Source organism: Vibrio sp. YMD68, from assembly GCF_029958905.1.
Classification (GTDB): domain Bacteria; phylum Pseudomonadota; class Gammaproteobacteria; order Enterobacterales; family Vibrionaceae; genus Vibrio.
Genome location: NZ_CP124613.1, coordinates 1,095,760 through 1,153,430 on the forward strand (window position 1 = coordinate 1,095,760; position 57,671 = coordinate 1,153,430).

Genomic DNA, 57,671 nt, shown 5'->3' on the forward strand with positions numbered 1-57,671 from the left:
GTACCTTATCGTTAGAGCAACGAGCAAAGTCGATGAAAGTTGCTAGACCGCAGATTATTCCGGTACTAGAAGGTGAACAATTCATTGGAGTCATTAGTCGCCATGAAATCTTAAGAGCACTTCGTCCAGTGTATGGGGAGAGTTTTATTTTGATTAAAAACGATGAGCGCGGGAATGCGTAGAATTTGTGTTATTCAGTGCGTATGACATCGTGTTCTGCTTAATCGTGTTCTTTTTAACTGTGTAAAAAAAACCCGTGAGGTTAAACTCAACGGGTTTTTAATAGCTGTCTCTGTTCAATCACTCGGTATTTCTATAGATTTAGGCTTCTAGCCTTACTTCTTAATACCTTCAACATGCAATTCCATGTCAACATAGCTAGAATCGCCCATCACTTTAATGGCAAAGTCCGCTAACTCTAATCTTGTTGTACCAACAAAACCAACACGTTCTCCACCCCAAGGGTCTGTACCTTCACCGATCAATTCTGCGTTGATGATGATTGGTTTCGTTTGCCCGTGAAGCGATAGATCGCCCATAATATCAAACTGCCCATCACCGTTATCGACAACTTTGTTACTCACAAACGTTGCTGTCGAATATTTCGATGCATTAATGAAATCATCACTGCGAAGGTGTTTATCACGCTCTGCATGATTAGAGTCCAGACTGCGCGTGTCAACATTCACCGTCACACTTGAATTCGATAGATCTTTTCCATCGTAAGAGAACACACCATCAAACTGGTTGAAGCGCCCTTTGATGAAGCTGTAGCCAAGGTGACTGACTTTAAAGTTAACCGAAGCATGGGCGCCTTTGGTATCAATCACGTAATCTGCTGCATGAGCACCGACTGATGAAAGCAATGCCATAGCGAGGCCTGTAGCCATTAGTGTTTTTTTCATTTTCTTATCCCTATCATCTTGTTGAGCGTATTATCTTTATCGATAAAGTGATGTTTCAATGCAGCTAGAGCATGGAGGCCACTCATGACAATGAGCGTCCATGCCGCATAACTGTGTATTTGACCCGCCAGATCGGCTTGCCCTTCAAAAAATGCGCCCATTCCAGGCACGGTAAACCAACCAAATACGTCTATTCCTCGGCCATCTTCTGTAGAAATCAGATACCCCGAAGTAAAAATAACAAACAGCAAACCGTACATTGCGCGATGGGCTAACTTAGCAGCAAATTTCTCAAGCTTTGCACCTTCAAGCGCTGGCGATTTCGATAGCATCTTCCATATAAGACGTAAAGAGGTAAACAGTACTAGCAAAATTCCTGTCGATTTGTGCCAATGCGGTGCCACCCGATACCATTCGCTGTAATAGCTTAGATCAACCATCCAAATTCCAGCGGCAAACATGCCAATTACCGTAAATGCTGACACCCAATGAAAAAATCGGGCTGGTAGGTTGTATCCGTTTACATTACTACTCATTAATTGTTCCAGTCGTTTCGATAGTGAGAATGAGAATCTTATTTAATAACTATACGTACAATATTAGTTTGCTAATAGATTATTTACGACATTTTACATACATAAAACCACACGTTACTGATCAACTTGTTCAAATATTTTGACCAAGATGCGTTGCCTAGCGCAATACTTAGCATCAATGCCTAAAAATCGGACATTTTTTCTAATTCAAAGATATCATCAGCGATGTCCATGACCTTTCGTTCAATTATAACTTGAGCATCCTGTAGCCCTTTGTTGTAAAAGGCAGGGCCAAAGCGCTTACAGATATGATCGAACAGAAATTCAGCGTCAAATTGACCAAGTTCCAAATCACACTCGTTTTCTAAGTAGCGTCGAAGATCTTCACTCATGGAGCTCTTTTGTTGATTGCTAAACTCGATTTCAGACATAAATTGGCCTCTCACCTTTAAACAGGCGTAGTAATAGTAAAAACAGCACTTAAATACATAATAAAAAGCGCGGGGGATCATGAAGTTAAACAATTCTACACAGAACTAAATCATAGCTATGGTAACCTTTAGATACAATTAATTCAGGCCACCAATGTCTTGGGAGAACTTCAGGTGCTTTTAGATGTACTCATTCAAAGTGTTAATGAATTTCAAGCTGACTGCCTGAAGTTATGTGAAAAACACTATCCAACAATCCACAATCAAGGGATGAGCCAACACCATCTCGGGTTAGCATTTTCACGCAGGCTGGCACGAACACTCAATGAATTTGGACACCATTGTGACTACGGTTCGCTCGAATCGACTAAGAGTACTGACGCACCTCATCACTATAGAGTGAGCTCAGATGTTGGGACCGTTTGGATTCTTACTCATCATATGGTCAGTGCAGGTAAGACATGCCGCCAAAAGCTCATGAAAGACATCGGAGAATGGCAGCAAGAATACGGGTTCGCGATTCAACCCAATGATCTTTTGTTGTTGCTCTCTGATCATTGGATCAGTCGTAGTAAACAAAGTCGAGAGTTGCTCCACTGGTGGACAGGTCAGCTTCCGGATGAAATCGACCAGTATAATGCTCAAGGAATCACTCTCTATGAAAGTGATTCCCAGCTAACAAACCTTCTTGAGAGTCAATATAAGTTGAGCCCCTACTACATTAAGTTTTCTCACCCTCTCAAACATTCTAAAAACCAACAAATGGTCAGAAAGTACATTCAACTTTACGCAGTCATTCAATGGAACTGATCAAACCATCACGATAGCCTGCGTCATTATTCTTTCATTTACTCCGACTACACTGAACGTTACATTCCTCTAATCAAACATCCAGTGAAAACGCTGAAACGATATCAATATGAAAGATACGCTGTGCTTTGTAACCTTTCCTATCGAAGAGTACTCAAACAGAGTAATTACGGATTTTCACCCAAAGGCCAGCGGATCATCAATAATCGATTGGGGCAAACCTTTATACGAGTGCTTTGGCACAAAGACAGTGAAGAAGTCATTATTGTCATTAAAGGTTCTCACAACTTGTGGGATTGGCTACTCACAAGTTCAATATGGTTTAAACCCTGTGACTGTTTTGGCTTGCCCTATTCTATTCACGCAGGGTTTCATTACCTTTTGTCTCAAGAAAGCCGTCCCAAATACAATCACGACTCATTGGGACTCTCTGTTTTTGACAGACTATTTCTGATCATTGAGCCGTTAATCCAACAAGGAAAACGGATATCAATAACCGGGCATTCTTCTGGAGGCGCGATTGGTTGTGTCATTGGAGACGCGATTGAAAAGAGGTTTCCTAAATCCATTAAGCGTATTGTTACTTTTGGCCAGCCAGCGATTGGAGGCCATGATTTCTCGCATAATTATGCACTTAAACACAAAACTTATCGAGTCTGTTGCGATCTCGATATTGTGACCTTTCTGCCTCCAGTACCTTACTTTTATCAACACGTTGGTAAACAGCTTTGGTTGTATAATGGCAAGATATATGAGAATACGCCCACCCTAATACGCTTGGTACGGTCTATCACTTCCTGGGTACTGAGGCCGTTTACTTATCACCTAATGAGTAAATACATTCGCAACAAAGACTATTTTGATGAACGTTGAAAAACTTGAGTTCTGTCTGAATTTTTATATATTAAACGATAGAATTTGAGTCACGCTCTCATTTGTTCACTAAACCAGTGTATCTATCGCATTCAGTAATTATTATTCGATTACTCAATGAGTACATTTCTTGTCACTTTGTATATAGGCTCTATGATCTTAACGACGAAAGCACAGTTTCTTCCTTTAATCTCCACGAATGAGAATGGTGAGTATGTAGCTCAATATTCTTGCTGGAGCTTAACCAGTGTTTTCCAACCGATCTTCGGTCGAAATGATCGCTTGGTTGGTGTCGAAGCTTTGATTCGCATCAATGACGACAAAGGGCAAGCGGTTCGGCCCGATCTGTTTTTCGGCTCTGATACTATTTCGACTAAAGATAAGATTAATGTCGATAAATTGAGTCGAGTCATTCATATACGCAATTTTTCCATTTCAAAATATAAAGACTCATCGCTATTTTTAAACATTCTACCTAATGTCAGTGAGTACTTTGCTCTTGCCAACATCGAACATTGTCTCTTATCCAAACGGCTGAATGAGCTGGGCATTGACCGCTCTCAGATAGTAATGGAAATTATTGAGATTAATGCAAACAATGAGCTTTTATTCGTTGAAGCGATCAAAAAGCTCTCTTCTGCAGGATACCGTATTGCGATTGATGACTTTGGGGCATGTGCTTCCACATCACAAAGGGTGACTGATGTAAAACCTGATATCGTTAAAATCGATAGAGAGTTACTGTTGGAGTATATGAGTGGTGACGCCAAGCGCCTTGATGAAGGCATTGCCCTAGCGCGCTCTATTGGCGCTGAGGTTATCATTGAAGGCATTGAAACCTACGAGCAGTTAGAAGCGATGACAAAACTTGATTTGGATATGTTTCAAGGCTTTTACCTAGCGACCCCCAAGCCGATTCGTACCAGCGTTAAACATGTCATTTAACATGCGCCTTTAGACCAAGCAATTTCTATTACTCAGCCTATCTTTTTCGCTATCCATTCTCGCTGCTAAACAAATTCACCGAATTACATCTTATCAATTTCCCTGCCTATAACCTGAGATATCACCCGATCGTTCAAGATACAATACCGTCGCCGCTGTTCTAGAGGGTACTTTTAATTTTTTAAGTAAACTTTTCATGTGCACTTTAACTGTAGACTCTGAGATGAATAAACGATCCGCAATTTGTTTGTTTCTAAAACCTTTTGCTACTTCTTGCAGGATTTGTTTCTCTCTCGCGGTAAGCTGAGAAAAAATATCGTCTTCGGAGTTGCGGCTAGAAAGATACCTTAACACTTCATCACTGTACGCTTTCTGACCTGTTGAAGCTTGCTTTAGCAAAGCGATCAGGTCGTCTGGCTCAGTGTCTTTTAGTAGATACCCATCGGCCCCTGCATTGATTATTGCTTCAATGTCAGAGCCATTATCCGAAACGGTTAGAATCACGATGACAGCTGTCGCGCCATCGGCTCTCAACGCTTTCAACGTATCTAATCCGGACATCCCTTTCATATTCAAATCAAGCAAAATAAGATCGGGGTCGATTTCGTGCGCTTTAGCGATTGCATCAGCGCCATTGCTTGCTTCAGCAATGACATCAAACTCATCTTCAAAGCTCAGTAATTGACTGATTCCCCGACGCATTAACGGATGATCATCCACCAGCATGACTTTACAATTTGTCAAAATTTATACCCTTAAGATCGTTGATAGGTAAGAACAACGGCACACCCTTTCGGGCGAATAGATCTGACTTCTAAATGACCATTAAGGCGAGAAGCCCGCTCATGCATAATGGCCATTCCATAATGATTTAATTTTTCGATATCCTTGTCATAGCCAATACCATCATCAGTAATAGATACCGTCACTGTGTTGTCTTGTTCTATACACTCCACATCAATTTTGGTCGCGTGCGCATGCTTAATAGAATTTAGCGTCGCTTCACGTATCAATTGAATAAGATGCACTTGCTGATTAGCTTCTAGCTCAATCGTTGATAATTGGTTATCAAGATGAATCTTTGCATCTGTTTGCTCACCAAGTTGAACCAACATTTCTTGTAAAGCAAGACCGAAGCTGCCTTCGTTGAGCGTCAACCGAAATGTCGTTAGAAGCTCTCTAAGCTGAGTGTACGCGTCAGAAACCCCTGAATGTAATTCACTGATCACGGCATTTATGTTGTCAGTATGTGGGTTAGGATCTTGCTTAGCGAGTACTTTCTTCAACAGTGTGACCTGAATTTTGAGGTAAGACAGGGATTGAGCTAAAGAATCATGGAGTTCTCGTGCAATTGTCGCGCGCTCTTCCATAATAAGCAGCTGCTCAGATTGCTGCTGAGCCTGATTATAATAAATAGCTCGAGACAAGATATGCACGAAGTTATCAATTAAGGCTTGATCTGGACAAGGTAACTCACTTTGCCAATAAAAAGTGCCTAAATCAACACCGTCTAACTGCAATGATTTTCGCTTACAGTCAGAACAGCTGATGTTTCCTGCTTCCAACACATCATTTCTTTCACCTGCTTGGCTGATTTCTAATCTAACGCCCTTTATGCCCTCAATATTTGAGATTTGAGACAGTATCGCCTCAAAATTTTCATGAGTAATTCTTGAAGCGGTCAATTCTTGCGAGGATTTATACAATACTTCTAGCGACAAGTTAGCATGCTGCAATTTGTGCGTTTTCTCGTTGACCGCCTTTTCTAATCCCTTATAAAGGCTATCTAGATCAATCGCCATCTGGTTAAACGCGCGATTCAAAATGCCCATTTCATTTTTTCCAGAGCCATCAAGTAGCACGTTAAAGGTGCGATTTTTTATCTGTTCACTTGCACTGACCAATGAATGCAATGGTCGAACAATTTCCTTGCGTACATACCGCACCACAAACACACTAACGAGAAAAATCGAGCTTAAGCCAAGCCCACCAACCCAAGCCAGAATAATGAGTTTACGCTCTGAAAACGTTTGTAATTTATAGACAAAGTCATCAATTTGCGACACAAACTGTTCAAGCGCAGTTGCATACTCTTTGTGATCATCACTGTTAAGAATGGTTTTTAGCTGGTGCCAACGGGAAGTTAACCGATAATAATCTTGGGTGATGTCGTCGGGCACATAAAATTTCTGCAACTGCTTCATCGACGGAGAATAAATAGAGCGCTCAAACTGATCGATGTGTGCTAAAAATTCATTAGAATCCGTTTCTATATCGTAACCTAATCGATAGCTTTGCATTCGCATTGAACCGGCTACGTTGATCGCTTCGGCATCATTGATGCTCGACGCTAAAGTCACAATCGCTAAATTGGTTGTCACGAGCGATAAAAGCACTATCAACAACATAGACTTTGCGATTGTTTTTGTGACTGAATGTTTAACCCTTTTAGGCAAACCGGCTTCCTTTTGTCGTAAACATGCTCCCCCTACTCTACCTCATTTACTTCCTAGCATGAATATGTGACCTAACGCCTTACGATATATTGATCTAAAACATGAAAGCCCACCAATTAACCCCTTATAGGTATTTATTCAACACCCTCAAAAACTACAATTTATGTACAGATAAATACTGTTTGTTAACAGCGATAGTCAACGAGTTTTATATTGATGTTGATGAATATTGAGGCGCCAAGTGGTCAACCTTTCAAGAAGACGATTATTTTCCAGAGCAACAAATGACGATGACTCACTTCGACTTCCCTGGTTAACCAGTGTCGATGGTTTTATTCAAGACTGCACGCGCTGCGGAAAATGCATTGAAGCCTGTGAAAATAAGATCATTGAAAAAGGCGATGGTGGCTTTCCTACGGTTAACTTTTCGATCGATGAATGTACGTTTTGCTATCAATGTGCTGAAACCTGTCCTGAACCCCTATTTGAACGTCAAGAGAGCACACCATGGTTGGCCGAAATAACCATTAATAACCAATGTTTAGCGTACAACAACGTTGAATGCAGAAGTTGCAGTGATGTGTGTGACGCTATGGTCATAAAATTTACACCAGAATTGGGAAAAGTAGCACAGCCCAAATTAGAACTTGATGAATGTACGGGTTGTGGCGCCTGTGTTTCCGTTTGCCCGACCTCGGCCATCAAAGTAAGCAATGTCAAAAACAATGAGAGATAACTATGACATTTAATATGGCACTAAATGAAGTGCACATTTCAAGTTTAGTGGTTCACGTTGCCCCTGTGCATTTAGACACCATTAAAACTCAGATCGCCGAGTTCGAGAACGCTGAGATTTATGGCGACAGCGCGGAAGGGAAAATCATTGTGGTTTTAGAAACTGAAAACCAAGGATTTGTCACAGATACCATCGACGCAATTAACAACTTACCAAACGTTCTAGGCACAGCATTGGTGTATCACCAAATAGAACAAGACCTAGACGATATGAATATGGACACCGGAACTAACCATTCCCACACTGAGGGTGAAGTATGAAAATGACAAGACGCGCGTTTGTGAAGGCAAACGCAGCAGCATCAGCCGCTGCCGTAGCGGGCGTAACATTGCCAGCGACCGCAACCAACCTGATTGCTAGCTCGGATCAAACTAAAATCACATGGGATAAAGCACCTTGTCGTTTTTGTGGTACTGGCTGCTCAGTCCTTGTAGGGACTCAAAACGGTAAAGTTGTTGCCACACAAGGGGATCCGGAGTCTCCGGTAAACAAAGGTTTAAACTGCATTAAAGGGTATTTCCTTTCAAAAATCATGTACGGAAAAGACCGTTTAGAGCAGCCATTACTCCGTATGAAAGACGGGAAATACGATAAGAATGGTGATTTTACGCCTGTCTCATGGGATCAAGCGTTTGATACGATGGCAGATAAATGGAAACAAGCACTGAAGGACAAAGGCCCAACAAGTGTCGGTATGTTTGGTTCAGGCCAATGGACGGTCATGGAAGGGTATGCGGCCGCAAAAATGATGAAAGCGGGCCTTCGCTCTAACAACATTGACCCTAATGCTCGTCACTGCATGGCGTCAGCCGTCGTCGGTTTTATGCGTACGTTTGGTATTGATGAGCCAATGGGTTGTTATGACGATTTTGAACATGCAGATTCCTTTGTACTTTGGGGCTCTAACATGGCAGAAATGCACCCCGTACTTTGGACACGTATTACAGACCGCCGCCTCAGCCACCCTCACGTTAAAGTCAACGTCCTCTCGACCTATTATCACCGCTCTTTTGAACTGGCTGATCAAGGTTACATTTTCGAACCACAAAGTGATTTGGCGATTGCCAACTTTATTGCCAATTACATCATCGAAAACGACGCGGTTAACTGGGATTTTGTCAACAAACATACCAACTTTAAGCAGGCCAAAACAGACATCGGCTATGGGTTGCGCGATGATGACCCTATTCAAATGAAGGCTGAAAACCCGAACTCTGGCGAAATGTTACCGCTTGATTTTGAAGGCTATAAAGCATCGGTTGCACCTTATACCGCTGAAAAAGCATCCGAAATTTCAGGCGTGCCAGTAGAAAGCCTCATTACATTAGCCAAACAGTATGCAGATCCAAACACCAAGGTAATGTCACTTTGGACGATGGGCATGAACCAACATACGCGTGGTGTATGGATGAACAGTTTGGTTTATAACATCCACCTTCTCACGGGTAAAATAGCCACACCGGGTAACAGTCCTTTCTCATTAACAGGTCAACCATCCGCCTGTGGTACAGCTCGTGAAGTCGGTACATTTGCTCATCGTTTACCGGCAGATATGGTTGTTGCGAACCCGAAACACCGTAAAATCGCAGAAGGCATTTGGAACATCCCTGACGGTGTGATCCCTCCAAAGCCTGGGTTCCACGCTGTTCTTCAAGATCGCATGCTAAATGATGGAAAACTGAACGCTTATTGGGTGATGTGTAATAACAACCTACAAGCAGGGCCCAATATTAATGGTGAACGTCTTCCTGGTTACCGTAATCCTGAAAACTTCATCGTCTGCTCAGACCCATACCCAACCGCCACCGCACAAGCGGCTGACCTGATTCTTCCTACCGCAATGTGGATTGAAAAAGAAGGCGCTTATGGAAATGCCGAAAGACGCACTCAAGCCTGGTATCAACAAGTGGACACGGTAGGCGAAGCTAAGTCTGACTTGTGGCAAATCATGGAGTTTTCAAAACGCTTCAAGATGGAAGAAGTCTGGACAGAAGAGATGCTCGCCGCTGCGCCTCAGTACCGCGGTAAAACCATGTACGACATGCTGTTTGCCAATGGACAAGTTGATAAGTTCCCAATCGAAGAAGCGCGTGAGCTAAACGACGATGCGCACCACTTTGGCTACTACGTTCAAAAAGGCTTATTTGAAGAATACGCAGAGTTTGGTCGCGGACATGGTCACGATTTAGCTCCATACGATACCTATCATGAGTCACGTGGCCTTCGTTGGCCTGTTGTTAATGGTGAAGAGACGCTTTGGCGCTACAAAGAAGGCTCCGATCCTTATGCGAAAAAAGGCTCTGGCTGGGATTTCTACGGTAAGCCCGATGGGAAAGCGCTGATTATCTCCGCACCGTTTGAACCTGCACCTGAGCACCCTGATTCCGAGTTTGATCTTTGGTTGTGTACAGGGCGTGTTCTTGAACACTGGCACACAGGCACCATGACTCGCCGAGTCCCTGAACTTTATAAAGCGGTGCCTGATGCTCTGTGCTACATCCACCCTGATGACGCAAAAGAGCGAGGATTGCGCAGAGGCGATGAAGTGCTCATGGAAAACAAACGCGGCGAAGTACGCGTGCGTGTTGAAACTCGCGGTCGAAACCGTCCTCCAAAAGGGTTGGTCTTCGTACCTTTCTTTGACGCACGAATTCTCATTAACAAACTGATCTTAGATGCGACAGATCCACTGTCAAAACAGACTGACTTTAAAAAATGCCCAGTCAAGATCACCAAAATTTAATCGTTGGTCATAGGTTTCTTGATTGGTCATAGGTTTTGTAATTGCTAGTGGGCTTCTTGTTGAATCACAGGCCCCTACCTCGAGAATTTAGAACGAATGGCAGTTATTACTTTTTACAACCGATAACTGCCTATCAAAGAATTAGCCATTAGGCGGAGAAATTAACATGAAAAAACTGATTATCGCTTTACTGTCAGTTGGTGCGGTATTAACTGGTATCGCTCAAGCAGAAACGGATAACCCGGGTGGGATTGGTGGCGTTGAATCACTGCGTGGCGCAAGTGAATTAGAAGCAACACGGCCGGCAGATGATTTTAAAAAATATCCAAAAGAGCAGGTTTTAGATAGCGAATACGTGTACCAACCCCCTCTTGTACCTCACTCGATCAGAGGTTACGAAGTGTCTCTTAATGCGAACAAATGTTTAGCATGCCATAGCTGGAAAAATGCAAAAGAGATGGGCGCAACAAAAATCAGTGTGACTCACTATGTCAATCGTGAAGATGCCGTATTAGCCGACGTATCACCTCGTCGCTATTTCTGTCTTCAGTGCCACGTTCCTCAAGCCGCAGCTAAACCGTTGGTTGAAAATGAATTTAAACCTGTTGATTCGTTGCGTTAATCGTAGCCGAAGTAATAGAGAGGCTATAATATGAAATTACTTAAAGCGTTTTGGAAACGCCTATCGAGCCCTAGTAAAGCCGCCGTTGGCGTTGTTTTATTCATGGGTTTTGCAGGTGGTTTACTTTTCTGGGGAGCGTTTAATACGGGGATGGAAGCCACCAACTCTGAGGAATTCTGCTCAGGTTGCCACGCACCTATCGTTAAAGAGATTCAAGAAACGATTCACTACTCAAACCGTTCGGGTGTACGGGCAATTTGTTCTGATTGTCATGTACCTCATGAGTGGACCGATAAAATCGTTCGTAAAGTTCAAGCATCGAAAGAGCTTTTTGCTCACTATGTCCTCGACACTATCGGGACACAAGAAAAGTTTGAAGCAAGGCGGGGTCACCTGGCTGAACGAGAATGGGCCAGACTAAAAGGCAACGATTCTTTGGAATGTCGTAATTGTCACGAATTTGAGTTTATGGATTTTTCAGAACAAAATTCTCGCAGTGCTAAACAGCATTCCACCGCACTCGCCTCTGGCGACAAAACGTGTGTTGATTGCCACAAAGGTATCGCACACAAACTGCCAGACATGCATGGTGTCGAAGGCTGGCAATAAGGAGCAGAATATGAGTACATTTGAATCTGTGATTTGGCACATTCTAGGCTATAGTGCGATGCCAGTAATCATACTAGGTGGTTTCATTGGTGTGGCCGCGGTAAGCATATGGCTACTGTCGTTAGGTAAAGATAAAGAAGTCTAGCCTCGATTCGACCAACAATAAAAAAGCCACCAGACGGTGGCTTTTTGCTGAATGGCCTAGATCTCTCGGCGACTTTACTTTTAGCCACTTTACTTCCGAGTCACGTTTTTATTGCTGATCCACTTTACTGCTGAGTCACTTTATTACTTGGAAAACTTGTTACCTACAAAACCTGTCACCTGGAAAACCTGTTACCTGGAAAGCTTTAGCTATTTGGGTAACCGTTTGGGTTTGAAGACTGCCAACGCCATGTATCTTGAGTCATTTCCTCTAGTGAACGTTTCGCACTCCACTCTAGATCGTTAATGGCTTTACTTGGATCCGCCCAACACTCGGCGATGTCACCCGCACGTCGTTCAACCACTTTATACGGCACAGGTTTGCCTGATGCTGCTTCAAAAGCAGAAACCATCTCAAGTACACTGTAACCATTACCAGTACCAAGGTTATAAATATGCAGCCCTTGCTTCTCGCCCACCTTATTCAACGCAGCAATATGGCCGTCGGATAAATCCATAACGTGAATATAATCTCGCACGCCAGTACCATCGCTAGTTGGGTAATCATTGCCAAACACCGACAAATACTCTCGACGACCTACCGCAACCTGAGAAACAAAAGGCATCAGGTTATTCGGAATACCTTGTGGATCTTCCCCCAAAAGCCCGGTTGGATGAGAGCCGACAGGGTTAAAATAACGCAGTAAAGTGATACTCCAATCTTCATTCGCTTTTTGAAAATCAGCCAAACACTCTTCAACCATTAATTTACTTCGACCATAAGGGTTCGTCGCACTGGTTGGAAAATCTTCGGTAATAGGCACTGAAGCGGGATCACCGTAAACCGTTGCAGAGGAGCTAAAGACTAGGCTTTTTACATTCGTTTGGCGCATAGCATCCACTAAGACCAAGGTGCCATTCACATTATTGTCGTAATACTCTAATGGCTTCTCGACAGATTCTCCAACGGCTTTTAATCCCGCGAAATGAATCACGCTCTCGATGTTGTGTTCGTTTAAAACCTGAATGAGCAGATCTCTATCACGCACATCGCCTTCCACAAACTTAGGGCGAGTACCCGATACTTTTTCAATACGCTCTAATACGCTGCTCTTACTGTTGTACAGATTATCAAAAATAATCGGTGTCATGCCTGATTCAATCATTTGAATACACGTATGGCTGCCTATGTAGCCCATACCACCAGTTACTAAAACGTTCATGTCACCTACCCTTATGATTTTTCTTGATTATATACAAAGATAACTACGCCTAACAGGAAAAGGACCTTAGCATCTAATCTGTATTACCAATGAGAACATATTTTCCTTTCCCTGAGGATTTCGCTTGATACATCGCCCTGTCCGCCGTCTTTAAAATAGTATCGAGGCTGTGTGTCGAATCGTTGATATGGCAAGCACCCACACTGACACCAATTGTCATCACCTGCCCATTGTAAACAATATTTTCAGACAGGAGATGAATCAGTCGTTCCGAAAACTGTCCAATGCTTGACTTAAGGCAAGGGTTAATCACCACGACAAACTCATCGCCGGATAAACGAGCGACAAGATCTTGAGAACGAACTTGAGACAGCAGTCTCTGTGAAACTTGCCGTAGCACTTCGTCCCCCGCGTCATGTCCGTATGTGTCGTTGACCTGCTTAAAGCCATCAAGATCAAGATAAAGTAACGCAAAGCCTTGTTGGTTATCTCTTACATTGGTAATAACTTCGTCCAGGACACGGTACAGATGGGCTCGGTTAGCAAGGCCAGTTAAAGAGTCATGATGAGCTAAGTATTCTAACCGCTCAAGTTCTTTAATATTTGATAAATCAGTCAGCATGAACACCCAATCATAGATGGAATCTTTGTCACTACTGACTATCCGGTTGACTTTGACAAACATTGGTACTAGGTTGCCGTTGCGATGCTTCTCTGATATCTCGCCTTGCCATTGTCCGTAATTGACGACCGATTCAGTAATGAGCGGCATTAATGAGGCGGCTTGGTGCCAATCCATCACGTCTTCTGGGCGACACTCGACTAACTGATCTTGGGTATAGCCCAACAGCTGTGTTACTGCCGGATTGATCATCGTGATATAACCATCTTGATTGATCACCATCACCCCATCTTGACTATTCTCGACCACACCAGCCGCTAAGCGTTGGCGGCTCAGAACTGACTGGATTTTTGTGACATCTTGAATAGCGAATAAAAATTGCCCTTCTCTAGACAGTTTACGACAAGTGATTTCTAACCTTTGTTCATGGTTAAATATGTCTTTCCTGATCAGTAATACATCATCAAACTCGTTACCACTTAAGATCCTTTTGTGCAGCTGGCTCTGCTTATCTACGTTGATCACATCAAGAAGGTTAGCCCCTGTGAGATAAGCAGGGGTGCATTTGAACACATCATTGCAAGCCGCATTGAAATGGAGAATATTTCCTTTGTCATCAACAACAATTAAACCATGCTGCACCGTTTCAACAACTTCATTCACAAAGGATTTTTCCTGCTCCAACTTATCCAATGTATAAACGACTTGGCGCTCTCTCTCACTGATCCTGTCGAGCATGGTGTTAAATGCACTCACCAGATCGCCAATTTCATCGCTAGACGAAACTTCAATCCGCTCATTTTTACCGTCATGGTTAATATAGGTGCCTATGGCTTGGTTTAGAGCAAATACAGGGGTCAATATGAATTTTTCAATCAAACGGTACAGACCAAAACCGGCAATAACCAGTAGCAATAAAGAAAAATATCCATTCAATAATACGCGATTGTACAACTGCTTGAACGTTGCCTTACTGACCGTTACTCTCAGCCTAGCAATGGTTTTCTCTTTTAACTTGACCGGCGTCAGCACATAAATGAAATCACCGGATGAAGAGAAGCCAGATGATAGGATTTCTTTTTGTTGTTCGACGTTAGGAGTGGGAGTCGATGCTCCTTGCTGTTGATACATACCCAGTAAATCGCCGTTGACACTGTACAACTTAACTTTCAGTACATTCTCATCGGCAGAAAAGACAGACAAGGTTTCGCCAACAACAGCGGGATCATTGAGTAGAAGGGTAGTTTGAAGATTAAGCGCAATACTGCTGGCAACGACATCAATACGCTCTAAAAGCGCATTCTTTTGCATTGTATAAGTCGCAATAAAGCCATAGCCTTGGGCCACGATATAAGTGATGAAGACAAACAATATAATCGGAATCGTCAGCTTATTTCGCAGTGAAAGATACCGCACCATCTCGTCCTCCTTTCATCAATGACATTTAAATAGTTTACTTGACCGTATACCACGCGACTTATATCTCTTTCTTATGCAGACTTTTCTTCTGCTGACTTGTTCTGCACTCTTCTTGTGTATCTCAATATAAAGCAGGACCCGAGCTTCGCAACAGGGAGACCTATGGCTGAAAAGGCAACAAGCAACAAGCAACAAGCAACAAGCAACAAGCAACAAGCAACAAGCAACAAGCAACAAGCAACAAGCAAAAAATAACCTGATTGGTACTTATATCACCGTATTTTATGCCGTTTTACTTATTATTAGTGATAACTAATAGGTAACATACATGACTCAAGATTAAACAACTAGGGCTACAAATGACACAAGTAACGATTACTCTAAATTGTGACATGGGCGAAAGTTTCGGCGAGTGGAAGATGGGCGCCGATGAACAAGTGATGCCTCACATTAATATGGCAAACATCGCTTGCGGATTTCATGCCTCAGATCCCAGTATTATGAGCCATACTATCGAGTTAGCGTTACAGCATCAGGTGTCTATTGGTGCACACCCTAGCTATCCTGATCTGCAAGGATTTGGGCGTCGCTCTATCCCATTCGAGCCTCAACAACTGACCGATTTATTGATCTACCAAATTGGTGCTTTAAAAGCCTTATGCGAGAGTAAGAACACGTCCTTAGATTATGTTAAACCGCATGGGGCTCTTTATAACGACATGCAAACGAACATAACGATCTTTGAAGCCGTTGTTGATGCTGTTTCATGCTTTCATATTCCTCTCATGACGTTAGCCTCGCCACATAATCAACCTAAGCTTGATATCGCAGATCGCTATGATGTGCCTCTGTTATTCGAAGCATTTATTGATAGAACGTATCTTGCCAATGGACTGCTCGCCCCGAGAAACCTAAGTGGCGCGGTTTTATCACACCAAGAAGACATATTGAACCAACTTAAACAGATCTTGAATTACCAGAAAGTGACCACTCTTGATGGTTTTGTTATCCCCATTGACGCTGACACCCTATGTGTCCATGGTGATAATCCAGATTCGATAGAGCTTATTAAAGAAATAGCTCAATTAATTAGCTCTCATTCAAAGTGAAACGTGATGACTCAAACCATACAGGGAGTATAATTTGACGTATTCTTATACCATTACACCCGTTGCAGAATGCTCGATCTTAGTCACGTTTGACGCGGATCCTTCATCCCATTTGTCTCTTTTTATCGGAGCCATTACTCACTCGTTAGCTCAATCCTATTCTGATTGGATAATGAATATCACGCCATCCTACAATACGATTCTCATTGATTACCTCCCTCACCGCATTGAGCTTACTGAGTTTTTAGCCAAGATGAATTCCCATATCATCAGCCAAGAGAATCAACCTACCCATTTTAGTTATGATACGGTGATTCTTCCTGCCTATTACGACCTATCTGTTGGGGCAGATCTGACCGAGTATATAAGCGATGGTCTCTCTTTAGAGAAGATCATTGAGCTGCATACCGAGGTTGATTACACGGTCTCTGCGATTGGTTTTACTCCTGGCTTCGCATTTTTATCTGACGTTCATCCGTTATTACGAAAACCGAGAAAAGCCTCCCCTAGACTGAGCGTACCTAAAGGCAGTATAGCCATTGCTAATAAGCAAACTGCAGTTTACCCCAACGCTTCTCCAGGTGGATGGAACATCATAGGCAATTGCCCCATCAACCTCTGTGAGCCATCTAAAGAGCCGATGACACCTTTCTTGATAGGTCAAACCGTTAGATTTAGACCCATTTCCAAACAAGAGTTTATATCGCTAGGTGGTGTGATCCCCGACGAGGACATGCAATGAAACAACACAATAGTGCTTTGAAAGTGGTTAAACCCGGTCCGTTAACTCTTATTCAAGATTTCGGCCGCTTTGGGTGCAGCCATCTCGGGCTGACTCAGGGCGGGCCTGTGGATGATTATGCTTATAGTTGGGCTAACCATTTATTAGGTAATACGGTGAACAGCCCTGCATTAGAAATAACGCTCGGTCAGGCGGAGTTTGAAATTCTCAATGATTGTACACTCGCCATTACTGGCGCAAACCAGCAAGTCACGCTTGATGGCAATACCGTTACAAATTGGTCAACGTTTAATGCCAACAAAGGGCAACGACTAAAATTCGGGCTCACGAAGAATGGCCTACGAACCTATCTAGCCATTGTCGGTGGTTTTAAGGCTTTAGATCATTTTGGCAGCTGCGCGACGGTCGTGCGAGACGGTGTTGGCGGGCTGAGTCAAGATGGCCAACCCATTGACACCGGTGATGTTTTTCAATGTAAACCGCACCATCAACATAAAAAGCCCATACAACTGACTTTTCGATACACCCCAAACTATGATCTGCCGCTGAAGTTACGGGTAATAGAAAGCTACCAAAGTGACCAGTTCCCAACCGAATCATTACAGAAATTTTATCAGCAACGTTTTACCGTGAGCCAGCATAGTGATCGGATGGGGTATCGACTTTCGGGGGAAAAGGTTACTCCGCCAGAAACAGAACTGCTTAGCGAAGGAATTGCTTTAGGCGCGATTCAAGTCCCGCCAGACGGACAACCGATAATTTTGCTCAATGACCGTCAAACGATTGGAGGTTACCCCAAAATTGGGTGCGTTGCACGAATAGACTTACCAAGACTTGCCCAAGCAAAGCCTGGGCAAGAAATTCAATTTGTTAAAGGCGATTTGTTAGGATTACAAGACGCATGGTGCCAATGGGCTCGGTTCTTTGGTTACTAGCTCTGATGTTACGGTGTCCACTGCGCCAGCGAGTAGTGCCAACTCTTTAGGGTAAGAACGCTCAATAGCCAGCTCTAATGCTTTAGTTTCAACGTCTTGATAACTCAAAGCGAGCGCGGTGGGATGTGTATTCTCAATAGAGCTTTCTTTCGCTAAACAAAGCGACCAATGAGCCACCAGTTTTTTGGCAGCATCTAACGCCGACGACCCTTTGACCACTTCTACACGCGCATAGTTTTGTTCTTCAAACGTCACGTCTGTTGATCGTAAAGTCGCATCGCTTCCAGGGATTTGTTGCGCACCATAAAGTGGTTTCGATAACTTGGTAGCAGAGCCAAACGTTGGAATAAATTGTTCCATATGGCCGATAGCACGTGAGGTCCTTTCCATCGTCGCTTCATTGGACCACCCTTTAGCTAGCTTGCCTTTCAATCTTTCAGGCAAATTAGGCTGAGCAGATTCTGAGGTCGAAGAGACCAAGCCATCCTTGAATAGAGTGATATTTTCGGTCATGCCGTGCAGCTGAAAAACCCCATTGGCATAAGGCGTAAGTTGAGCCATTCCCTTTGCGGTGCCGCGGGGACCATGGAAAATAACCTCTGGCCACTGTTGATTGCAAGCTTCCCAATGAGTCATATAGGCTGCTTTAAACTCGACCATGCGATTTCGTTTATAACTGGCTTGATCATCGACGGTACCTGTTTGGTAGCCACACGCATTGACCAGGTGCTCAGCATACATTTGACGCTCTTGACCGTTAGAATCTTGATAAGTCAGAAGCCACATACCATCAATGAACTGTGTTCGAATTAATGTTGTGTTGGTTTTAACATCACACTTATCCATCTGTTCCAAAATTAAGCTAGCACTCGCCGCCAGCCTAAACACACTCCAACCGTATTCTTGTACTGAGATGACGGGGTATTTCAGTCGATCTAATTCGGCATTTTGTGCAAACGGTATCATCCAGTCATCAAGAGTTAAGGGGTGTTTGGGCTGCTTGCTAAGCGCCAATGTTTGAAGCTCTGCCTGACTGTAGGATTTAAAATATTGTTCAGGATTGCCAAGGACCTGATTACGGCTATCTTTCGCTACAAGCGTTTGGTAGCAACTTTTCACCAACTTTAACCGTTCAATAATATCATTAGGATTCCCATCATCGCTAAGAGGAGTCGCAATGACAGTAGGCCTACGATTGATGGTATGAGGAAAAAGTCTCACGGTGTTGATCGACTGCTCCAAGAGCTCTAAACACTGCTTAGAGGAGATCTCTCTATAAAGGTTACCTCCAGCATGGAGATGACAAATAGGAGGACCATTGACGAGACTCTCGCTTTTCTCAAGCAATGCTAAAGAGACACCAAGTTCAGCCAAATGAATAGCAACAGTTGACCCCGCTACACCGCCTCCAACAATGGCGACTTGAACGTAATTAGAGCGTTCAACCTCATTTTTCATAGTAAACACCAACTATTTAATTCACGCCGTATTTTAGTGGCTTTTAACCACTATTCAACCGCTATTTAACAGACATCATTGAACAAACACACTCATAATAAAAATGAATTATTTGCAAAAAAACACTTGACGCAATAAATGGCTAGCCCTTTTTTTTCGATTATGTGAATAACAATAATCCTTAACATTCCGTCCTAAAAGGGCTGTAACCAAACCACAGTTATCTACAGGCTAAGTTATCCAAAACTTTATCCACCGTTTTTGTGGATAACTGCCAAATACAGAGAATGAATGGTTAATTAATCTCTTTACTCATAGGGGTTAACAGAGTTTTAACCAAACTTCTGACCACCACGAAAAGTGTGCAAAAAGCGACCAGCGGCAAGACTATCCAAAGCATAAAATGCCAAGTTGGCGATAGATCAAAGCCAAACTTTAATATACTGGCCACCAACAACTCTGCGCCTAAACTCGCGACAATACCCGCTACCAATGCCATGAGGCCATATTCTGCCCAAATGGTACGTTTTATAAACTTCTGAGTCGCACCTAAAGTTCGGTACAAACGAAGCTCTTGCTGTCTTTGAGAAAGACTCAATTGCAGTAGCGTGAAAATCAACAATAAGCCCGCCAAACCACCCAGCCCAGCTAGTAAAGTAATCGCCCATACGAACTGTCTGAGTAGCTGCTCAATCTTACTGCCCACTTCCCTAATATCCATGAAGCTGACCGTTGGGTATTCACGAGATAAGCGTTGCATCAGCGAGTCATGCTCTGGTTCAATTCTAAAACTGATCAAGTAGCTCGCCATGTGATCGGCCATAAGATCTGAAGTGAAAATGAAATAGAAATTGGGTTTCATTTCGCGCCATTCTACTTTTCTGATTGAATTGACTTTGGCTTCGATGGTCTGTGCACTGATGGTGAACGTTAACGTATCGCCGATGTTAATACCTAAGTCCTGTGCGACTTCAGATTCCACTGAAACACCTCCGACGTTGCTCCACTCCCCTTCGAGCACTGGGTTGTAGTCGGGAATCGTATCTCCCCAGGTAAAATTCAGCTCTCTTCGAAGTGCATCACTCTTTTCTTCTGCTCCCTCAATTTCTTTGGCATCAATACCATTAATATGGGTCAACCTGCCACGAATAATCGGAAACGCTTGTGAACGCTCAACCTCATGCTGGTCCAATTGCTCTAAATAGCTTTCCCGATCTTGCTCAGATATATTCAATGAAAAGGCATTAGCCGCGTTCGCTGGTAGTGTCTTTTGCCAATCTTGCAATAGATCCGTTCTCACTAACCATAGTGTCGCCATTAGCATCAACGACAGGCCAAGAGCGCTGTATTGAAGCCCAGTCATGACGGGTGTTCTATGTATCCGGTTCAAAGCAAGTTTAAACGTTGCACCTAAGGGCAGTTTCGTCATCAGTTTGGTGATAGCAAGGCTGATAATTGCCAGGGTGACAATAACCCCAACAAGCCCACCGAACAGCATCCATACTAAGGTGTTACTCGCGTAATAACCGAGTAAGGGTAAAACCGGAATCGCGATTAACCCATAATAGCGACGCTTGAAAATGTGTTTACTCGCAGGTTGCATTGCTTGCGCAGCACTAATGTTAAACAAATTCAGCAGTGGCATGCCTAGTGCTGGTACCGCGATAAGCACACACGTCGCGACCGATAACAGATAGGGCGATAAACCGTATGAAGGAAGCTGCTCTGGTAAGATATCCACCAAAGGTAACCGAAGCAGGTATTCTAGGAGCATCCCAGCGCTGAAACCGAGCGCAATGGAAACCAGTAACAAAATACCGATTTGAAGTAATATCCATCGAGTGAGCCAACGCTTTGTGGCCCCCAGGCTTTTCAGCATAGCAATGGTGGTTCTTCGCGACGCCACATAACTTTGACAGGTTAAGACTAACGTTGCTGCTGCCATTAAAATCACAATCGCTACGCTGAGCGAGAGATATTGCGTTGTATTAATGAAGATATCGTTGGTTCGACTGGCTGTATTGGTGTCTTTCCAGCGTTCGCTAGCCGTCAGCGTTACTTGGCTTTTTAACTGCTCAAGTTCAGTTTCATCCCCGTTAATGTAGAGCTGATAACGCACCCGACTTCCGATTTGAATCGCACCGGTTTGAGCGATATCAGAATAGTGAATAAGCACTGTTGGCATTTGTTGAAAGGGATTAAACGACAGCCCTGGCTCTTCTTCTATTGTCCCGCTCACGATAAAATCAGCGTCACCGATAGCCAGTGAATCTCCTATAACAACATCAAGCTGAGTAAGAAGTCGCTTATCAAGCCAAAGTTCGTTTTTATTAACTTGCTGCGACTCCTGAATATCTGAAGCGAGCCTCATTGTTCCACGAAGTGGGTAATTCGACTCTAATGCTTTTACCGTAACAAGCTGCATTTGGGTATCGCTGAACGCCATGGTAGCAAAACGTGTCACGCGGCTTACCTCAATTGGCGCTTTTAATATCGCATCCTCTAATGATTGCGGAAGAGGATTAGAAGATTGAAACACTAAATCTGACGTGAGCGCATCTTTACCCTGTTTAACCACAACCTGTTCAATGCGTTCTGCGAGCGCAGACAGAGCAAAGACACACGCAATGATCAGAGAGAGTGAAAGAGCGATGGGCCAAAGCTGTCCATGACGTATTTCTTTGAGGCTCCAGTTGACAAGCCAAGTGGCTTTAGAAATGCCACGATCGGCTGTAGACACTTTATTCATACTGAATGACCTTGTGAATCGATGTCGTTTCCGCTCGGCACGCTCTGTTTGTTGGAGGCTTCCGCTTTTGAGAGATCCTGTGAACTCTGTTGCAAGCTGTTAGGCATTGGCTGGATAGAGCCAGACTGAACGTAAATGGTTCGATCGCACTGTTGAGCCAAAGAAAGATCGTGTGTCACAAGAATAAGCGTCGTGCCATGTTGCTTATTCATATCAAAAAGCAAATCAATCACTGTTGCCGCTGTTTTCTGATCCAGGTTACCCGTCGGTTCATCTGCAAATAAAATTTTAGGATTGATCATGAATGCCCTTGCCAGCGCGACGCGTTGCTGCTCACCACCTGATAGCTGAGAAGGTAAATGCTCCATGCGACTGGTTAGCCCTACTTGGCCCAACAACATTTCAGCCCTTTTTCTGTCTACTGAGCTTCCATTTAAAAGACAAGGCAATGTGACATTGTCGATCGCTGACAGCGTAGGCACCAATAAAAAGCTTTGAAATACAAAACCGATGTCATTGGCTCTCAATGAGGCTCGTTCGTCATCACTCATTTGACTGATCGATTTCCCAAGCAGCTCAATCGTGCCGCTTGTAGGAGTGTCGAGACCGGCTAAGAGCGTCATCAAGGTAGATTTCCCCGCACCGGATGTGCCGACGATCGCAATGCTTTCCCCTTCTTTGACATCCATATCAATATCGTTAAGGATGGTAAGAGACTCACGGTTATTTGAGATAACCTTTGATACTGACTTTGTACTAATAATGGATGTTTGCATGATTCGGCTATTTTCCTTAATTCTTATTGTTCTCTGTTCTAGCATTGCACACAGTAAAACGCTACTGGTTCTCGGCGACAGCTTAAGCGCTGGATATAACATGCCAGTTGAACAGGCTTGGCCTTCACTATTGGGTAATGCATTGGCTAACCATAATAAAACCATTGAAATCGTTAATGGAAGCGTTTCCGGTGATACTACGGGTAATGGCTTATCACGCCTACCTTTATTGCTGGAAGAGCATAACCCTAACTATGTTCTGATCGAACTTGGTGCTAATGATGGCTTGCGCGGGTTTCCACCCAATCTGATCTCTAATACGTTGACTGAACTCATAAAGATCACAAAAGATTCAGGGGCTCAGCCAATATTAATGCAAATCCGCATTCCACCCAATTATGGGAAGCGCTACAGCGATGCATTTTTTCAAATTTACCCAAACCTAGCTGAGCAAGAAAACATACCATTACTCCCTTTCTTTTTAGAGCAAGTCGTTATCAAACCAGAGTGGATGATGGAAGACGGTCTGCACCCTAAACCGGTTGCTCAGCCATGGATCGCAGAGTTTGTCGCTGAAAAAATATCGGTACATCTTTAATTTTAATGGTTTAGCTCAATTAAAACCTGCTTCAGCTGCGCTATTTTAGTGGCTTGCTGCTAGTAAGAGTCAATTTGTTTTAAAAGGCGCTAAAAATGATTATTAAACCCATTATTCAGGGCATGGTCGCTCGTTCTGCTCATCCACTTGGTTGTGAACAAGCCGTGCTCGATCAAATTGAATTTGTAAAAACAGCTAAGCCCATTCAACAGGGACCGAAACGTGTGCTCATTCTCGGCTCATCTTCGGGATTTGGGCTTGCATCCAGGATAGCCCTTTCATTTGGCGCATCAGAATCCGATACCATTGGTGTCTCATTAGAGCGCGGTCCAACGGCAAAAGGTGGGGCGACAGCAGGCTGGTATAACAACCACTATTTTAAGCACCACGCTGAGCAGGCAGGAAGAGTCGCCATCAACATTGAAGGCGATGCTTTTTCTGCTGAAACTCGCACCAAAGTCATTGAAGCCATTGAAACTTACTTTGAAGGCGAAGTCGATCTTGTCATATACAGTCTAGCAACAGGCGCCAGACCAAATCCCGACACTGGCGAGTTATGGCGCTCTGCGATTAAGCCCATTGGTCGCAGTATTAACAGCTCTCTCATTAGCCTTGAAACAGACGAATGGTCTGACGTGACCTTGCCACCGGCGACGGAGCAAGAAGCAGATGACACCATAAAAGTCATGGGCGGCGAAGATTGGGAAAGCTGGATTGATACCCTAATTAACGCTGAATCCATTGCCCAAGGCTGCAGAACCATCGCCTTTTCCTACGTTGGTCCAGAGATTACGCACCCATTGTATCTTGATGGAACTTTAGGGCGAGCCAAAATCGACTTGCATCAGACCAGTCATTCACTCAATTTGAAACTTGCCAATTTTTCCGGCGGTGCTTATGCGACGGTATGCAAAGCGCTAGTAACCAAAGCCAGTGTGTATATCCCAGGCTTAACACCGTACATGATAGCCTTGTACAAAGTGATGAAAGAGCGCAACCTTCATGAAGGCTGCATTGAACAAATGCAGCGTCTCTTTTGCGACAAACTGTACGGCGAACAACGCATTCCTCTTGATGGCGAACGATTATTGAGAATGGATGATTGGGAGCTGAAGACTCAAGTTCAACACGATGTTTCCCGCATACTGGAAGAAATGACACAAGATAACTTTAAGCAGATTGGAGATTATCAAGGCTTTAAGTCTGATTTTTTGAAACTCAACGGTTTTAATTTTGAGAAAATTGATTACACTGTTCCGATTGATATTGAGTTATTTATTACTACAAGTAACTAAAAAATAAAGAGTCTCAAATTTGAGACAGCCATTAATAAGCAAAGCCCCGTTATTTTTCTGGGGCTTTTTTTTGTTACATTAACAAAAGGCTCTTATAATTAAGAAGTTGGATAGCATTGAGTAAACAACCATTCGGTCTCGACGCATTGGATGCCACAGAAGACTTTGATGAAAAGGGAGCAATAGAGATGTCAAAGATCGATGCTCAGCAACTGTTAATTCCGGACGCAATGTATACAGGTTGGCAGAGCACACTTAACCTACTTTCAGAAATTGTTGTGGTTCCTGCTGCATTGATCATGCGAGTCAAAAAAACAACCATTGAAGTATGCTGTAAAAATAACAATGTGGTTAACCCCTATAATGTCGGAGATAAAGAATCTCTAGGGCAAGGGCTGTATTGTGAAACTGTCATGAACAGAGATGCTGAATTATTGGTGTCGAATGCGAACAAAAATCCAGAGTGGAACGATAATCCAGACATAGAACTTGGCATGATTTCCTATTGTGGTTTGCCTCTCCATTGGCCAACCGGTGAACAATTTGGCACCATTTGTATCCTCGATGAAAAAGAAAACCCATTTACGCCAACCTATCGACGCCTGCTCGATAGCTTTCGTATCTCCGTTGAAGCGCAGCTAGAAACACTCTATCAACACGAAAAACTGCAACGACTCAACAATGAATTGCAGAACCGGGTAAACAGCCGGACTCAAGACCTCGCAAGCTTAAACTACTCGCTCAACCAAGAAATCGATAAAAGACGCGCAGCGGAAGAACAAGTTCAATATCAAAGACTGCACGATATTGGTACGGGATTCCTCAATCGCAAAGCGTTGGAAAAAGAGCTGCCAAACCAACTGACTATCGCAGCGGAAAAGGAAAAAGAACTGGCGGTAGTGCACATTGGTTTTACTAATGGCCGACGCTTACAATCGAAGTATGGCTATAAAGAGTGGGATAGGATTTTAACGCACTATCGCTACCGTTTGAGTGCCAATATTCAAACGCTCAAACTCATCACCGCTCGACCGACCTCGACCGACTTAGTTCTTATTGTAAAATCAAAAGAATTAGCCGTAACACTGGAAAAACTCTGCCAAACTTTGGTCGATGTGGGGCATTCAGAATTTGTGATTGAACAAGAAAGTGTTCACCTTCATGCCTATATTGGTATTGCGACGTCAAGTGATACCAATCAAAGCGCTGATCTACTCAAATATGCAGCTGAGGCCATGTTATCGTGTAAGGACTCAGGGCATCAATTCAGTTTTTATTCTCAGGCTTTCTCTGATAATCACAGTCATATGAATCAGCTTGAAAGTTATCTTTTACAAGCAGTAAGAAGCGATGATTTACTGCTCTATTTCCAACCCAAAGTCTGCCCAACGAGTCACCGTTGGACAGGTGCGGAAGCTTTGCTGCGGTGGCGTCACCCAATATTGGGCGACATATCCAATGAACGACTCATCCACATCGCAGAACAAAATGGGCTTATTTTTGAGGTCGGAAACTTTGTGCTTCGTTCAGCAATAGAAAAAGCGGCGCAATGGGCGAATCATGTGAGCGACTTTAAAGTCGCGATCAATATTTCGGCCATGCAACTTCAAAGCGTTAACTTTTCACAACAAGTAAAAGACCTGCTTGATGCCTATCAACTGCCTGCTCGCTACTTAGAGCTTGAGGTGACAGAAAGTGGGCTCATCGGTGATGAGGTCAAAGCGAGCAACACCCTATTGGCTCTTCACGAACTAGGCGTGACACTGTCACTTGATGATTTTGGCACAGGGTACGCCTCATTCCAATACCTTAAGAAATACCCTTTTGACTGTATAAAAATAGACAAAAGCTTTATACAACAACTCGAAAATAGTGAAGAAGATCGGGCCATTGTTCGTTCCATTATTAGCGTCGCGAAAAAGCTCAACTTACGCGTGACAACCGAGGGGATAGAAACTCTCGCGCAAGAAGCGTTCATTATTAGTGAAGGGTGTGAATTTGGGCAAGGTTACCTATACGCAAGGCCAATGCCCTGTGATGAATTTGAACTTGGTTTACTGAGCCAGAATCAACCAGGCAACGGGCAAATAGCGGTACCGCATTAATGTACTGAATTGTCTTTACTCTCTAGGCGGTGGTTTCTATAATCGCCGCCTTTATCTTTATATGTGAGCAAATTGGATATGGACCAACTTACCGCTGTCCTTAAAAAACTAGAAAAGCAAAATTATCGAGCGTATCAGCAGATTAAAGGCCAATACGACTTCGGTGACTTTGTGTTACATATTGACCATGTCCAAGCTGATCCGTACGCCTCTGCCTCTCGATTCCGTGCCACACGCGCATGGTCATTAACCGGCTTAGAATGGTTAAAAGAACAATCGACTGATTACCAAATTGCCGCTCGAGATTTCATCGCACGCAGTTTTGCTGAGTTCGCGAAACAAGACAACAACGTCAGCATCGCCCACTCTGGCCAAACCGTGCTCGATAATACCGCCGTGGTTTTTACCGATGAAGGTATCGAAATTCGCTTTCGCATCAATTTACCCGCGGACGGTCGCAGCATATTAGCGAAGAAAGCACTTAACATCATCACGTTTTATCTGCCTAAATTCATTCGTAAATGCACACTTGATCGAGAGTTGGCTAAAGACAAAATGATCCAACATTGTCAGGTCGTTGAAGATCAAGCCGCGATGCGCGCTCAACTTGCAGAAAATAATCTAACCGCATTTATTGCCAATGGCAGTATTCTTCCACGTATTGCAGGTAACTGTGATTTGCCAATGAAAGATGCGGTTAAATTTGTAGCGCCCGACGCGTTAACGGTATCACTGACAACGCCAAACCAAGGCGATGTCGTTGGCATGGGCATTCCAAAAGGCATTACGCTTATTGTTGGTGGCGGTTTCCATGGTAAATCAACACTGCTTAACGCCATTGAACGCTCGATTTACAACCATATCCCAGGGGATGGCCGTGAAGGTATTGTGACCGATCCTGAAGCAATGAAGATCCGCGCAGAAGATGGCCGTTGTGTTCATAACCTCAACCTGTCTAACTACATCAATCACTTGCCAATGGGCAAAGATACCGCAGAATTTACAACTCAAGATGCGTCTGGCTCAACGTCTCAAGCGGCTTGGTTACAAGAATCGATTGAAGCTGGTGCTAGCGCATTATTGATCGATGAAGATACCTCAGCGACTAACTTTATGATACGCGATGAACGCATGCAGGCATTGGTATCAAAAGGGCAAGAGCCGATTACACCTCTCGTTGATCGCATTGGTCAATTACGTGATTCTCTTGATATTTCGACCATTGTTGTCATGGGGGGTTCTGGCGATTATTTGGATGTTGCTGACACTGTGATTCAAATGCACGACTATCAACCGGTTGATGTCACAGAGAAAGCCAAGCAAGTGATTTTGCAACACCCAACAGAAAGAACCAATGAGTGTGAAACGCCACTTGAAAACTATAAGCCTCGTTCAATTCATTGCGCTGCCCTTCAAACTTTACTCGTTGATGGAAAGTTCCGTGTTTCCGCAAAAGGGACAGACTCTCTTCGCTTTGGTAAGGAGATCACCGATATTTCTGCTCTAGAGCAACTTGAGTCGAATTCTGAACTTAACGCTATCGGTTGGACATGGTTTCAGTTTGCTCAAACACCAGGGTGGTGTGCAACGCCAGCTAACTCTATCCGCGCATTATTAAACGATGATTGGCACGTCAATATGCCCAACCATGGGGATCTTGCAAAGCCTCGTGTTCTTGATGTAATGGCGGCGCTTAACCGCATGAGAAAATCGCAATTCAAGCCAAATCATTAATCGGGCTCTTTTCTCGATGTCTAAGCTCAATGTCTAGGCTCAGTGTCTAGGCTTAACATTTCAGCATTGAATGTTCAGGTTAAAATACAAAAAGATGGGGATTGCTCTCCATCTTTTTTTTACTTAGAACTCCTAGATTTAGTGCCTAAGGATATTCCAAGCTTCACACAACACTCTAAACTGTTCCGCGTTTCCATTGTCTCTATCAGGGTGCCACTTGAGCGCAAGCTTTCGCCACGTTTTACGAATTTGAGCAGCACTGGCATCGGGTTGCAATTCAAACAGAGTTAACGCTCTTGCTCTGTCCATATCCTGACCATCTTTACTGCCCACAAATTGACGATAGCGTGACCAAAACTCATTAAGCAGACGCTTCACTTCGCCCTCTTCTGCTTCGTAGTTTATCCACTGTGTGTAATAGTCTCGTAACGGGTCGCTCGTATCTATGGTGTGTTGGGCAACATTGACATGCGACAACAGTGCAATGTCCATAGCTTGAACCTGCAACCAACTCTCAGGGTATAAGGTTTCCTGCAGTTGGTAGAGCGCATTCATCATCAAAAAATTACGCTTGAATAGGTCTTTTTCTGGCTGTGAATCAAGAATAGGTACAAACCCTAGCTCAGTAATATGGGCCGCTAAAGTATGGACTTTCCAACCCGAGGGCTGTTTTTTCAGCACCTCCAATATCGGCCAAACCAGTGGGTTTTCCATGTAAGTTTGAAAGCAGGCTGCCAGTTCATGTTGTTCAGTCATAGAGTAGCTAGTTGGGAAGTCTTCTCTTAATTGAAAAGCACTGTGGCGTATTTGTCGAGTTATTCATAATTTTTGCCAACAACGACATGAGCCCTGCGGCAAAAATACACATTATCAAGCGCACCAAACCTGACGCCCTCTGTTAAAAAGTTTACTGAAAAGTAACAAATATATGAAATGCATCTCAAAGTTTATATGCAAAACAACGAAGGCATTTAACAAAGTGAGATGTAGGCTAAGATAGATTCATGCACCTAAATCAAGGTGTATTACGCTGCCGAGATACTATATGAAAAATAATAATAAAATAAAAAATGAACCTACGTGCTGCCCACTATGTGCCAGCGACGACTTTCTAATATCAGAGGACAACGAAACCATATTTTGCGCCCATTGCGGCTCTCACCTTGAACATGTCTCTACAATACAAGCTGCACTCATACTGCCAACCGCTTCATTAAACAGTAAAATCATACACCCGATAGGTTGTGCTGTTAATTAAGCCAAGTTTTAATCGATGGTAATTCTGTGAATGTTTCTACTTGGGGGTTGTGATTATGAGCATTGCCGAGTAGAAACGTTTTAACGCCTGCGCTCACGCCCGCTTCTATTCCTTTTGGCGTATCATCGACGTAGATACATTCTGCAAGAGAATACCCCATGTTCATTGCTGCATAACAAATTAAATCTGGATCTGGTTTCCAGCTATTGGCATCAAATGCCGAAAACATTTTCCCCTTGAAATAAGGTAGAAGGCAAGTTAGATCAAGGGAGTATTGGATCTTTTCTAAAGGCCCATTCGAAACCACGCAGTACTCAATCCCGCTATTACTTAAATAATCGAGCAAGTCTTTGGCCCCTTTCATCGGCCTAAGATCTTTTTCAAAAAGAATTTTCAATTCGGTCCGATAGAGTGGCTCTAATGTATCAAGAGAGATGGTGACACCTAGATGTTCACAGGCCGTTGACAATACATCGGCCAACTTGCCGCCTTCATGCTGACTCAGCGCATCCTCAAGCGAAAGCTCAATGTTAAACCGTGCAAAAACGTTGACTAACGCTTGGCAACACAATCTTTCGCTATCAATTAAAGTCCCATCACAATCAAAAATAACGCATTTTATACTTTGAGCCATCAGTTAACCTCGCAACTAAGAGTCACTCCATCATATTAAAAGTGTTCTACTAAAAAAGGAGCTAGGTAACACAAAGCTAATATCATGCCGTTGAATAATGGAAAGTTAAGGCTTAGTCACTCTTTTGAAAACTAACGTTTCACTTTTTCTCGATATAAATCGTTTTAGTGTCGATGTCTGCGCAATACATTTGGTTAATAAGCTGTGAAGCGAACGACAGGGCAAGATGGTCATTAACTTGCTCACCAGCAACCACAATATTAGAGATCAATACAATATCAGAGACCAAAATGGAATCGTCTGTTTGGGTCACTATTGCCGCTGCAGCGGGTATCCCATCGTTGAAAGCAACGTAGAGATCACAAGGGGGAGATAGGATAATTTGAGTAAAGAATTCCAATACTTCGGCCTGTTCTTTTTCATCTACCCATTGTTGCGATTGCAAAATCGAAAACATGACCGTTAAGCGATGAAAATCCACAAGGTATATCTCTTGTAGGCCAAAAGCATTGCCATCATTGGTTGGGTCTGGCTGCCAAACCTGGTAAATTCGCGCCTCAAGAGAACGCTGATACAACGCGCAGCCCGCTACACTTTCTTTGGTCGGAAATTTCACATCAATGTGCTGGGATAACCACTGATTTTTAATGTCAGCAATGGGTAACGATCTGATAGTCATGTTTATTTCCGAGCGAGAACAGTTCTTCGAGAATAGCGACACTCGCTAAACCCTACAAGCGTTATTATCATCTCGCGCTTGGGAATGGTTTATGGGTCCGAAAATTCACGCTACGAAAATGCGTGACATATACTCTCTTCCAATTAGATAGCTAAACAGGTTTCCCTAAACTGTCTAACTCTTATACACTGATCACTGTATTAATTTTTACAAGAGCTTACTTTAATGATCAAAAAAATAGCACTGATTTCGGCGCTGGCACTCATGCTTACAGGCTGTGACCGAAACGAAGTTGGCGACGTCAGTTTAGGGATTTTTACCCTAAAAGACATTAAAATATCAAATTTGGATGACGATAAAATCCCTGGCGTCACCTGCCACATCGCCTCTGTAGAAGCGAACTTAAGTCTTTCTGATCCGAGTGACAGTTCCATATCTTGTCGTCAAACTGGTGATATCACCCCAGAAATGCTAGCGACGATTGATAAGAGTAAATCCGGTGAAGTTGTGTTTAAACAGTCTAAAAGCATTTTCTTTAAAACAATGAAAGTGAGACGCATCTTCGACGTTGAAAATCAAACTCTGCTTTATTTGTCGTATACGACCAAAGAAACCGAGGGCAGCTTCAAACACAGTCTATCGACCGTGCCTTTGTGGGGAACAAAAGCCTACAACAGCTATGTGGGTGATGCGAAAACCAACTAAGTGACATTAGTTTTATAGGTGACTCCAAGCTTCTCTGACTGATTAAAGTTTGCCAGGCTCATGGGATGATTGTTCCCATGAGCCTCTCTTAATTACTGTAATTCTATGTAACGAAAGTTTTATTGTGTGATATAATTCAACAAAATCCTCAACCGTTCTTTTCCCATGAAATTTCCCGGACAACGCAAGTCAAAGCACTACTTCCCTACTCATGCTAGAGATCCTTTGGTCAATCAAATTCAACAAACACCAAAGCTGCACCGACCAATCATTGTTGGTGTTGGTCAAACGATCGTAGATATCGAAGCGAGAGTCGATACTGAATTCTTAGAAAAGTATGAACTCAGTAAAGGGCATTCATTGGTTTTAGAAGAAAGTAAAGCCGATGAACTGTATCAAGAACTGGTTGAGAAAGAGCTCATTACGCACCAATACCCTGGTGATACCATCGGTAATACGCTTCACAACTACTCGGTTCTTGCCGACAGTAAATCAGTATTGCTTGGCGTTATGTCGAAAAATATTGAAGTCGGTTCTTATGCGTACCGCTACCTTTGCCGTACCTCTTCACGCATGAACTTGAATCATCTGCAAATGGTCGACGGTCCTATCGGCCGTTGCTACACGCTGATTACCGAAGATGGTGAACGTACCTTTGCGATTAACGAAGGGCACATGAACAAACTTCGTCCTGACAGTGTTCCTGAGGATGTGTTCGACAAAGCGTCTGCACTGGTTGTTTCTTCTTACCTAATGCGTGGTAAACCCGAAGATCCTATGCCTCAAGCGGTGGCTCGATCAATTGAAATTGCGAAAAAGAAAAACATACCGGTTGTCCTTACCCTAGGGACTAAGTATGTGATTGAAGGCGCAGAAAAATGGTGGCAAGAATACATTAAAGAAAATGTCACGATTATTGCGATGAACGAAGAAGAAGGCGAAGCACTAACTGGTGAAAAGGATCCTCTACTCGCCGCTGATAAAGCGCTTCAGTGGGTGGATCTCGTGCTTTGTACGGCAGGACCTGTCGGTTTGTATATGGCGGGATACGTGGATGATTCTGCTAAACGTTTAACAGAGCTTGCGTTATTGCCAGGAAATATTCCAGAATTTAATGAATTCGAATTTAGCCGAGCGATGCGAAAATCAGATTGCACGAACCCTGTAAAAATTTACTCTCATATTGGGCCATATCTTGGTGGGCCGCTAGAGATTAAAAACACCAATGGTGCCGGAGATGGAGCCCTGTCAGCCTTACTGCACGACATGGCCGCGAACAGTTACCACGAGTCGAATGTCCCGAATTCGGCCAAACACGACCACCCGTATTTAACTTACTCTTCGCTATCACAAATTTGTAAATACGCTAACCGTGTCAGTTATGAGGTATTAACACAACACTCGCCTCGTCTATCAAGATCACTTCCAGAACGAGAAGATAGCTTAGAAGAAACCTACTGGGATCGTTAATTCCTTCAGATTACTTACTCAGTCGGCGTTTGAACTCTGCGTTCTCCTAAGCGCTCGTCTGAGTAAGTAAGTTTTCAAGCGCCTGTTTCGATTGATGAATCGTTTGTTCAAGTTCGGCTTCAACACTTGAGTAAGACGACAATGTATCCGCGCTTTTTTCAATATCAACACAGAGCTGGTACAAAGCATCTAACCCTAAACTAGAAGCTGAACCCTTCAACTTATGAACAATGGATTTCACTTCACTCTGGCTTCGTGCATTCATAGCGTTCTCTAAACTACTGAGTGCTTCTGCACTCCCCTGATCAAATAATGCCACTATCTTAGTGACACTCTCAATGCCCAGAACCTCAATATCGCTGGACACTATTTTTGTATTTATAATTCCTTTCTTTTCAATTGTTTGACCCGTATTTTCTTGATCTAGGATCTCTTTATCTGGGCCTTCTTGAAATGAAACGACTTGATCATAGATCCTTTGTTCAAGGACCGAATCACCAAGGGCTGCCCCATCAAGAACGGCTTCATCGAGAGCGGTTCCATTAAGAAAAATTGACCCAAGTAATGCCCTAAGGGAGTCTCGTTCCAGTGGTTTGGGTAGATACCCATCAAAGCCAGCATCTAAATAGGTTTCAACCTCCTCTTTGAAAACATGCGCGGAAACCGCAATCATTGGGGTGTCACTACCGATCGCTTTGAATTCCGCTAAGAGATCAACCCCAGAGCAATCGGGGAGATTAATATCAATCAATAAGACATCAAAGGAAGGGGAAATAGCGTTTTGTTCTTTGTTTTTTTGGTCACTTAAGCACGATTCTGAATAGGGCGTTCTTGTTTTTGAATATAGCGTTCTTGCTTTCGAATATAGCGCTCTTGCTTTTGAACCGGTTTCTGCAACAACGACTTGATGCCCCATACTGCGTAAAAAACCTTCCGCTATCATGCTATTGACTGGATTATCTTCAATCAATAACACTCGTAATGGGCGCAGAGCGCTATTTTGTTCATTCCCTTGACTGCCGCCCAACAAGTTCAGTTCCGCATGACGGTTAATTTGTTGTTCATCGCTTTTCAACAAAGGCAGTTCAAACTGAAAACAACTGCCTTTCCCCTGTTCTGAGGTCACATTTAACGTGCCGTTCATTGCCTCAATTAGTCGGTGACTGATCGCTAAGCCCAGCCCTGTGCCGCCGAGTGAAGCATCGTGTTTTTTCGCTTGAGTAAATGCATCAAACAGCCCTTGCATATCATCATTGGCTATCCCTATTCCCGAATCACTGACTTCAAAGACAACATGCCCACTGCGGTCATCTTCCTGCGTCATATGAATGTAAATATCCACGTATCCGCTGTCGGTAAACTTAATGGCATTACCAATCAAATTATTAAGCACTTGGCTAATACGAGTGGCATCGCCTTGCCATAAAGGCTGAATATCACTTTCAATACACTGATTTAAGTCCAACGATTTCTCATTCGCTTTGCCCATAAATAATTGGTGGCTGTCGCGAACAACATCGTGCAGATTAAATGTGACTGGGCGAATATCCAAATGGCCCGCTTCAATTTTTGAGTAATCTAAAACGTCATTCAAAATGGCTAACAAGGTTTTACCACTTCGATTGATCACTTCGACGTAGTGATTCTGCCGGTCATTTAATCGTGTGTCCTGAAGCAACTGGACGGTACCCAAAACCCCATTCATCGGCGTTCTGATTTCATGGCTCATGGTAGCCAAAAACGCAGATTTAGCGCGATTGGCTTGCTCTGCCGACTCTCTTGCTTTCGCATGATCGGCAACTGCCACATTCAGTTTGTTGTTAGATTCTTGCAGTTGCCCTGTTCTTTCTGACACTAACTCTTCCAAATGCTCTTTATGATCTTGCAGCGCTTGTTTGGCCGCAGACTCTCTGACCGCCGCTTTTTGTAATGCCTGAGCAGTATCTCTTGCTGTGACGATGGCTCGCCCCATATCGGCAAGTTCATCATGACCAGAAACTTTTACCTGAACATTCAATTGGCCATTAGCAATCGAAAGCAAAGCGGAGGAATATTCATCCAGACGTTTAACGACCTGAATATAGACCACTCGCCACACAATCAGCACAGCGATAATGAAACCGATAAGTGCCAATAGGGTCAACGTCCACTGTGCGGAATTCAACGTTGATTTTACGTTCGCGACGGCTGCGGTAGTCGAGGCGTTTGAATCATCGACAAGCTGGTTCACCGTGTTATTGAGCGTCGCCATTTCGAGCATATTTTCTTGCATCAATTGCTGGAGTAATAGCTGTGTCTGGTGACGTGATTTCAGCCGTTCAAAAACCTGACTATTCTCTTTAAGCCCTTCTAATAAAAAGGCCATCTGTCGAGATCGGGTTGGATCCTCAACCACTCTTGCTCGTCTTTGCATGATAGACACGTTATGGGAAAATTCTTGGCTTATGAGCTCAATTCGAGCAATGTCGGTAATGGACTGGATCTCTTCAATCTGATTAAGCGCCTTAAACGCCAATAAATGAAATTCGTGTAAACGTTCTGATAAATCCAAATCAATTTCGACTAAATCATCGAGCGCTTGATACACCAGGCTGGGTTCGTTCTTATCCAAAAGGTCGTAAATATGCGTCACATTGGCAACAGCCACGGTACTGGTATTGAATACTTGAGTACGGGCGAGTTGTTCAAGTTCAGAAGCCAACTTCCGCATTGATACCACTTGTTCGTTAATCTGGTTAGAGTATTGAAGCTTCTGTTCAACGGCTAAACCGAGGTTTGCCAACGAATCAATAATGACTTGAACATCATGAGCAAGCGCATCCAGTAACGCAGAGTCGAAAGCATCGGAACCTAGCTGAGTAATATGGAAGAGCAGCGTTTCCAATTGGCCAAACAAGACCTGCCCTGCCTGTTTGTGCTGTTGCTCAGATTGCGCGTTTGATAACGTTTGGACAGAGGTGATGATTCGAGCACTGAGTTCAGACACTTTCCGTGCCTCAATCATAGACGGGATGGTTCTGTTGACGACGTTGCGTTCCGTATTCGCCACATACGAAAAACCCAATACCCCGACAAGCGCCGAGAGCAGCAGTATCATTGCCATTGCAGAAAAGGCAAAAAGTAACTTACGTCCGATACTCGCTTTAGCCAACAACATGATAAACTTCACTTCTTTGTTTTTAATGAACCCCCATATTTTGCAGTGTTTATGATGAAGATGCCAACGAATAAACCTATGTACAGACGTTCTATGTCTACAAAGTCTATGCCTACAAGGTCTATGCCTACGAGGTCTATGTCGAAAATGACTGGGGCTGCCACTTCTGTGCTTGTCACTCTGTTATCCATTGCCAGTATCTCCTTCACTCTTTTCCCAACACAGCTATTCGCCCAAACAGAGCAAACTGAAGAGAACAAACCCTATAAGATTTGTGCGGTATATCCTCATCTTAAAGACTCGTATTGGCTTTCCATCAATTATGGCATGGTAGACGAGGCTAAGAATCTACCCATCAACCTTAAGGTTCTCGAATCAGGGGGCTACCCAAACAAAGACAAACAAAAGCAACAATTAAAAGACTGTGTTAATTGGAGCGCCGACGCCATTATTCTAGGTACGGTCGCGCCGAGTTTGTACCGTGATGATTTGTTTCAACTGACGGGCACAATCCCCATTTTTGCTACCGTTAATCACCTTGAACTCAATGATGAAAATCTCCCTTTGTTAAAAGGCACGGTTGGCGTCGACTGGTATTGGATGGGGCATTCAACCGGACATTACCTTTTAAAGAAGCACCCTGCGGGGTCAGGCAAGGTTACTATTGCGCTTCTTCCTGGTCCCGTTTCCAGTGGGGGAACTAAGCCCGTCATTCAAGGGTTTATTGATGCTATCGAAGGCAGTGATATCAATATTGTTGAAACCCAATGGGCGGACAACGACAAAGAGCTTCAGAGGAACTTGGTGCAGGCGCTCATTGAACATAACGATCTTGATTATCTTGTTGGTAGCGCGGTCGCCATTGAAGCCGCCATTTCAGAAATAAGAATCATGGGCAAGACCGATCAAATCAAATTAGTCTCGACCTACTTAAGTCACGGCGTGTATCGTGGCATTGTACGCGGAAGAGTCGAGTTTGCTCCGACAGACCAAATGGTGATGCAAGGTCGATTATCTGTCCAACAGGCATACCATTTCTTGAGTCACAAACCCTATACGCCTAATGAAGCCCCTGCCATCCAAGCCATTACAAGTTCGGACTTTCAGGCTGACTCAATTTTAAATTCTCTCTCTCCTTCTGGTTATAGACCTACTTTTTCGGTACGCCCTATTGATTAACCACTAGGTTTTCATAATGATAGAGATAATAATTACTAAGGAACCCTACATGGAAAAAACAACTCGCACTATGCCAGCGCATAAAAATGTCGCTTTAGTCGCTCATGACCACTACAAGCCAGAGCTCCTTCGCTGGGTAATTGAGAATAAGGAAAAACTTCAGGGTCATTTTCTTTATGCCACTGGCACCACAGGGCATATGCTCAGTAAGCAAACTGGGCTCGCAATCAAGAGTTTGATAAGCGGCCCAATGGGTGGTGATCAGCAGCTTGGGGCACTCATTTCAGAAGGGAAAATTGATGTGTTGATCTTCTTCTGGGATCCACTCAATGCCGTGCCGCATGATCCAGATGTGAAAGCGCTTCTGCGTATTGCCAGTGTATGGAACATTCCTGTGGCAACCAACAGAGCAACGGCTAATTTCCTAATCGAGTCACCTCTATTAGAGCAAGAAGTTGAGATTGAAATTCCCGATTACGAGGCTTACTTAGCAAGCCGTACTTAACACATAGCATGGCCGCTAAAAATGTCGACGTAAAGCCGAAGACGGTTATCTACAAGCGGTTATCTACAGGCGGTTTTTACAGGCTAGTGTCAATAAACAAGGAAAATAAACAAGGAAAATAAGCTCGTTCTTGGTTAACAGCGCCTCTTTAATAGGCGCTGTTTTTTATTGCAGGTCTTTCCCTTGAAGAGGTCACGAGGAGATCACCGGCGCTATTTTTGCTTCACTACAGGGTAATCGGAACCGGAAAGCTCTTGAACAAACCCCGAGCCATTTCCGGTGTGGAAGATCCAAACCTTTTCTTTGGCTCTGGTCATTGCGACATAAAATAACCGCCTTTCTTCCGCATAAGCAAAAGAATCTCTAGATTCGGTCAATGCGCCGTTCAAATGGAGAGATTTCACTTTAGTAGGAAACTGCCCTTCATCGACGGCCAATATCATCACAAAGTCAGCTTCTTTACCTTTACTCGCATGGCAGGTCATAAATTCAAGTTCGAGTGACCGATACTGTTTTTTCCACTCTTCTAATAATTCAGGTCTGTGGTAGTGATTTCGCCCCAATAACAAGACGGTTTTCTTGCTCTTGGCTTGCCTATTCAGCTGATCGAGTGTTTTTTCAATACGATTCATGGACGCCAAATACACCGACTTTTGCTTGATCTCTTTATGGCTGGATAACGTTTTATCCATTTGAGCCGGGTTCTGTAGAATAAATCGGTTCGCTACCGCGCCAATTTGGCTATTAAATCGATACGTTGTGTCCAGATAATGCACCGTTGAGTGCGGAAAACGCGCCTCAAACCCCGTCGTCAAGTCTACGTCTGAGCCCGCAAACTGATAGATAGACTGCCAATCATCGCCTACGGCAAAAAGAACACATTCACGTTCTTGGACATTTCGAGGCTGATGACAAAGTGCTTCAATGAGCGCCAAGCGATCCGGCGAAATATCTTGGTACTCATCAATCATAATGTAACGCCACTGGCTCTTGAACTTGTTCGTCACTACGTATTGGGTAGCACGGCGTATCATCATATTGAAATCAATTTGATTTTGTTCTTTGAGCATCTGTTGCCACGCCTGATAACATGGCCAAACCAATCCTATCTCGCTATTTAAGCGCGTATAGTCTCGGTGAGAAATGAGTTTTTCTTGGATCTGCTTTTTGGTTAAGCCACTGGCAGAAAGTTGGGTAAGTTGCTTTTCAAGCCAGGCAATCAATTTTGGGTTTTCTACGTGGCTACCTAGCTCATCGTCGCCGGCCAAATAAGCAATCGGCCATGTGGAAAGGTGTTTTTGCCAGCGTTTGAAATTGGTAGGGGTCATCCAATGTTTTTTGAGCCAGTCAATACACCAGGCTTCTCGTTGTTTGGTATCAACGGCAATCGGCGACACCTCTACTCGCTGATTTTCCACCTCATTAATGATGTGTAATCCAAGCTTATGAAAAGTACTGACTTTAACCTGATCACCAGCTAAGCCAATTTTATCCGTGATTCGTTGGCTCATTTCACTGGCGGCTTTTCGACCAAAGGCCAGCAACAGTAACTCTTCGGGCTGTGCAATATGGCTTTGCAACAAATACGCGACTCGCGCTGTTAAGACGCTGGTTTTACCTGAGCCTGCTCCAGCCAATATTAAGTTATGATCATCGTTCAATAATACCGCTTTTTGTTGGGATACATTCAAAGGAGAAGATTCTAACTGACTAAACAGTACCCCCCAGTTTAAGCGTTCGGTTTCTAGCCACTGATCATTGCGCGACAGCAACGTCGATTCTGGCTCTAACAACCAAGGTTCTAGAGCCTTCATTCGATTTGGCATTCTTTGTGTGGCTTCTTCCAGAGTCATGTCTATATCTGAAAAACCCTTGAGTACCTTTTCAGACCAGGCGGCCACTTTGGAGTGAGACAAGAAAGAAGGAAGGTTGGTTAACCTCTTCAATTCTTTTTCCCAATTCGGCAGAATTTGATTCAGTTGCTCACATTGATCGTGATGCCACCTCTGATAACTTGCTATCGCGTGGCGTACAAATTCTCTGCATTCTTCCCATGGTAAACCTTGTACCAACCAAGACTGTTGCTCACCAGACTCTTCATGCGCAAAAAACTGAATACTTCCCCATAACAAACCGCGCTTTAAGGTGACTTCGCCATTCCACACATGGAAAGGAATGTGTTCTTCTTCCAACTGAGAGGAGAGGATCAACAGTGTTGATTGAAGTTCGACCTGGTGGTATTCAGTTTGAATCAAATACTGGGCGGTTCTGCTGGCGGCTAATTGCATTAAAGATTGGTCCAAAATTGCTGTAGAATGAGTATATTACAGCCATCTGCCTAAGTGATATATTAATGTCAAAATTTGACGTTTTACTCGCCCCATTTGTTTAATTTCATTCCAAACGCTTTAATGTTTTTCTATTTACCTCATAAGGTTAGCGCCTTTTTATAAAAATCTGCTACACTGCTGTTTTACACTTTAAAGCTTGCGCTCGTGTCATTGACCAATCAGATTCGCCTTTATTGGGCAAATAAAACCATCAACTATAGCCTACTCATTTTGGTGACCTTACTTGGTGTTGTGGTTCCCACTTGGTATTACCAACTCAATTCTCTTATTATTCCTTTGATTCTTGGTATTATCGCAGCCGCTATCTCGGAAAACGACAGCTCATTCACAGGCCGACTTAAATTCTCAGTGTTAACCCTGTGTTGTTTTGCCTTTGCGGCGATTTCAATTGAGGTGTTATTTCAAAACCCAATCCTGTTTGCGGTAGGCCTAACCTTCTCTACTTTTGGCTTCATTATGCTTGGAGCAATTGGTCCTAGATACGCAAGTATTGCCTTTGGTTCCCTGCTTATCGCTATTTATGCGATGCTAGGTGCGCACACCAGTACCAATATCTGGTTTCAGCCCTTATTACTACTAACTGGCGCGGCTTGGTATTTTTTCATGTCTATGGTGTGGCACTCTTTCTGGCCGATGCAGCCCGTTCAGCAAAGTTTAGCCAACGTTTTCTTACAGCTAGCCAACTACCTTGAGTCTAAGAGTAATCTATTTCACCCCGTATCAAACCTGATTCCTCAACCCCATCGTATTGCGGAAGCAAAACTCAACGCAACCACGGTAACCGCACTCAATCAAAGTAAATCAACACTATTAACACGCTCAAAACGTGGAAGAATGGACAACCGAAACAGTCGCTTCTTTAGCATCTACTTTTTAGCGCAAGACATTCATGAACGCGCCAGCTCTAGCCACTATCGTTACCAGGAATTAGCGCAAGATTTCCAACGTTCCGATGTTATGTTTCGTTTTAAACATGTACTTCAAGCCCAAGCGAATGCATGTCGAGACATCGCTCAATCGATCCGCTTAGGGACACCTTATCAACATTCGAGTGAATCGATCATTGCACTAGACGAACTGAAAGAATCCCTAACTTATCTTGAGCAAGACGAAAAAGGGAAGTCTCGCGTATCTCTTGCCCAGCTTGGCTATCTATTTAATAACCTGGCTACCGTTGAAAAGCAGCTGAACCATGTGAGTTCTCCAGATGTGAACCAACTTGAAGAAGACAGCCTTTTTGATACGGACGCCCATACGTTGAAAAGTATGTGGCTGCGAATAAAAAGCAACTTTAGTACTGACTCTCTCTTATTCAAGCATGCGGTTAGGCTCTCGCTCGCGTTAACGGTCGGTTACGCGATACTGCAAGCCTTTGATCTTGATCGAGGGTATTGGATATTACTGACCACTTTGTTTGTGTGCCAGCCCAACTACAGCGCCACCAAACAAAAACTCACCTCTCGCGTTGTGGGTACGATTGCAGGCCTGTTAATTGGTGCTCCCTTATTAGCGTTGTTTCCCTCTCAAGCGAGCCAATTGGTACTGATTATTATATCGGGTGTGATGTTCTTTGCCTTTCGTATCAACAACTACAGCTTTGCGACAGGGTTTATCACTCTGCTGGTATTGTTTTGTTTTAATCAATTGGGCGAAGGGTATGCTGTCCTTTTACCGCGACTGACCGATACGCTGATAGGCTGTACACTCGCGGTCGCTGCTGTGATGTTTATTTTTCCTGAGTGGCAATCAAGACGATTACATAAAGTCATGGCCAGTGCCGTCGATTCTAATAATGCGTACTTAGGGCAAGTCATCGCACAATATCGAATCGGTAAGAAAGACACGCTTAATTATCGAATGGCGCGTAGGCAAGCTCACGACGACGACGCAAACTTAACCTACGCAATCAGTGCCATGCTTTCTGAGCCTGGAAAGTATCAAACATTGGTGGATGAAAGTTTCCGTTTTTTAACCTTGAACCATGCCCTGTTGAGCTACATTTCAGCGTTAGGCGCACATAGAACCAGAATCGACGATATGACGGTTCACCAATTGATCTTAGACACGCACAGTGTTGTCCATAAACATCTTAATTTGATTCATCAGCAGTTGTTTGACCAATGTGAGCGTTGTGACCTCACATTGATTGACGATTTGGACTTAACCCGACGACTCAATGAATGGCGAGAAGATGACGATAAATCCGCTAGGATGGTGTTGCAGCAATTGCATTTGGTTTATCGAATGATTCCTGAGCTACACTCTCTGGCGAGCAAACTGGCGGTTCGAGTCAAAAGCAAAGAAAGTAACAGTGCCAAGAGTCCTGTGTGAACCTGGATAAAGGATTTAAAACAATGCAATAGGTTGCTCAATAAACAACCACATAACAGAATACTTACGTTATTCGGACATTATTGCTGCCCCGTTATTTACTATCTCATTAATAGACGAAATAGAAGCCGCAATAAAAAGTCCACTAGGGGATTGTTTATGACACCATCGAACTTTGAGCAATTGAAAACTCAGTTGCATTTATTGACACCACAGCAACTGAAAAGCCTGTTAAGTGAAATTCAAAATAGCCTTGGGAGTAATATGGCTAAGTTGGTCACTGAAGAAGAACTCAACCTCATTTCTAGCCTTTTTTCGTAATTAGCTCAATCTGGTTAGCACAACTTGCAGAAATTGCAAATAGGACTTAAGCTTTTATTAGCAGAGGGGGCCCTATGTCAATTTCGAGTGTACAGTCTGGATACCCAATTATTGAACAGTCATCTAAGATGGCTGAAGAAGCCGCGCAAGAAATCCAAGCCCTCCCCGCCCAACCTTCTCTATCTACCTCGATTGAACCAACGTCACCCATTGACAAAGATGGTTTAAAATTCAATGAAGTCATCTTTGACGCACCTAAACATGAATACGTCGCATCCTATACAGAACCTTTAATCAAACTGAACCAAGCAACCCAGTACAGTAAAATTGGGACTAATATGTTGCAAAGAGATCAAGAGATGATCGGAACGTTGCTTGATATACATATTTAGTGATGACTTTTTAGCGTGAAGCGTCTATCAGCCTTGAGTTTATTTGCTTTCACAGTAGAATCTCTGAAAATTATAAGATTCGACTGTCTATGCCTAAATTACATTTACACCGACGTGATTACGTTTCCGTTCTGTATGGCGACGAAAACGCCTTTAACTTAGAGCACATTTTTAAGCCTAATCTCGCTAAGCCTTCACTTCGGCTAACGCCTAGCCCATATCTTACGGACAAAAATCTCGATAAGCGATGGCAAAAACTGAGCTCTATGACGGATCAAGTGCAACTTCTTGATGCGTCAACGTTAGAGCAAAAAGACGTTTATGCGAAAAATATTGAGCATTTTATTGGCACAGTCAAAGTCCCTGTGGGTATTGCAGGCCCCTTACGAGTTAACGGTCTGTTTGCTCGCGATGATTTTCTGGTGCCCCTTGCTACCACCGAAGCCGCATTAGTCGCCTCTTATCATCGTGGTTCGCAGCTCATTACCGCGGCCGGCGGAGCCAGCGCCATGCTACTGAATGAAGGCGTCACTCGCACTCCGGGTTTTGCGTTTTACAATTTGCAACAGGCGGGTGAATTTGTTGCTTGGATCACCACGCAATACGACCACTTTAAACAACTGGCTCAGGCAACCACATCTCATGGAAAGCTGACTGATATAAGTGTGAACATTGAAGGCAACCACGTTTACTTAGTCTTCGAGTTTTTGACCGGTGACGCTTCTGGGCAAAACATGGTGACCATCGCCACCAACGCCGTCTTCGAGCATATTTTATCGGTAACACCCGTTGAGCCAGAGTACGCTTTCTTAGACGGCAATTTATCTGGCGACAAAAAACCGAATGCGCATTCTCTACGTAGCGTAAGGGGTAAAAAAGTAACGGCAGAGGTACACCTCTCAAAAGAACTGATAAAAAAATATTTGCACACCACCCCTGAAAAAATGATGCAATTTGGGCAAATGACAACCGTCGGTGGAGCGCTAAGTGGCACCATAGGCATTAACGCTCATTATGCCAATGCACTGGCTGCGCTCTATATCGCTTGCGGTCAAGATGCAGCCTGTGTAGGTGAATCTGCGGTAGGCATGACGAGAATGGAGCTCAATAAACACGGTGGGCTTTATGCCAGTGTCACTCTGCCTAATATTATGGTTGGGACGGTGGGTGGAGGGACCAGCTTACCCAGTCAAAAAGCCTGCCTTGATATATTAGGGTTACATGGTACCGGTAAATCTCAAGCACTCGCTGAAGTCGCAGCCGTATTGTGTTTAGCCGGAGAGCTTTCTATCGTGGGTGCTTTTTGTGCGGGTCATTTTTCCAGGGCCCATCACAAGTTGGCTCGGTAGCTTTTGAATTTTAAGCTTTTATAACATTAAGCGAGCCGGTCAAACAGTGGCTCGAACTGTTACCGTCTTCTCGATTCTTAATCTTAGGGCGATATTTCACAGCGATCTCAAAATACGATGTGTATAATTTAAATCATCACTTGTCATTTATTTTTACTTATGAAGCCTCGCTCAAACTCCATCACTGACCTGTACCCTTTACTTGTCCCTGGGCTAAAGCTTTCGGCCGTTATCGAGTTTGGCCCTAACGACACCTTATCGTTTGCGACGCATATCATTGGACACAAGAGTGAACACTATATCGTGATCGATATGCCCACAAAGGCTAAAGAAGCGTTATTGATGAGGAAAATTGACAATACTTCGATCATTATTCGAGGTATCTGCCATACCAAATTGGGTCATGTGATCGCATTTAAAACGCGGATACTGAGTAAAATATCTCGCCCTGTACATGCTATATTTTTACGACAGCCTAAGCATTTTATTTCAAAACCGACTCGCACCCATGAGCGCTTTTCTTTTGATATACCCGCGGTTATCACCGAGGAAACCAAAACCTACCAGGGTCATTTATTGGATATTTCAGTATCAGGCTGTGCCCTGTTTCTTGCCGGCGAAAATGAGCTCACATTAAGCAGCGTGATCGAGGTGCAATCCGAAGTCACTGAGTTACTTGATAAAAATATTAAATATACTATTGCGAATATTCAAAAGCAAAAAGAGGGGCATAAAATCGGGATACGATTCAGCGCTCCCATCGAAATGAACGACAGCATTAGAAACAAAATACTAGAACTGGCCGTGCTCTCAAACGCTTTATAAACCGGCTGATGCTACCTTATCGATGCCGATGGTGCTCGCTCAGGCACTCTTCTTTTAAGTAAACAAAAGCTTGGTAGAGTTCATTTTGCTTAATCGGTTTTACAATGATGTAATCCGCGCCCTTATCCAAAAACTCTTGTTTCGTGTCGAGCATGCCATCCGCTGTACACGCGAAAATTGCCACCTTGCTCTGCAATTCTTCCCTAATGATTCGAGTCGCTTCTATTCCACTAAACTTAGGTAATTGATTATCCATAAGTACCAAATCGTATCGTCGATTTTTAACCTCATCTATGGCCGCTTGGCCATCTTTCACCCAAGTAATATTCATACCGTATTTTTCACAAAACGCCCGAGCGATAAATGCGTTGGTATGGTTATCTTCAACGAGTAATACGTCAAGTGACCGATCAAACAACTCTGCTGGTGCGGTTTCTGTTTCTCCAAGATTGTCTGTTGTAGTCGACACCTCACCGTTCACTCTTTGAACCGGAATATCAATTGAGAACGTGGTGCCTCGCCCTAGATCACTATCAATCTCATATCGCCCATCAAGCAATTCAATCAGACTTTTGGTAATCGTCAGGCCTAGGCCACTCCCACCGTATTCGCGAGATATGGATGAGCTTGCCTGCACAAAGGGGTCAAAGATACGTTCTAAAAGCGACGCATCAATGCCTATCCCCGTGTCAGAGACTCTGATGTGTAAGAGTATGCCTAGATTATTGTCGGTGTGACTGATGCCAGTGTGAATCGGGTCAGTGTGAGTAATATCAGTGTGAGTAATGCTTACTTTGACGGAACCTGCGTGAGTAAACTTGATGGCATTACCGACTAGATTAAATAAAATTTGATTCAATCGAACTTGGTCAGTAGCAATGATGTCACTTTGCTCAAAGTCTGTTTCTACGATGAACTCCACACCCTTTTCTTGGCACAAGGGATAAAATATTTTCTCTATGGTGTTGGATATTTCCATTGATGCAAAATCAGAACGCTTGAGCTTATATTTACCTTGCTCTATTTTTGAGAAATCAAGAATGTCATTAAGAACAGCTAATAAATGCTCACCGCTGTTGCACAATACATTGATGTTTTCTAGCATAACCGGATCGAGCGTAGACCCTCTAAGTAACTGCGACACACCCAATATGCCATTCAGTGGGGTCCTTAGTTCATGGCTCATTTTTGCCAGAAAATCGGCTCGTAGTCGTGCTAACTCTTCCGCTTGAACTCGCGCCGCTTCACTCTGTTTTTCCGCATTAATTAGGCTCGTAATATCTTGTCCCTGAGTGATAATCCATTGGACATGTTCATTCACTTTTATCGGCGATAAATTCCAACGGAACGTCTTTTCTGCGATGGGGATATTAACGCCTGTCAGCGTCGCGCCTTGTGCCGCCATTTTTATTTTAGGAAACAATTGGTCAACCAGGATTTGATGGGTACCATCGCCGACTTTATTGGCATTAAAGTACTTTTCTCCGGCGGGGTTTATTTTTACTATCTCCCCTTGTGCATTCCAAAACAGTATCGGAGAAAGAGAAAAGTTAAACAGATCCTCAAATTGCTTCTCTTGTTCAGTCAAACGTTTAAAAGAGTGCTCTAACGCATTTCCTATGAGATCAAACTCTTTCACTTTACTGCCCACAAAGTGTGTGATCTCCCTTTTATCTGCAGAGCTTTCTGCATAATCCATTAAAGAATCCAGCTCTACTGAGACGCGTTTATTTAACCAGTACCAAGTTACGATACCAAGTAGGAACATAAACACCATGAGGACACCACCCCACCAGTTATAGTGATAATTAAATTCAACGGGAGATATCCGACTCTGCACGGTATAAATGGTAATAGAAGTCGATGTGCCACTGATGCTCAAAGGTGTTGCTACTACAATATAGCGACCTGAAGTGGGTAAGCCTGCGAAATTGCTAAGAACATGATGATCTTCATATTCGCTATTCACATTTCCAATGGTTGACGCGATCACTTCCGTATCCATCACCATTAATGCATTGTCTGAATTACTTCCCTGCTTTATGGCATCCATTAAAGAGTAATTACTATTGAGAACGATACCGATATGATACATCGCCAATACTTCACCCGTACTTAGATCGACAATTGGGATTCGTCTTAATAGCAATATCTTCGAACCTAACAAAGACGACGCCCTAACGAGGTACCAATTTCCGCTTCGGTTCATGCTTTGGCTCATCTCTGTCAATGAATCATCTTCTATCCCAAAAAAAGTGTAGCTTTCATCCCCCCAAAAGATCTTATCTTGGATGGTAAGGTAACGAAAATCGGGGGGGAGTTGGGGGTTAAACTCATCAATATCGGCAAAGAATTGTTCCAGTAAATCCGTATTCTCTCTTTGCAATGCCTTAATTAATGTTTCATTTCTGCTGTAGCTGTCTTGCTGCGTTCGTAACGATGTCAGTTCTAAGTTAAATAGAGTTTGGACTAAACTGTTCGTTTGGAGTCTTGTCCTTTCTACTTCTGACTCTACTGCACGCGAGGTGGCCTGAGAGTTTTGGAATAAAACAAATAACGTGACAGCAGCCATCACCGAGAAGACGGTTCTAGTAATAAGTGTCGCTAGGTTTATCGATTTATTGCTCAAAGACAGTGTAAATATCATTCTAAATCCGAATACCTAAATGCATAACGTTTAAGCTCGTCTAAACGCTGACCAACATCGTCTGAAGTGACGACCTCAAAGTCACCAGAATACAGAACGGGGACTTTAGCGCCTTCAAGATCGAGTTTAATCGCCTCTGCCATGGCTATGCCCGTATCGTCGTTCATTCGCATCACAGTTACGTCTAACTCACCCATCTCAATCGCTTTAAGTTCTGCGCTGCCGCCTCCCCAACCGTTTAGAATAACGTCATCACGGCCAAGCTCTTTCAATGCGTCAGCCGCCCCTAATGCAACATCAGTTGAACAGGCATAAATAAATGAAATATCACTTTGATTGTCCAGTGCTCGTAATGCCGATTGGTAGCCTGACTCTCTCGTCGCCTGAGTATAAAATGAGGACGAAAGCGTGTAATTGCCTTGGTGACTCATCCCTTGAATAAAGGTATCGCCTCGCGCATCACTGATGTATCCCTTTGAGTAATAGAGCATTGAATACGCGCTCTTTTCAGGTATGTTTTGCTTAAAATATTGTTCTAAAAGCTTGGTCCCTCTCGCATGATCAAAACCTACGTACATAAAAGGCTGCCTATCATCCCAAGACCGAACCGGTGTGGTGATATTTTGTAGAATCAACTTAGTGTCCGTCGAACCCAACACATGCTCCATAAACTTGCGGTGTCTAACGGTATACAAAGTAAAAACTAAGTAATCCGATTTATCTTTAAGCGCTTGCATTAGCGATTCATTTTGTTGTCGAACATCGCTGTTTATACGCGTCACCACCTTTTTTAATTGGTAATTAATGCCTAGCTCTTTCATTCTCAATTCAAAGGCTTTGATATTTCGCACCCAATAATCGGAAATCTGATCACCGGGGTAAATAATCGAAATAGTCACCGGACGATCCTGAGTGACAGACAGCTTTTTCGGCGATTCACTGACTAGCGTCGCTAATGAATTCGTTAGCGCGTATTCGGAGGGGTGCGCCTCTAAAAACTCATAATAACCCCAGTAATCCGACAGCTCTTGTGTGGAATGCGCGTAAACAGTGGTCGAGGGTAGAAGTAAAATAACAAGTGTGATTAAACGCGATATATTTGGCATCATTGAGATCATTTTCTTATTTGGATTCTTATTCTATGCGCTCTTTCCCCGGAAGGTAAGAGCGCTAAAGCCATTATAGACCGGCCATCCAACGAGTTAGTTTTTACCGTCTCGTTCTCGAAAGCAAAAGCAAAAGCCATTCAGCGCAGACAAGAGCAAAAAAGCGCAAACTAATACACGATTAAAAGCAACGACTAGAACGTAAACGCTAGGTTTGCTGATAGCCCATATTGGTTGTCACCTGCATAATTCCCTGCAAAATCTAAACTGACTAAGTCTCCTGGGCTTATTCCTATGCCTGCAGTGACAGAATCATCAAGCGTGTCTTCCAGATCGACTTGGTAGCCAGCTCGAAGTTGCGCCCACCCAAATGCATTTCCTTCCACGCCAAAGCGAAGAAATTGCGTATCGTCGTTGTATCCGCTAAATCGCGATTGATCGGTTAAATCCCAGTCCATTGTCGCGACAAAGTACTCCATTGCATACGCACCAGAGACGGTTACCTGGGTATCTAATTTATACTGAGTAGAGCCATTAACAGCAACGACGGTATCAATCTCTTGAGAGATCAGATCTTTCACAGCGATAGCCGCTCTAAAGTGGTTGTACAACCACACGGCTCCGAGATCAAGATTGAACGCACTTTTCGATGTTTCACTTTGGTCGTAATCACCGATATCAAAATCTTCAACACTGATCACTTGCTTATACGTCGTCATATCTTGAAATTTGGGCGTAATGCCCAGCGCAAAGTCCTGCCCGTTGAACGAAAAGCGTTTTGCTAATGCCACCCCTATCTCACTGTATCCAAATGCGACCATGTCCACCGTTGAGGTTTCATATCGAGTAGGGATACCCGCCGATTCTGGCGCTATGTCTGGAAGCGCCAGTATTTCTGCATAACCTCGAACAAAAATATTCATCGATAAGGCATTCAAAGGAATAGCAACCGCGGCACCGACGCCACCACTGGCGACAATCGGCTTATTTCCTGACAATGTATTCAGATGTGTATTGAGCTCATCAATTGTCGAAGTGTCAGAAGAGTTCGCTTCATATTTTGTGATCGTGTCTTGCAGGTCATCGATAGTATCGATGGTCTTATCGGTATCTCGAACATTACCCGATACTGCTGGAAGTAGAATTCCGAAGGAGTCATTGTCTCGGTATACCGCAGCCAGCGCTGGATTATGAAATGGCGCGAGAAGGTAATCTGCGGTGCTCACACCGGTGTTCCCCATACCATTACTTCGAGCATCAGCCACAGAGGTTGCAGCATAAGAATTTGTTGCCAATATGACTAAGCCTATCGCCACTGATAATTTTGTTAGTTGTTTCATTTCCTTACCAACCTTTTTTATGTTCCCATAAATAAGGTTAATACATGTTCACAACTTGCACCGAATTTTTGCATTTATTGGGGTTTCAACAATAAATCCAATGACAAATCGCCAGCAACCAAGGACTCTTTTTGCGCTTTTGGGATACGTTTTAAACGATATTCTATTTTAGAAGCATCGCTGCGATTCATGCCTGCGACATCACTCCAAACTAAGCTCAAAGGTGACTTCCCCTTGAGCGCTTTCGCCCCTTTTCCTGAGCAGTGCTGCTGGAAGCGACGATCAACATCAGTAGTGATACCACAATACAATGCGTTACTAGGAGTCCTAACTAAGTAGACATACCAGTTAGCACTCACTGTCGAATCATCCGATTTGGCAGAAAAACCAGTCATTAACTGGTTAAACTCTCTAGAAGTGCTTTGACTTCATCAAGGTCTTTTTTCATATCGCTCAGTTCAAGCTTCAATTCAGAAACTTCCGCTTCCAACTGTTCAACTCTTGAATTACCGGCAACGGGTGTTGGAATCGCAGCGGCTAAAGCTTCTATATCAACGTCGCCACTGAATAGGTGCTGGTAACGTGATTCACGCTTTCCCGGTTCTCTTGGCAGTTTCACCACCAAAGCACCCGCATCACGATGACTCATGGCGTCTAGAATCGACTCCACTTCTTTTACATCTGAAAACTGACACAATCGATTGGTGCGGGTTCTCAGCTCACCGGGTGTTTGTGCGCCACGAAGAAGCAAACAACATACGATGCCTCGTTCTTGTTCGGTAAACTTCAAATCACCAAATTCGGTATTACAGAAACGATGAATGTACTTTTTTGTACGGCTATTGAACGCACTTTCATCACTCACTAAACGTTTTGCAATCAACGCTTCAAGGGTGTCTTGAACCTCCGCATCGGTAACGGCCATAACAGGCTCACGATTACTCTTTTGATTGCACGCGGTGGTAAGACTATTGAGCGTGAGAGGATAATAATCAGGTGTGGTTACTTCTTTCTCAATCAGACAGCCGATAATTCGAGCTTCTATTGGCGTTAATTCGATCGTCATATATTCATCATCCTTCTCAGTTTCGCTTGTTCTGGACTCTAATTTACACCACTAATGTTCTGACATTAGCGGTACGATTCTCATATTGCCATTTTTATCCACCATAAAAATGCGAGAACGGTTTAATTCTACTTCCGTTACTTCAAGCCTTTCACGTTCAGAACGGTAAGCATCTCGAAGTTTATACGATAACGCTTGCGAGCCTTCAACACTGTCATTGAGTTGAAGTTCGTCAATGTTAGGGGCTTCTTCTATAGATGGAACTTGAAGCTCTATCGGTACAATGATGTCTGAAGGGTTCATGGGTTCGGTTCTCTTCTCTGTGGACGACATAATATAGTGATTCAAACTAAGAAAACAATGCGTACATCAGTGGTTGGCTAATTATTCGGCAAGATCTGAATGGTATTGATCTAAAGACTGTTATGTCTTGGGCTCTTGTGCTTTAATCGTTGGTAGTTAACATTAATTATTGGGAAAAGGAACCTATGAGTAGTGTATTTGAAATCGTAAACCAAGCTCGTCGTAAGAACAAACTAAAACGTGAGCTTTTAGATAACGAAAAGAAAGTTCGCGATAACCGTAAGCGTGTCGATCTCCTAGAAAACTTAATGGATTACATTAAGTCAGACATGAGCCACGACGAAATCGTTGCTATCATCAAAAACATGAAAGCAGACTATGAAGATCGTGTGGATGACCACATTATCAAGAGTGCAGAAATCTCTAAAGCACGTCGTGATATCAGCCGCCGTATTCGTGAACTGACTGAAGAAGATAAGCAATCGACACAAGGCAAAAAATAGACGCCTTGATTAGCCGATTCTGACTAAACCGTCGCTGACGCTAATTGGTTTAAGACCTTGTTGTGAATGTTTTTAAAATCCGAGCCGATAACGCTCGGATTTCTTGTTTTTGGATGCCCGTATTTGTCTTTCAGTGTTTCCGTGTTTCGATTAAATCATCTCTTTGGCAATTAAGTGAAGCAGGAAAGTCTCTCGCTCTATACTCATGCCTTTTTTATCACTTTCAGCGATGGTCTTTTCGTTATGAGCAATCGCATCGTGAATATTAACCCACATCGCTTTCATGCCATTCTTAATTTCATAATCTTCGTAGTTAGTGTCGCCCAACTGCCTATCGATTTTGCAGGTGTAGCAGTAAGAGATCATGTGCATCACATCGGCGTTATCTTTGTACCAAGGTCGAAACTCTTCAACCAGGCCGAATGGCTTGATGGCATGGATATTTTGAGCCCCCGTTTCTTCCTCTAATTCACGGACCATACCCGCAATCACATCCTCACCATCGTCTAATCCGCCACCCGGAATCGTGTAATCATGGTATCTCTCGGTATAGAGTAGCAAGATGTCTTCACCATCAACGACGATAGCTCTGGCCGCATTGCGCTTAAATATAATTTTATCACCAAGGTGCTCGACACTCGGGTGCACCATAGTCGTAAGATGTCTCATATTGTTTTCTCAAAGGTAATTAGGGCAAAGGCGACTTATTGGGCTAACTCAATCGAGCGAACGGTGCTGTCTAGTTCGAATAAACATGCTGCCGCTTCCATATACTGCGGGTAATCAGTAAAGTGATCTCGATGAGTTGGTGTCATTTGCGACAGCTCTTCAGCCCGCATCAACTTCCAATAAAGTGGGCTAGTATGAAGCATCGCGGCTAACGGTTTGAACACGATTTTTTCGTAGGCACAGAATAAGTTTTCTAGCATCACTTCGCGTTCATCTTCTGTTTTGATGGGCATCAACATAGCGGCTTTTGCGCTTTGATAACGAGCATCTTCCGCAAGCAGTTCCATCACCGATGTGTTGTGTTGGGCTAAGTCATGTAAGGCGGTGTGGATTAACTCAAGCCAATGTTCTTTCGTTAGTTCGCGATGGCTGACTGCCTCAAATTCGACACGGATTTTTTTCTCAATAGATCGTTGGCTTTTCAACAAAACCGTTCGAACCTTTTGAAAAGGCAAATGGTACTCTTTGCTCAAATCAAGAATTAACGTATGGAATCCATTGTTGGGTAAGTGCAAAGTATTTTTAAAAGTAGCGAGTGCATTTTCTTGTTGTAGCGTAAGATCGCTCATCTGATTGTATTCCTTGGTTTGGCAACGTTCGCCAGCATTCGCCTCATTTTAAAGGATGCCCATTTCAGAATCCATCCCGCAAGCTGTTTATTATTGGCACCGATGAGCGACTCACTCATAGCGGCTAACTCATAGCGGCTAACTCATAGCGGCTAACTCATAGCGACTCACTAATAGCGACTCACTAATAGCGGCCAATGAAAGATTCAATAGCCGCTGACGAAGATTTATTGGTTTGAGTAACGGGTTATCGTCAATTCGGGATCATTAACATGCCTTATTCAGCAATGCTGTCCGCTCCACATTGAAGTGGCTTGCGCTGAACTTGATGCCTAACAGACGCAATAACAGCAATACTCATCGTGACCAGCAATACAATCAAAGAAATGTAGGTCGGAATTTCATAATCGGTGCCCACCAGCAGCATTTTGATACCAATAAAGACCATCACAAATGCCAATGCAGGTTTTAAGTACACAAACTTGTCCATCATGCCTTGCAGCACAAAATACAAGGAACGCAACCCGAGCAAGGCAAAGACATTCGCTGCAAGCACCAAAAACGGTTCTCGCGTTACAGCAAAGATCGCAGGGATTGAATCCAGAGCAAACATCACATCCATAAACGCGATCACACCAATCACAATCATCATTGGTGTTGCCATCCATGCCCCTTTAATTTTCACCAACAGTGCATTACCTTTGAACTCATCAGTGACAGGAATCAAACCACGTATCACTTTCTCTGGCAGTGGGTTGAGCTCTTCATGGCCGTTATCTTTTGCCAAATTAATCCCTGTCCATATTAGAAATAACGCGAACAAATACAGCAGCCAATGATATTGCTCTAATAACTGAGCCCCCACGCTAATCATTATGGCTCTTAGGACTAATGCGCCAATCACACCCCAAAGTAAGGCTCTTGGTCTTAGGTGTTCAGGAACCGCATATTGATGAAATATGATGGCGAAGATGAACAGATTATCGACACTCAACGACTTTTCTAGCAGATAACCCGTAATAAAAGACATTGAGGCTTTTTTAGCTGAATAGTCACTGTCTGGCGCGTAGCTATCCCAAAAAAAGAAAAGGGTTAGCGCGAACACAAAAGCGAAAGCAAACCAGACGACACTCCAAATAGATGCTTTTTTGATCGAAATATTCCCGCCTCGGGTCTGCCAAATGTCGAGCAAAACCAAGATAAGCGTAAGTAAACCAAAAACGAAGTAAATTTCTAGGGACATAATTCCTCCAGGGTGGAGGGATCGTACATCGATCACTTTAGGTCAGTAAGCTTGAATATCAGTAAACTCAAGTCAGTAACCTCAAGTCAGTAACTTCAGCAACGAAGCCCTCCACAAACAAAATGTACGATACAGAGCACATGAACGCTCTCTATATCGCTTTGATTGTGTTGGTCTTGTCGAAGTTAGATTCAATAGTAATGAATCCACTTATACTTACCGGAAAAGCGAACGCTTAACGAGATGACGATAAGTAAACTAAAGGCGACTACTCCCCAAACAAGCGAATAGTAAGGCCAAATCAGATTCTCGTCTACTAGAAAACGGTCATGATTTTGCAATTAATCACGACAAAGCTTTTACTCGTGACAAAGCAATGGCTGGGAACGTAGCGACAAGGATCCAAGGTATCGCCATGCCTAAACCTAAAACAGCAAAAATGGCGTTTATTGTTATGTTATTTATAAGACAAGTCCAAATAGGGTTTGTTACATTCCATTCCGAACAAGATAAATCCCTACTATCTCATTAATTTGCGACCTCTTCCGCATCAATTTAACCGGCCTAACGCTATGGTTATTTCAGTCATTTAGAAAGGGGAATAGCTATGAAATACCAACATATCCTAGTCGCACTTGAATTGTCTGAAGACAGCAACGTTCTTATTGATAGAGCGGTTTTCCTTGCCAAACAGTTTGACGCCAATATTTCTTTTATTCATATCGATGGAACCCACGGTGAAATCTACCCTGAGCTTATCGACATTCAGTCGCATGATGGGGACATCCCACTAAAGAAAAACTCTGTTGATCAACTCAAGGGGTTTGAAACTTATGCAAACCACCCTATCCATAGCTTTCTGGTCGGTACCGGCGACTTAAGCGACAAACTTCATGACACGATCCTTGATCACAACGTCGACCTTCTTATTTGTGGGCATCATCACGACTTTTGGAGCAATATTGTCTCCTATTCAAAGCATCTGATTAACAAATCACCGGTCGATATTCTTATTGTCCCTATTTAGCCCCACGGACACTCGATAAAGCAAAATAAACCCGGCATTTTATAACCTTTCGTAGTGGAACACCGCGCTCTTATCGATTCAGGGCGCGATGTTCGATTTAAAGCATTCATTCCGCAGCGGTGAGCACGAATTTAAGGCCTGACAAGATCTCATTATCGGTGATCCTCTGCGTAATCACTGCATGCTCATTGCGACATTGTTCACTTCTTCGTTCACTTCTTCGTTCACTTCTTCGGCTTCCGCTTCTTCACCAAACAGGCATGCTCGGAATGCTGGCAATTGGAACCTCTCAAGAAGGGGCCAGCGAGTCTTACATTGAACAAGTGGCAATGGCTTCCAAAGCCGCCGGTGCCGATATTGTTCACATCGGAGATGGAGGATACAGCGGAATCGCACCACCTGAAAACATCATGCAACTGGGGCTTACCCTACGAGGGCGACGTCACCAATACAAACGCATGGCAAACCGTCGCTAAATAAACGGTCAACCCACTCTATAATTTAGTCCAAATACGAACAAGCCAGTCCATCCCTAGGCTGGCTTTTTTGACGTTTATGGCCTTTTTAACGTTTGTAGCCTTTTTGATGTTTCTAGCTTTTTGACGTCATTGGACATGCCAGCTCAGCCATCAGATGTCGCTTCGACTCACCTTAACCGCTCTAGCCAAGCCAAGCCAAGCCAAGCCAAGCCAGTTAATCAGCCCTGGCTAAGCTTGCCAATAGACATTCGCTAATACCGCTTTAAAACGGCCATTGCTGGTTAACGAAAACACGGTGTGTAAACTCGATAAATCCACGCCCGAATCAAAGAAGTGTTGGCAAGGAACTTGAAACTGAATAAATTCGTCTGACGCTCCCATCAAAGCCTGGTTCAATGCATACTTCACCACATCCCCTGTCTCGCTTTCTAGTATGTTGAACGGGTGAGTTAATGTCACCATGACGTCATCGCTCGGGGCTTCAAGCACTTTCAACTCGAACGAAATCAAGCCATTTTTATAGTCGCTGAAGTCATCCCCCTCGCTATTGGTCGTCTCAATGTACAACGCATTAACACCCTCTAAAAATGTAAATTCGACAGCGTCTTGCTGCTGCTGATAATTAAAAGGCGTGGTCATCAAGGTCGTCAGTTTCATGGCGTTATTTCTAGAGACATCCATACCTTCTTCATTGTGAGTGTCAGCGACCTTGCACTGATAATCTCCAATGGTCGCCTGGATACCGTACATGTGAGTTTGCTGTGCGAGCGTTACCTCTGATTCGGTATCGAACTCAAGATGGTCGAGATCCCGATCTTGTTTCTTGTCGGTGTAGTTAAGCCCGTAACCATAATCAAAGAGCGGCGCG

The 57,671-nt window shown here is 43.5% G+C and carries 52 protein-coding genes and 2 pseudogenes (2 of these 54 only partly in view); 29 read left to right on the top strand and 25 right to left on the bottom strand.

What is annotated here, in order from left to right; translation table 11 throughout:
• On the top strand, positions 1–182 hold the 3' end of the coding sequence (focA, locus tag QF117_RS04885) for a formate transporter FocA (RefSeq protein ID WP_282385049.1). 1,276 nt of this gene lie to the left of the window's left edge; only the last 182 of its 1,458 coding nucleotides appear in the window; its start codon lies off the left edge, out of view; the stop codon is at positions 180–182.
• A 153-nt stretch (positions 183–335) separates the two neighbouring features.
• On the opposite strand, the gene QF117_RS04890 is transcribed toward focA, so the two are convergent.
• The 3 genes from QF117_RS04890 to QF117_RS04900 all read right to left on the bottom strand — a co-directional run bounded on the left by QF117_RS04890 (position 336) and on the right by QF117_RS04900 (position 1,872).
• Complete coding sequence (locus tag QF117_RS04890) at positions 336–905, bottom strand: YceI family protein (RefSeq protein WP_017041402.1); 570 nt, start codon at positions 903–905, stop codon at positions 336–338.
• Positions 902–1,441, bottom strand: coding sequence for a cytochrome b (locus tag QF117_RS04895; protein WP_282385055.1), 540 nt, complete (start codon positions 1,439–1,441; stop codon positions 902–904). Before QF117_RS04895 ends, QF117_RS04890 begins: the two co-directional genes overlap by 4 nt.
• A gap of 182 nt (positions 1,442–1,623) precedes the next feature.
• Positions 1,624–1,872: a DUF2164 domain-containing protein gene (locus tag QF117_RS04900; protein WP_282385057.1), complete on the bottom strand. Its 249-nt coding sequence runs from the start codon at positions 1,870–1,872 to the stop codon at positions 1,624–1,626.
• A 174-nt stretch (positions 1,873–2,046) separates the two neighbouring features.
• Here QF117_RS04900 and QF117_RS04905 point away from each other — a divergent pair, with 174 nt between their 5' ends.
• The 3 genes from QF117_RS04905 to QF117_RS04915 all read left to right on the top strand — a co-directional run bounded on the left by QF117_RS04905 (position 2,047) and on the right by QF117_RS04915 (position 4,500).
• Positions 2,047–2,682: a hypothetical protein gene (locus QF117_RS04905; RefSeq protein WP_282385059.1), complete on the top strand. Its 636-nt coding sequence runs from the start codon at positions 2,047–2,049 to the stop codon at positions 2,680–2,682.
• A gap of 84 nt (positions 2,683–2,766) precedes the next feature.
• Positions 2,767–3,555 (top strand): lipase, encoded by a 789-nt coding sequence (locus tag QF117_RS04910; protein ID WP_282385061.1) that lies wholly within the window; start codon positions 2,767–2,769, stop codon positions 3,553–3,555.
• A 153-nt stretch (positions 3,556–3,708) separates the two neighbouring features.
• Positions 3,709–4,500, top strand: coding sequence for an EAL domain-containing protein (locus QF117_RS04915; RefSeq protein ID WP_348984831.1), 792 nt, complete (start codon positions 3,709–3,711; stop codon positions 4,498–4,500).
• A 93-nt stretch (positions 4,501–4,593) separates the two neighbouring features.
• On the opposite strand, the gene QF117_RS04920 is transcribed toward QF117_RS04915, so the two are convergent.
• Both QF117_RS04920 and narQ read right to left on the bottom strand, forming a co-directional pair.
• Positions 4,594–5,244, bottom strand: coding sequence for a response regulator (locus QF117_RS04920; RefSeq protein ID WP_282385065.1), 651 nt, complete (start codon positions 5,242–5,244; stop codon positions 4,594–4,596).
• A gap of 11 nt (positions 5,245–5,255) precedes the next feature.
• Positions 5,256–6,956 (bottom strand): nitrate/nitrite two-component system sensor histidine kinase NarQ, encoded by a 1,701-nt coding sequence (narQ, locus tag QF117_RS04925; protein ID WP_282385066.1) that lies wholly within the window; start codon positions 6,954–6,956, stop codon positions 5,256–5,258.
• 241 nt (positions 6,957–7,197) lie between these two features.
• On the opposite strand from narQ, the gene napF reads away from it, so the two are divergent.
• From napF to QF117_RS04955, 6 genes are all read left to right on the top strand, one after another.
• Positions 7,198–7,692 carry a ferredoxin-type protein NapF gene (gene napF / locus QF117_RS04930; protein WP_282385068.1) on the top strand — a complete coding sequence of 165 codons (495 nt, stop codon included), beginning with the start codon at positions 7,198–7,200 and terminating at the stop codon, positions 7,690–7,692.
• A gap of 14 nt (positions 7,693–7,706) precedes the next feature.
• Positions 7,707–8,012, top strand: a complete 306-nt coding sequence (locus QF117_RS04935; RefSeq protein WP_282386156.1) for a chaperone NapD — start codon at positions 7,707–7,709, stop codon at positions 8,010–8,012.
• Positions 8,009–10,495, top strand: coding sequence for a periplasmic nitrate reductase subunit alpha (gene napA / locus QF117_RS04940; RefSeq protein ID WP_282385069.1), 2,487 nt, complete (start codon positions 8,009–8,011; stop codon positions 10,493–10,495). Before QF117_RS04935 ends, napA begins: the two co-directional genes overlap by 4 nt.
• A gap of 166 nt (positions 10,496–10,661) precedes the next feature.
• Positions 10,662–11,117 (top strand): nitrate reductase cytochrome c-type subunit, encoded by a 456-nt coding sequence (locus QF117_RS04945; protein ID WP_282385070.1) that lies wholly within the window; start codon positions 10,662–10,664, stop codon positions 11,115–11,117.
• Positions 11,118–11,147: 30 nt separating this feature from the next.
• A complete protein-coding gene (locus QF117_RS04950; protein ID WP_282385072.1) occupies positions 11,148–11,726 on the top strand; it encodes a NapC/NirT family cytochrome c in 579 nt (192 codons plus the stop codon).
• Positions 11,727–11,736: 10 nt separating this feature from the next.
• A complete protein-coding gene (locus tag QF117_RS04955) occupies positions 11,737–11,871 on the top strand; it encodes a TIGR02808 family protein (protein WP_282385074.1) in 135 nt (44 codons plus the stop codon).
• A 205-nt stretch (positions 11,872–12,076) separates the two neighbouring features.
• On the opposite strand, the gene galE is transcribed toward QF117_RS04955, so the two are convergent.
• Both galE and QF117_RS04965 read right to left on the bottom strand, forming a co-directional pair.
• A complete protein-coding gene (gene galE / locus QF117_RS04960; protein WP_282385076.1) occupies positions 12,077–13,093 on the bottom strand; it encodes a UDP-glucose 4-epimerase GalE in 1,017 nt (338 codons plus the stop codon).
• Positions 13,094–13,166: 73 nt separating this feature from the next.
• On the bottom strand, positions 13,167–15,134 hold the full coding sequence (locus tag QF117_RS04965; RefSeq protein WP_282385078.1) for a diguanylate cyclase: 1,968 nt from the start codon (positions 15,132–15,134) through the stop codon (positions 13,167–13,169).
• A gap of 359 nt (positions 15,135–15,493) precedes the next feature.
• Here QF117_RS04965 and QF117_RS04970 point away from each other — a divergent pair, with 359 nt between their 5' ends.
• From QF117_RS04970 to QF117_RS04980, 3 genes are read left to right on the top strand one after another with little or no spacing between them, the layout of a single operon-like run.
• Positions 15,494–16,243, top strand: a complete 750-nt coding sequence (locus tag QF117_RS04970; RefSeq protein ID WP_282385080.1) for a 5-oxoprolinase subunit PxpA — start codon at positions 15,494–15,496, stop codon at positions 16,241–16,243.
• Positions 16,244–16,277: 34 nt separating this feature from the next.
• A complete protein-coding gene (locus QF117_RS04975; RefSeq protein WP_282385081.1) occupies positions 16,278–16,985 on the top strand; it encodes a carboxyltransferase domain-containing protein in 708 nt (235 codons plus the stop codon).
• Positions 16,982–17,920, top strand: a complete 939-nt coding sequence (locus QF117_RS04980) for a biotin-dependent carboxyltransferase family protein (RefSeq protein ID WP_282385083.1) — start codon at positions 16,982–16,984, stop codon at positions 17,918–17,920. Before QF117_RS04975 ends, QF117_RS04980 begins: the two co-directional genes overlap by 4 nt.
• Here the strand turns inward: QF117_RS04980 and QF117_RS04985 are convergent.
• The 3 genes and pseudogenes from QF117_RS04985 to QF117_RS04995 all read right to left on the bottom strand — a co-directional run.
• Complete coding sequence (locus QF117_RS04985) at positions 17,876–19,378, bottom strand: FAD-dependent oxidoreductase (RefSeq protein WP_282385085.1); 1,503 nt, start codon at positions 19,376–19,378, stop codon at positions 17,876–17,878. The two genes, QF117_RS04980 and QF117_RS04985, sit on opposite strands and share 45 nt — an antisense overlap.
• A 295-nt stretch (positions 19,379–19,673) precedes the next feature.
• On the bottom strand, positions 19,674–22,127 hold the full coding sequence (locus QF117_RS04990) for an FtsX-like permease family protein (RefSeq protein WP_282385086.1): 2,454 nt from the start codon (positions 22,125–22,127) through the stop codon (positions 19,674–19,676).
• Between the two features lie 110 nt (positions 22,128–22,237).
• A pseudogene (locus tag QF117_RS04995) lies at positions 22,238–22,903 on the bottom strand (ABC transporter ATP-binding protein); the annotation flags it as partial.
• Here QF117_RS04995 and tesA point away from each other — a divergent pair.
• From tesA to QF117_RS05015, 4 genes are all read left to right on the top strand, one after another.
• Complete coding sequence (gene tesA / locus QF117_RS05000) at positions 22,902–23,501, top strand: multifunctional acyl-CoA thioesterase I/protease I/lysophospholipase L1 (RefSeq protein ID WP_282385088.1); 600 nt, start codon at positions 22,902–22,904, stop codon at positions 23,499–23,501. The pseudogene QF117_RS04995 and the gene tesA sit on opposite strands and share 2 nt — an antisense overlap.
• A 95-nt stretch (positions 23,502–23,596) precedes the next feature.
• A complete protein-coding gene (gene fabV / locus QF117_RS05005; RefSeq protein WP_282385089.1) occupies positions 23,597–24,796 on the top strand; it encodes an enoyl-ACP reductase FabV in 1,200 nt (399 codons plus the stop codon).
• A gap of 188 nt (positions 24,797–24,984) precedes the next feature.
• Complete coding sequence (locus QF117_RS05010) at positions 24,985–26,901, top strand: EAL domain-containing protein (RefSeq protein ID WP_282386157.1); 1,917 nt, start codon at positions 24,985–24,987, stop codon at positions 26,899–26,901.
• Between the two features lie 78 nt (positions 26,902–26,979).
• Positions 26,980–28,635: an ABC-ATPase domain-containing protein gene (locus tag QF117_RS05015; RefSeq protein WP_282385092.1), complete on the top strand. Its 1,656-nt coding sequence runs from the start codon at positions 26,980–26,982 to the stop codon at positions 28,633–28,635.
• 138 nt (positions 28,636–28,773) lie between these two features.
• Here the strand turns inward: QF117_RS05015 and QF117_RS05020 are convergent, their stop codons facing one another.
• The 3 genes from QF117_RS05020 to QF117_RS05030 all read right to left on the bottom strand — a co-directional run bounded on the left by QF117_RS05020 (position 28,774) and on the right by QF117_RS05030 (position 31,206).
• On the bottom strand, positions 28,774–29,391 hold the full coding sequence (locus QF117_RS05020) for a DNA-J related domain-containing protein (protein WP_282385094.1): 618 nt from the start codon (positions 29,389–29,391) through the stop codon (positions 28,774–28,776).
• A gap of 494 nt (positions 29,392–29,885) precedes the next feature.
• Entirely contained in the window at positions 29,886–30,527 is a 642-nt protein-coding gene (locus QF117_RS05025; RefSeq protein ID WP_282385096.1) for an HAD-IA family hydrolase, read from the bottom strand.
• Between the two features lie 139 nt (positions 30,528–30,666).
• Positions 30,667–31,206, bottom strand: coding sequence for a flavodoxin (locus QF117_RS05030; RefSeq protein ID WP_282385098.1), 540 nt, complete (start codon positions 31,204–31,206; stop codon positions 30,667–30,669).
• Positions 31,207–31,431: 225 nt separating this feature from the next.
• On the opposite strand from QF117_RS05030, the gene QF117_RS05035 reads away from it, so the two are divergent.
• Together QF117_RS05035 and QF117_RS05040 are read left to right on the top strand one after the other, a co-directional pair.
• Positions 31,432–31,911: a CreA family protein gene (locus QF117_RS05035; protein WP_017033692.1), complete on the top strand. Its 480-nt coding sequence runs from the start codon at positions 31,432–31,434 to the stop codon at positions 31,909–31,911.
• Positions 31,912–32,076: 165 nt separating this feature from the next.
• A complete protein-coding gene (locus QF117_RS05040; protein ID WP_282385102.1) occupies positions 32,077–33,381 on the top strand; it encodes an inosine/guanosine kinase in 1,305 nt (434 codons plus the stop codon).
• A 46-nt stretch (positions 33,382–33,427) separates the two neighbouring features.
• Here QF117_RS05040 and torS read toward each other — a convergent pair whose 3' ends face one another.
• Complete coding sequence (torS, locus tag QF117_RS05045; protein WP_282386159.1) at positions 33,428–36,538, bottom strand: TMAO reductase system sensor histidine kinase/response regulator TorS; 3,111 nt, start codon at positions 36,536–36,538, stop codon at positions 33,428–33,430.
• A gap of 78 nt (positions 36,539–36,616) precedes the next feature.
• Here torS and torT point away from each other — a divergent pair, with 78 nt between their 5' ends.
• Positions 36,617–37,717, top strand: a complete 1,101-nt coding sequence (torT, locus tag QF117_RS05050; RefSeq protein ID WP_282385103.1) for a TMAO reductase system periplasmic protein TorT — start codon at positions 36,617–36,619, stop codon at positions 37,715–37,717.
• A gap of 49 nt (positions 37,718–37,766) precedes the next feature.
• Positions 37,767–38,222 carry a methylglyoxal synthase gene (locus QF117_RS05055; protein ID WP_017033696.1) on the top strand — a complete coding sequence of 152 codons (456 nt, stop codon included), beginning with the start codon at positions 37,767–37,769 and terminating at the stop codon, positions 38,220–38,222.
• A 212-nt stretch (positions 38,223–38,434) separates the two neighbouring features.
• Here QF117_RS05055 and helD read toward each other — a convergent pair whose 3' ends face one another.
• A complete protein-coding gene (helD, locus tag QF117_RS05060; protein ID WP_282385105.1) occupies positions 38,435–40,510 on the bottom strand; it encodes a DNA helicase IV in 2,076 nt (691 codons plus the stop codon).
• A 207-nt stretch (positions 40,511–40,717) separates the two neighbouring features.
• Between helD and yccS the strand changes: the two genes are divergently transcribed.
• The 5 genes from yccS to QF117_RS05085 all read left to right on the top strand — a co-directional run bounded on the left by yccS (position 40,718) and on the right by QF117_RS05085 (position 45,791).
• Positions 40,718–42,904, top strand: a complete 2,187-nt coding sequence (yccS, locus tag QF117_RS05065; RefSeq protein WP_282385106.1) for a YccS family putative transporter — start codon at positions 40,718–40,720, stop codon at positions 42,902–42,904.
• Between the two features lie 159 nt (positions 42,905–43,063).
• Positions 43,064–43,225 carry a hypothetical protein gene (locus QF117_RS05070; RefSeq protein WP_282385108.1) on the top strand — a complete coding sequence of 54 codons (162 nt, stop codon included), beginning with the start codon at positions 43,064–43,066 and terminating at the stop codon, positions 43,223–43,225.
• 74 nt (positions 43,226–43,299) lie between these two features.
• The gene (locus tag QF117_RS05075) at positions 43,300–43,617 is read left to right on the top strand and encodes a hypothetical protein (protein WP_282385109.1); all 318 of its coding nucleotides are present in this window, start codon (positions 43,300–43,302) and stop codon (positions 43,615–43,617) included.
• Between the two features lie 89 nt (positions 43,618–43,706).
• On the top strand, positions 43,707–44,966 hold the full coding sequence (locus QF117_RS05080) for a hydroxymethylglutaryl-CoA reductase (RefSeq protein WP_282385111.1): 1,260 nt from the start codon (positions 43,707–43,709) through the stop codon (positions 44,964–44,966).
• A 159-nt stretch (positions 44,967–45,125) separates the two neighbouring features.
• Positions 45,126–45,791 carry a flagellar brake protein gene (locus tag QF117_RS05085; protein WP_282385112.1) on the top strand — a complete coding sequence of 222 codons (666 nt, stop codon included), beginning with the start codon at positions 45,126–45,128 and terminating at the stop codon, positions 45,789–45,791.
• 16 nt (positions 45,792–45,807) lie between these two features.
• On the opposite strand, the gene QF117_RS05090 is transcribed toward QF117_RS05085, so the two are convergent.
• The 6 genes from QF117_RS05090 to QF117_RS05115 all read right to left on the bottom strand — a co-directional run bounded on the left by QF117_RS05090 (position 45,808) and on the right by QF117_RS05115 (position 52,253).
• Positions 45,808–48,438 carry a LuxQ periplasmic sensor domain-containing protein gene (locus QF117_RS05090; RefSeq protein WP_282385114.1) on the bottom strand — a complete coding sequence of 877 codons (2,631 nt, stop codon included), beginning with the start codon at positions 48,436–48,438 and terminating at the stop codon, positions 45,808–45,810.
• Positions 48,435–49,556 (bottom strand): substrate-binding domain-containing protein, encoded by a 1,122-nt coding sequence (locus tag QF117_RS05095; RefSeq protein WP_017039652.1) that lies wholly within the window; start codon positions 49,554–49,556, stop codon positions 48,435–48,437. Before QF117_RS05095 ends, QF117_RS05090 begins: the two co-directional genes overlap by 4 nt.
• A gap of 182 nt (positions 49,557–49,738) precedes the next feature.
• Positions 49,739–50,884, bottom strand: coding sequence for a conjugal transfer protein TraF (locus tag QF117_RS05100; RefSeq protein WP_282385117.1), 1,146 nt, complete (start codon positions 50,882–50,884; stop codon positions 49,739–49,741).
• A 74-nt stretch (positions 50,885–50,958) separates the two neighbouring features.
• The gene (locus QF117_RS05105; RefSeq protein ID WP_282385118.1) at positions 50,959–51,279 is read right to left on the bottom strand and encodes a GIY-YIG nuclease family protein; all 321 of its coding nucleotides are present in this window, start codon (positions 51,277–51,279) and stop codon (positions 50,959–50,961) included.
• Entirely contained in the window at positions 51,279–51,950 is a 672-nt protein-coding gene (locus QF117_RS05110; protein ID WP_282385119.1) for a YceH family protein, read from the bottom strand. Before QF117_RS05110 ends, QF117_RS05105 begins: the two co-directional genes overlap by 1 nt.
• A gap of 51 nt (positions 51,951–52,001) precedes the next feature.
• Positions 52,002–52,253 (bottom strand): hypothetical protein, encoded by a 252-nt coding sequence (locus QF117_RS05115; protein WP_282385121.1) that lies wholly within the window; start codon positions 52,251–52,253, stop codon positions 52,002–52,004.
• 185 nt (positions 52,254–52,438) lie between these two features.
• Between QF117_RS05115 and QF117_RS05120 the strand changes: the two genes are divergently transcribed.
• Complete coding sequence (locus QF117_RS05120) at positions 52,439–52,756, top strand: DUF496 family protein (RefSeq protein ID WP_017033709.1); 318 nt, start codon at positions 52,439–52,441, stop codon at positions 52,754–52,756.
• A gap of 150 nt (positions 52,757–52,906) precedes the next feature.
• Here the strand turns inward: QF117_RS05120 and QF117_RS05125 are convergent, their stop codons facing one another.
• The 3 genes from QF117_RS05125 to QF117_RS05135 all read right to left on the bottom strand — a co-directional run bounded on the left by QF117_RS05125 (position 52,907) and on the right by QF117_RS05135 (position 55,297).
• Positions 52,907–53,425, bottom strand: coding sequence for an NUDIX hydrolase (locus tag QF117_RS05125; RefSeq protein WP_282385123.1), 519 nt, complete (start codon positions 53,423–53,425; stop codon positions 52,907–52,909).
• A 35-nt stretch (positions 53,426–53,460) separates the two neighbouring features.
• A complete protein-coding gene (locus QF117_RS05130; protein WP_282385125.1) occupies positions 53,461–54,054 on the bottom strand; it encodes a hypothetical protein in 594 nt (197 codons plus the stop codon).
• A gap of 277 nt (positions 54,055–54,331) precedes the next feature.
• Entirely contained in the window at positions 54,332–55,297 is a 966-nt protein-coding gene (locus tag QF117_RS05135; RefSeq protein WP_282385127.1) for a TerC/Alx family metal homeostasis membrane protein, read from the bottom strand.
• A 607-nt stretch (positions 55,298–55,904) separates the two neighbouring features.
• On the opposite strand from QF117_RS05135, the gene QF117_RS05140 reads away from it, so the two are divergent.
• Together QF117_RS05140 and QF117_RS05145 are read left to right on the top strand one after the other, a co-directional pair.
• Entirely contained in the window at positions 55,905–56,324 is a 420-nt protein-coding gene (locus QF117_RS05140) for a universal stress protein (RefSeq protein ID WP_282385129.1), read from the top strand.
• A gap of 245 nt (positions 56,325–56,569) precedes the next feature.
• A pseudogene (locus tag QF117_RS05145) lies at positions 56,570–56,800 on the top strand (dihydrodipicolinate synthase); the annotation flags it as partial.
• A gap of 231 nt (positions 56,801–57,031) precedes the next feature.
• On the opposite strand, the gene QF117_RS05150 reads toward QF117_RS05145, so the two are convergent.
• Positions 57,032–57,671, bottom strand: partial view of a glycoside hydrolase family 3 protein gene (locus QF117_RS05150; protein ID WP_282385133.1) — the end only. It continues 1,961 nt past the right edge of the window; the window shows 640 of its 2,601 coding nt (coding positions 1,962–2,601); its start codon lies off the right edge, out of view — the gene reads right to left on this strand; its stop codon occupies positions 57,032–57,034.

Excerpts from the sequence above, each read along its gene's own strand:
- QF117_RS05015 (WP_282385092.1), top strand. The coding sequence starts at position 26,980 with ATGGACCAACTTACCGCTGTCCTTAAAAAACTAGAAAAGCAAAATTAT.
- QF117_RS04900 (WP_282385057.1), bottom strand. The coding sequence starts at position 1,872 with ATGTCTGAAATCGAGTTTAGCAATCAACAAAAGAGCTCCATGAGTGAA.
- QF117_RS05055 (WP_017033696.1), top strand. The coding sequence starts at position 37,767 with ATGGAAAAAACAACTCGCACTATGCCAGCGCATAAAAATGTCGCTTTA.
- QF117_RS05025 (WP_282385096.1), bottom strand. The coding sequence starts at position 30,527 with ATGGCTCAAAGTATAAAATGCGTTATTTTTGATTGTGATGGGACTTTA.
- QF117_RS04935 (WP_282386156.1), top strand. The coding sequence starts at position 7,707 with ATGGCACTAAATGAAGTGCACATTTCAAGTTTAGTGGTTCACGTTGCC.
- QF117_RS05115 (WP_282385121.1), bottom strand. The coding sequence starts at position 52,253 with ATGAACCCTTCAGACATCATTGTACCGATAGAGCTTCAAGTTCCATCT.
- QF117_RS04890 (WP_017041402.1), bottom strand. The coding sequence starts at position 905 with ATGAAAAAAACACTAATGGCTACAGGCCTCGCTATGGCATTGCTTTCA.
- QF117_RS05125 (WP_282385123.1), bottom strand. The coding sequence starts at position 53,425 with ATGAGACATCTTACGACTATGGTGCACCCGAGTGTCGAGCACCTTGGT.
- QF117_RS05120 (WP_017033709.1), top strand. The coding sequence starts at position 52,439 with ATGAGTAGTGTATTTGAAATCGTAAACCAAGCTCGTCGTAAGAACAAA.
- fabV (WP_282385089.1), top strand. The coding sequence starts at position 23,597 with ATGATTATTAAACCCATTATTCAGGGCATGGTCGCTCGTTCTGCTCAT.
- QF117_RS04895 (WP_282385055.1), bottom strand. The coding sequence starts at position 1,441 with ATGAGTAGTAATGTAAACGGATACAACCTACCAGCCCGATTTTTTCAT.
- QF117_RS05085 (WP_282385112.1), top strand. The coding sequence starts at position 45,126 with ATGAAGCCTCGCTCAAACTCCATCACTGACCTGTACCCTTTACTTGTC.
- QF117_RS05135 (WP_282385127.1), bottom strand. The coding sequence starts at position 55,297 with ATGTCCCTAGAAATTTACTTCGTTTTTGGTTTACTTACGCTTATCTTG.
- galE (WP_282385076.1), bottom strand. The coding sequence starts at position 13,093 with ATGAACGTTTTAGTAACTGGTGGTATGGGCTACATAGGCAGCCATACG.
- QF117_RS05010 (WP_282386157.1), top strand. The coding sequence starts at position 24,985 with ATGTCAAAGATCGATGCTCAGCAACTGTTAATTCCGGACGCAATGTAT.
- QF117_RS05140 (WP_282385129.1), top strand. The coding sequence starts at position 55,905 with ATGAAATACCAACATATCCTAGTCGCACTTGAATTGTCTGAAGACAGC.
- QF117_RS05080 (WP_282385111.1), top strand. The coding sequence starts at position 43,707 with ATGCCTAAATTACATTTACACCGACGTGATTACGTTTCCGTTCTGTAT.
- QF117_RS05020 (WP_282385094.1), bottom strand. The coding sequence starts at position 29,391 with ATGACTGAACAACATGAACTGGCAGCCTGCTTTCAAACTTACATGGAA.
- QF117_RS04915 (WP_348984831.1), top strand. The coding sequence starts at position 3,709 with ATGATCTTAACGACGAAAGCACAGTTTCTTCCTTTAATCTCCACGAAT.
- QF117_RS05105 (WP_282385118.1), bottom strand. The coding sequence starts at position 51,279 with ATGACTGGTTTTTCTGCCAAATCGGATGATTCGACAGTGAGTGCTAAC.
- QF117_RS04945 (WP_282385070.1), top strand. The coding sequence starts at position 10,662 with ATGAAAAAACTGATTATCGCTTTACTGTCAGTTGGTGCGGTATTAACT.
- QF117_RS04955 (WP_282385074.1), top strand. The coding sequence starts at position 11,737 with ATGAGTACATTTGAATCTGTGATTTGGCACATTCTAGGCTATAGTGCG.
- helD (WP_282385105.1), bottom strand. The coding sequence starts at position 40,510 with ATGCAATTAGCCGCCAGCAGAACCGCCCAGTATTTGATTCAAACTGAA.
- QF117_RS05030 (WP_282385098.1), bottom strand. The coding sequence starts at position 31,206 with ATGACTATCAGATCGTTACCCATTGCTGACATTAAAAATCAGTGGTTA.
- torS (WP_282386159.1), bottom strand. The coding sequence starts at position 36,538 with ATGTTGTTGGCTAAAGCGAGTATCGGACGTAAGTTACTTTTTGCCTTT.
- QF117_RS05095 (WP_017039652.1), bottom strand. The coding sequence starts at position 49,556 with ATGATCTCAATGATGCCAAATATATCGCGTTTAATCACACTTGTTATT.
- napA (WP_282385069.1), top strand. The coding sequence starts at position 8,009 with ATGAAAATGACAAGACGCGCGTTTGTGAAGGCAAACGCAGCAGCATCA.
- torT (WP_282385103.1), top strand. The coding sequence starts at position 36,617 with ATGTACAGACGTTCTATGTCTACAAAGTCTATGCCTACAAGGTCTATG.
- QF117_RS04980 (WP_282385083.1), top strand. The coding sequence starts at position 16,982 with ATGAAACAACACAATAGTGCTTTGAAAGTGGTTAAACCCGGTCCGTTA.
- QF117_RS04970 (WP_282385080.1), top strand. The coding sequence starts at position 15,494 with ATGACACAAGTAACGATTACTCTAAATTGTGACATGGGCGAAAGTTTC.
- QF117_RS04965 (WP_282385078.1), bottom strand. The coding sequence starts at position 15,134 with ATGGTGCGGTATCTTTCACTGCGAAATAAGCTGACGATTCCGATTATA.
- QF117_RS05040 (WP_282385102.1), top strand. The coding sequence starts at position 32,077 with ATGAAATTTCCCGGACAACGCAAGTCAAAGCACTACTTCCCTACTCAT.
- QF117_RS05130 (WP_282385125.1), bottom strand. The coding sequence starts at position 54,054 with ATGAGCGATCTTACGCTACAACAAGAAAATGCACTCGCTACTTTTAAA.
- QF117_RS04990 (WP_282385086.1), bottom strand. The coding sequence starts at position 22,127 with ATGAATAAAGTGTCTACAGCCGATCGTGGCATTTCTAAAGCCACTTGG.
- QF117_RS05110 (WP_282385119.1), bottom strand. The coding sequence starts at position 51,950 with ATGACGATCGAATTAACGCCAATAGAAGCTCGAATTATCGGCTGTCTG.
- QF117_RS05090 (WP_282385114.1), bottom strand. The coding sequence starts at position 48,438 with ATGATATTTACACTGTCTTTGAGCAATAAATCGATAAACCTAGCGACA.
- tesA (WP_282385088.1), top strand. The coding sequence starts at position 22,902 with ATGATTCGGCTATTTTCCTTAATTCTTATTGTTCTCTGTTCTAGCATT.
- QF117_RS05100 (WP_282385117.1), bottom strand. The coding sequence starts at position 50,884 with ATGAAACAACTAACAAAATTATCAGTGGCGATAGGCTTAGTCATATTG.
- QF117_RS04950 (WP_282385072.1), top strand. The coding sequence starts at position 11,148 with ATGAAATTACTTAAAGCGTTTTGGAAACGCCTATCGAGCCCTAGTAAA.
- QF117_RS05070 (WP_282385108.1), top strand. The coding sequence starts at position 43,064 with ATGACACCATCGAACTTTGAGCAATTGAAAACTCAGTTGCATTTATTG.
- QF117_RS05035 (WP_017033692.1), top strand. The coding sequence starts at position 31,432 with ATGATCAAAAAAATAGCACTGATTTCGGCGCTGGCACTCATGCTTACA.
- QF117_RS05075 (WP_282385109.1), top strand. The coding sequence starts at position 43,300 with ATGTCAATTTCGAGTGTACAGTCTGGATACCCAATTATTGAACAGTCA.
- QF117_RS04985 (WP_282385085.1), bottom strand. The coding sequence starts at position 19,378 with ATGAAAAATGAGGTTGAACGCTCTAATTACGTTCAAGTCGCCATTGTT.